This is a genomic window from Ochrobactrum sp. SSR, assembly GCF_030067775.1.
GTDB lineage: Bacteria > Pseudomonadota > Alphaproteobacteria > Rhizobiales > Rhizobiaceae > Brucella > Brucella teleogrylli.
In genome coordinates this window covers 691,088-748,758 of sequence record NZ_CP125971.1, presented here as the reverse complement: position 1 = coordinate 748,758, position 57,671 = coordinate 691,088, and the positions used below count along the sequence as shown (strand labels likewise).

Below are 57,671 nucleotides of genomic sequence, written 5' to 3'. Positions count from 1 at the left end.
AGATCATGACGCAGATCAGACTCCTGCCAGACACCAATACGAAGTTTCCGCGGCGCCATTCTGACACTGTTGACGAACAGATCCGTCTTGGCCGGGGCCGCGTACAGCGAACCCGGTTCAAGCGCGTCTGTCAGATCAAGCATCATTGCGGAATCGCGAACCGAGCGCGTCAGCACATGATGGCTGACCATTCCGCCCCAGTTTTCTGTCGAGACCGGACCGCATGGGACTCGCCCGCGCGACGGACGCAGCCCGAAAAGCCCGCCACAAGATGCCGGGATACGGATCGAGCCTGCTCCGTCATTGCCATAGGCCACAGGCACCATGCGCGCGGCAACGGCAGCTGCCGCCCCCCGGAAGAACCGCCAATGCTGCGTGTAACATCCCAGGGATTGAGTGCTGGACCATGAAGCGAAGATTCCGTTGCGATATTGCAGGAAAACTCCGGCAAATTGGTTTTACCCACCACCACCAGACCAGCGGATTTGTAGCGTTTGACGAGTTCATGATCGCGCTGCGAGATATTTCCCTCTGCCGCACGACATCCAAAGGACATTGCTGCACCGACATAGGAAGGGCAATCATCCTTCAACAAAACCGGAACACCGCTAAGCAGACCCTCTGGCAGCGATTTAAGCTGTTCTTCCGCTTGATCGCGCATCTCGTAGATCACAGCATTCAGCTTAGGATTGCACCGATCAATCGCTGCAAATGCCTCATGAACAGCCTCATGCGGCGACAGAATTTTTGCGCGAATGGCCTCTCTCAGACCGACAGCGTCGGTCCGGGTGTAGTCAAAGGATGTAGACGTCATGGGGTTATCCCAATGCTAAGCTCGCGAAGCGGAGCGTTTTACTGTGCCTTGCTGATCGTCCAGAAGCGAAGCGTATCACCAGCCCAGCCCTTGAAATCGTTCACTTTTGGACCGGCAGCTGTGATCGATGGCAAGTTTACCAGACCAAGGATCGGAACCTGCTCACCCATCAATGTGTTGAGTTCGTTGAAGAGCTTCTTGCGTTCTTCGACGTCGCTTTTCGCAGAAACCTGCTTGAGAAGGTCTTCCGCCTTGGCATCGTCCCACTGGCGTGCGGCATCAGCCTTCTTGTCACCGATCATCGACTGGAAAGATAACAGCGGATCAAGGCGGGCTGAATAAGCGAAAACGGCAAGTTCATAGGCGCCACGACGATACTGATCGAGCTGGGTCGCCCAATCGCGCACTTCGAGCTGCGCATTGATGCCGGAGGCTGCAAGGAATGCCTGAACAATCGTGGCAACCTGCACGCGGTTCTGGCGGTTGGCGACCAGAAGGCTGATCGGTTCGCCCTTATATCCTGCCTTGGTCAGCAGCTCCTGCGCTTTGGCTGGATCGTATGCAGGCCAGGCAGCCGCCTGATTATCCGAATAGATGGTGTTTGGTGCAATGACCGACGGGTTTGGTGCATAAATGCCCTCACCAATCGCCGTTGCCAGCTGGCTAAGATCGATGGCGTGAGCAATCGCCTGACGCATCTGCGGATCCTTCAACTTATCGGAAGTGGACTGAATTTGAAGCACCATCCATGAAGGCGTCTGCTGTACATTGACCTTCATGCCCTTCGCTTCCAGATCCTTGACACCGGTTGGCTCCACTTCATCGATGAAGTCGATCTCACCGGAAAGCAGACCATTTGTGCGCGTGCTGGGATCTGGAACAGTCATGAACTGAATGGTCTTTACATGGCCTTTCTTGTTCCCTCCCAGACCGTCGAGATCACCGGGCAGAGCCGAATAATCATCGAAACGGGTCAGGTCCAGATAACGGCCACGCTCCCATTTGGAAAAAGCATAGGGACCTGTACCAATCGGCTTTACAAATTTGCCATCCGCATCAACGGATTCCGGGCTCAATATCCAAGGGGTACACTGGATGGTAGCCATGGTGATGACAAAGTTTGGCGCAGGAGTTGCGAAGCTGAAGCGCACCGTGTTGTCATCAACAGCCTCGACCGTCTTCAACTCGGAATCGACCTTGCCATTATAGCGATTGACGCATTGAAACGCTGTATCCGGCTTGAGATAACGCTCGAAATTCCAGACGACATCCTTGGCGGTCAGGTCTTTGCCATTCTGGAACTTGACGCCTTTTCGTAGCTTGAATTCATAAACCGTATGATCGGCATTCGAGGTCCAGCTCTCAGCCAGCATTGGCTTTATGGCGAGATCGTCGCCATAAGCGACCAGACCTTCGGCAATATGGGCAACAACCATATCGGCATTGGCATCGCGATTGACGCCCGGATTGATGCTCGCAACATCAGAGTGAATGGCGACGCGCAAGGTCTCATCGTCTGCAGCATGTGCTTGGAAGGATGTGGCGCTGAGACCAAGAAGCGCCATGCTGAGTGCAGAGCGGATTGAAATTAGATTGAACATTTTGGTTTCCCCTTTTTGTTTTTGATTTTGCGGTATGGTCAACTTTGTGACCTCAGCACGTCCGCGAAAAATGCTTCGACCGGCTCCAGCACTTTGAAAGGCTCATGAGCCACGCCCGGCACCCTGTCCCTGCGAACCGCGATGCGATGCGCTTCAAACGACTTGGCCAGTGCTTCAATCCGGTCGATCCGGCAATCGCCCTGAAGATCGGCGCCGTCCATCCAGAAGGCGCTGTCACGCGGGATGGCGATTTCCCAAGTCGCGGTATCTTCCTCACCGATCACTGTATGAACGCTCACAGCCTTCATCGCTTCAAGATCAATGCGGCAGCCAAAACATGCTTCAACATCGCGAACGCCAACCCACCAGTCATAATCGGAATTGAGCAGAGTAACGACGCCCGGTGCTCCGATAGAGAGGGCCTTCAGCCTATGAGGATGCAGCATGAAAAAGCGCTGGCAGAACTGCCCGCCGCCCGAAAAGCCGTACATGATGGCGCGATTGCTTTTGAGGCGATACTTGGCAGCCACTTCGTCGATCATCGATAGCAGAATATGGTCAAAGCGAATGCCGTGAAACTCGATGCGCTTGTAGTTGGCAAGATCGCCCTGCACGACGATGCCCGCAGGAAACAGCGGCGCCAGAACAATGCAGCGGTTCTCTCGCGCAAAATTTGCAAAGTGATCGCGGTACTGTGCCGCTGTCCGCCCCGTCCCGTGAATGATGACGATCAGTTCGTGCGTCTCGGTGCCGTCTTCATCATAGTCCTCGGGGACGTAAAGGCAGTAACTGAAACGCTGATCGAACTGACTTGCAAAAAACGTGGTCGCTCCGAAATCGTAGAAGCTGAGTTTTTTGCCATGGCCCTGCCGTTTAGTAGCGGGCTTTTCTTCAGTTATGGACATGACCGCCCTCCTCTCCAGACTTCGTATTTGCACTATCGCCGCGCCATTTGAGTTTGACGCCGCCCTCACCCGTCAGTTCGAGCATTGGAATGGCTGACAGAAGACGGCGGGTATAGTCGTTCTGCGGCGCGTCAAAAATCTCGTCGCGCGTTCCCTGCTCTATAATGCGACCGTCATTCATCACGACCACACGATCGGCAATTTGCTCAACCACGCCCAGATCATGGGTAATGAACAGGCAACCGAAGCCATAGCTCTGCTGCAGCTTGGCGAAGAGATCGAGAACCTGCGCACGCACCGTTACGTCAAGCGCCGAGACTGCTTCATCCGCAATGACAAAAGCGGGACGGCGAACGAGCGCACGCGCAATCGCCACACGCTGACGCTGACCACCCGACATTTCATGCGCATAACGATTAGCATAATCTCCACCGAGGCCAACGTCCCCCAGTGTTTCGCGAACACGATCCACTTTCTGGCCGGACGAAAGCTCTTTCGAGAAGCGCAGCGCCTCACCGACCAACTCGCCCACTTTCATACGCGGATCGAGTGATGAATAAGGGTCCTGAAACACCATCTGCGTGTGATAACGATAATCCTGATATTGGGATGAACGCCTCTCGAGAGGCTGTCCCTTGAACAGCAACTTCCCTTCGCTCGGCTTGATTAGTCCAGCCATCACGCGCGCGGCCGTGGTCTTGCCCGAACCGGAGCCGCCAACCACGGCAACAACCTCGTTGGGCAGAACATCAATCGTAACCCCATGCAGAGCACGTTTGCCGCCAGCTTTCTTGAACCAGCCACCCCGGCCTTCAAAATCGACAACAAGATCGTGCACGCTGATCAGCGGATCAGCCTTTGGAACCACGCGCGCAGGCCCACGAACCGGTAATGTCGAAAGCAATTTGCGGGTGTAATCATGCCGGGGCTTTGCCAGAACATCCGCGGTATCGCCCGTTTCAACCACTTCACCATGGCGCATCACAACCACACGTTTGGAATAGCGCGCAATCATTGGAAGATCGTGACTGATCAGCAAAACGGTCGTGCCACGTTCCCGCGTGAGATCGACCAGCAACTCCATAACCTCGCGCTGGATAACCGCATCAAGCGCAGTGGTCGGCTCGTCCGCGATCAGCAGATCAGGCTTCATGAGCATCGCGCAGGCGATCATGATGCGCTGGCGCATTCCGCCTGAGAACTCATGTGGGAACGCCTCAATCGCCCGATCAGGATCGGCAATACCAACACGCAACAACATGGCTCTGATCCAGTCGGCATGTTGTGCCTTCTCGGCTGGAAAGTGCAGTTCAAGTCCTTCTTCAAGCTGCCGCCCGATAGTCAGTGACGGGGTAAGCGAAGTCATCGGCTCCTGAAAGATCATGGCAATGCCATCGCCACGCAGCCCGCGCAAAGCGGTCGGCGACATCGTTGACACGTTCTGTCCCTTGAAGCGGATCGCACCATGACTTGTTTTAATGGACGCCGGAACCAGCCCCATGACCGCCCGCGCGAGCATGGTTTTTCCAGAGCCGGATTCACCAACGATGCCGAGAATTTCGCCAGCTTTTATGGAGAAGGAAGCGCGCTTGACGATCTCCAGCGCACTGTCGCCAACACGCAGGCTTACATCGTCGATTTCAAGCAAGGGTGCGGAAGTCATGAGCGCTTCCTCATGCGTGGGTCGAGGCGATCGCGCAACGCGTCACCTAGAAGATTAATACCAAGCAGCGACAGCGAAATTGCAAGGCCGGGGAAGATACCAAGCCAAACGGCCTGCTCAATGAAATTGCGGCTTCCCGCCAGCATATTGCCCCAAGTCGGCGCTGGCGGCGGCACACCCAGACCCAGAAAGCTAAGCGAGCTTTCCGCGAGAATTGCCCAGCCGCACATGGACGTTGCCATGACCAGAACAGGCGCCAGACAGTTGGGCAGAATATGGCGCACCATCGTATAGATTTCCGAGTTTCCCATGACGCGGGAGGCCTCAACGAACTCCCGTTCACGCAGGCTCAAAACCGTGCCACGGACCACGCGGATCACCGAAGACATATAGGCCAGAGCAAGTGCTAAGATGATGCCATTCTTGTTGGCACCAAAGACGGCCAGCAAACCAAGCGCCATCAATATGCCAGGGAATGCCAGCAAAGCATCATTGACCATCATCAACAGCCGGTCGAACCAGCCACGCAAGAAGCCGCTGACCGCCCCGATAAGCACTCCGCCGAGGGTGGCGAGAGAGACTGTGAACACGCTGATTGAAACACTGGCCGATGCGCCTCTCATAAGACGGCTCAGCTGGTCGCGCCCAAATTCATCCGTACCCAGCCAATGCGCAGCACTTGGCGGCGCAAGACGCGCGGCAAAGTCGAGGGCCAGCGGGTTGTAAGGCGTCCAGAAGGAACCTACCACCGCTATCGTGAGAAGCGTTGCGGTCAGGGTTCCGCCAATAATCGCGTTGAGAGAGAGATTTTTCATTTCGCCGTCACCTTCGGGTCGAAGAACGGATAGAGAAGGTCCACGATCAGATTGACCAGCACATAAACACAGGCTGTGAACAGCAAGCAGCCCTGAATGACGGGATAATCGCGAGCAAAGATCGCCTCAACCAGAAGCCTGCCAAGTCCGGGAATCGTGAAAACCGTTTCCACAACTGCAATACCACCAAGCAGATTGCCAAGGATCAGCCCCAACAATGTCCAGGTCGGGCCAAACGCATTACGGAAAGCATGACGCCACATCACGGTTGCTTCCGACAGTCCCTTGGCGCGGGCATGGGCGATGTAATCCAGATTCAGCACTTCAAGCGTCGAGGCGCGCGCCATACGTAAAATGACGCCGATTTCATGCAGAAACAGTGTGGTGATCGGCAAAACCAGATAAAGAAACGCTTTCCATGGGTTCTCACCAAAGCTGACATAGCCGACAATCGGCAACCAGCCGAGCTTGAGGCCAAAGGCCAACAACAGCAGCAAGCCCATCCAGAATGTCGGAACCGAAAGCAGCAAGGTGGCACAGGTCACAAGCGTCAGATCGGTCAGGCTGTTCTGCTTCCAGGCTGCGATCATTCCAAGCGGAACAGCGACAAGCGTAGAAAGCGCCACCGCTGACAAGACGATACGCGCACTGACCGAAAAGCGCTCCAGAACCAGCGAAAGAACCGGCTGTTGGTTGGCAATGGAGACACCGAGATCACCATGCAGAACATTGCCTCCCCAGATCAGAAACTGGGTAAAGACGCTGTGATTGAGGCCCAGCTGCTCGCGCAGCGCGGCCAGCGTCGCAGCATCCGCAGAATCGCCCAGCATCAGGGCTGCAGGATCGCCCGGTATCAGCCGGACAATCACAAACACAGCCACTGCCACGATCAGCAATGTTGGAATGGCCATGCCTATTCTGGAAAGCGCAAAGCGCAGCATTTCTTTAGCCTTCGATAAAGAGGGATTTCGCGCGTGGCGCGGCATCGGACGGTAGCGGCGTATAATCCTGCAGACAGTAGGTCGCAAACTGACGGTTCAAAGCTGGCAGCGGCGCGATTTCCATCATGCCAAGCGCTGCTTCCATCACCACCATCGCAACCGTGGCCGTTATATTGTCGTGATTGCCGGGACGTGGCGGGCGGCAGACTGCATAAGGTTTCAGGAAGTCGTCGAACAGTGCTTCCTTCAGCTCCTTGCGACCAATTTTTCCACCATGTGATTCAAGAGACTGGCGAACGCGCCAATCACGGTAGAAGCTTTCAGGTACAAATGGGATGCCGGTGTCGCGCAGCTTTGTCAGCGCAATTGGGCTGACCCAATGATTGGCATGAACGATCAGATCATTCTCAGGCAGGATCGGGAAGGACTCATCCGGCGCACATTCAAAATCGATGCCGAAACCGGCGCTCGTCGCAATCATGATATTGTTTGAGCAGGATTTTGGTGTCGAAGCCACAGCCTTTATTGCTTTGGCAAAATGCTCCTGCTCAAGCACCTTGCGGCGCACGAGACCCAAAGGAACGCCCAGCTTCTTATAGTCGCGTTCGCATTCGAGATAATTGGCGGTGATAGAGATTCCCGCTTCATTGAAGCCGCTGCGCGCCAGCCCACCAGCCTCGACAAACGTTACAAAATCAGGGCCGTTATTGTTGCGAACACGCAGCACAATGCCGGTTTCCACACATTCAGAACGCCAGTCCCAGTTCTGGCCATGAACCAGATTACCAGAAGCACTTTTCGCAGGCATGATGAGAGCACCGGTGCAGCCATCATCCTGCTCTTCGGGATCAGGCGAACCCGTTTCCGTACGCGCCATCGCAACGACTTCCGTGCGTGCATTGATCATGACGATCTGCTCAAACGGCACATCCGCACCTTTGGCGATGCCGCGCATTTCCTCTACATAAGTCGCGTCGAATTCCTCGATCCGGCCAGTAAATTCTTCGATGAGACTTTGCCTGCGTTCAGGCGAAAGACCGAACGCGTCGAGGGTGTTGGAATAAAGACCAGCGCTGCGCCGGATGCGTTCTGCTGCCAGAACCCCATATTGGCGCCCACGCTCTTCCGGCACACCCGCAACTGTGATGAATGGAAATGGGGTAACTGACATTGTCAATCCATTTTGTATTTTGAATCGTATTAATACATTTCTCATCCGTCTATTGCGGAGTCAAGAGTTTTTTGATATTGTTTGGTACATTGAAATTATGCGCCCACCGACCCGCAGCCAAAGTGCAATTCTGGCGAACATGGCTATGCAGAACAACGGATCCGCGTTGAGAGGATGCACCACGTGAAAATAAACCTAAGAAATCCTGCAGATAGCGGATTGGGTCTAAGTAGTCTTCAAGCGGAAGTTGCACACAAGATGGTATCGCTTATATCCGCCGAACGCTGGAGTATCGGTGATCGTCTGTCAGACGTCGCGATTTCAAAGGAGCTTAGGGTGTCGCGTACACCCGTGCGACAGGTACTTAATCTTCTTGTCCAGCAAGGCATTGTAAGCCAAACACCCAATCGGGGATATCAGTTGCACCGCATCCCCGCACCGAATGAACTGAAAGACAGTATGCTGCCGCCGTCTGAGGCGGAGGAACTCTACCGCCTCCTGATGAGCTCACGTGCATCTGGCGTTGTTGGCGCGGAAGTGTCGGAAGCCGAACTCGCTGATCGGCTGGGTGCGACTCGAAGTGCCGTACGTCGAGTACTTATGCGATTTGCCGCTGAAGGTCTTGCAGAACGCCTCCCCGGCCATGGCTGGCGTTTTGCCGAGTCGCTCGATAATGAACGAGCGGTAAGTGAGAGCTACACTTTCCGTCTTGTCATCGAATGTGGCGCGCTTTTGCAACCCGATTATGCGCCCGATCTAAGCCAACTCGCAGCCCTCCAACGAGAGCAGATTCATGTATCTGCCTTACCTATCCATAACCTCACAAGAGATCTCTGGTTCAACGCCAACGCAAACTTCCATGAAACTATTGTTTCTTGGGCTAATAATCGCTTTTTGACCCAATCAGTTCGCTGGCAAAACCACCTACGCCGGATGACAGAATATTCCGACTTCGACCGGTTGGGTGAATTGCGGATTCGTAGGGCTTGCAGCGATCATTTAAGCATTCTCGAAGCTATCGTTAGCGAGGATCTTGAATTCGCTGCTGCCTTACTAAGGCGTCATATAAGCCGCTCAGCCGCCGAAGATGTTTGATTAGCTAGCTCGCATTTCGAATTGGTAGGAGACGACAAAGAAAAAGTAAACCCTATGTGCCTTTTAATGGTCGCTGGTGTGTCAATCGCCGTTTAGAAAGAGCTCCGACGCAGTTTGGGGGTCATCAGCCCATGAAATAGCTTAGCTTCTTACAACTGGTAACCTTTATCACTGCTCATTGATAAAACGTTTGCATCAGATCCTAGGAAAGCCCGAACTTATACTAAGCTATCAATCCTGCCATAAGTGAGCATAATAGCCTGATTGCCAGTCAAGATCTGATTGGCCTCGAGGATGATCCTTTCGGCTTTGTGGCGATCAGCTGACGCCGCCGCGCTCATAAAGCAGGATAACCCTTTGGCTAACTCGCCGTTGCTATCGCATAAACGCCACCAGCATAAATGTAGACGGATCGGGTGGTGTATAAACTTCCATGCGCTCGCTGCCGATTAGAACCTCGGGAATGGACAGCGCTGCGAGCGGCACCGGCCACGGCAAGTCAACAACGATGGAGGCGATCACGCATGTGCATCCAGCGAACAAGGATAATCCACGCAAGATCATCGCTCAGTCCCGCCGACAGAATTCTTTTAATCAGATCAGAGAAATTTTAAGATTAATTAGACAAAAAGAAGCTTTTTGGACATTTAAGATCGATAACCAAGATCGTCTCCTCTACATACGACTGCTATATCCTATTGAGCGTAAATACGCATACTCAAGTATAATGGAGGAAGGATATGGGTAAAAGTGGAGGGAGCGGCGGTCATTCAGGTGGCGGCCAATCGACTGGAGCGCATTCTAGCTCTGGACATTCAAGTGCCGGGCATTCCGGTGCTGGACACGCGAGTGGTTCCAAGGGAGGGACACACGCTGGCAGTACAAAAGGTTCACACGATCTGGGCAAAGGCGCAAGCGTTGGCGCAGACAAGTCTAATGTTTTCGGAAACGCTGAAAGAGCTGCTAAAAATCCAGCCAATAATCCAGGCCTAAAGGGTTCGTTAGTCGGGCGGCTTGGAAAAGCCGCTGGCGAAAAAGCCGCCAAGGATGCGTTATCAAAGGCGCAAAGCGAAGTGGGCAGAACGCGAGCAGGACGACGAGCCGATCGTCACCATAATTAAATCGGAACGAACAGCGTCTTCAATCAAACGGCGGCGCTGTTCTTTTCATGGAAAATGCCGTTTCATAAAGACATGGAATATATACATTATCAGCGCATAGAATAATGACATAATCCAAGGAAAGACCGCGTAATTCAACGAAGATAGAGTTGGTAAAGAATCTACAAGCGCGTTGTGAATGAAGTGAATCGTTGTTCCAAATATTACATACGTATAAATATTCCTCGAATAATAATATAGAATCGAGGTCAAGACATGGAATAATTTGGCGCCCGTAATTACGAAGAGAGTGTAAGGAAGCGCTAAATTTTCTTGAACTCCCAATTCGAGAGAGTGCTGGTACATTTCAGGATAATAAAGAATCCCCTCCACAATGGGCAAAAACAACATTGCTGGAATAATAAAGTGTGTTCCTTTTGATATAAAAACCAAGGTAAATTTCAATATCTCCTCGCCGAAAGCGAGAATAAAGACAAAAGAATACAGCACGAAGGAATTTTCTATTTCCATCTGATATCGCCCCTAATGAGCTAGGACCCCACACGAGATAAAAACCAAAACAGTTTTCAAAATGGTGGACGCGGTTGAGATTTAAGCGGGGCTCATGCACCTAAGAGGTACTGCAACAGCGTCCGACATGAATATACATCAGGGTTTTCCGTTGGACAAATTGGTCAATCTCCCCGTTCATCGAATTACCGCGCCTGTTGGTATCCGTCCGAAAACGACCGATAGCGTACAGGTGCAAAAGAGCCTGTCCGCAAATTATCATGGCATAGTTTCGAACGCAGAAATATTTCGGACATCCTATACGGACCGAATTGAGCCAATGCCTGTACCTTTGCTTATGCCTGCGTCTCGACGAATAAGCATACTACTGAGAATTAGATACGGGAAAATTAGGCGGCCGGTTTCCATGTGGAGCCATGTCGGATCGTTATCGACACGGTTTTCGGCAGACGGCCATTGGCGGTGCCGTGGTTTCTCCCGCTTATTGGATAAGATGGCGGCCGGTGACATTGTGATCGTCACCGAGCTCGACCGCCTAGGTCGTGATGCAATAAACGTTAGTCGTCGCCACGCGAAACCTTCCTATAATGGGTCAGCAATCTCTATTGGCTTTCGTGATTGTTTAATTGCGTCAGAGCACCTTGTAACAACAGTTCTTCGGGTGCTGTCATGACTGCACCCGACCCGCAAAGCTAAAAAATCACCAAAATCATATTGCCAAACGGGCGCCATCCAGACATGACAGCACCGGGAAGCGCGTATCGTTGAACGCGCTTTTGGTATCGGGCCGAGCGCGTTGACAGAAGCCGTGGAACTGCTCGCCCGGGGTCTACAAGGTCAGACCGCTTGACAGCACAGAACGAGGGGCTTTCCTTGACACCTCGCTTTTTTGCAATAGAGCCGGCGGAACTGCTCAAAGAGGGGATCATCTTCAAACGCAACTGCTCCCTGCAGTCACATCGTGGCGGCTTTCGTCTCTACCTGACTGTGCTGGCGAAGCGTATAGATGCCGGAACACACCCATGCGAGGGCAATTCCGGCTCCCGCCACTGCCCCCATCTGCGGGCTCAATAGTATGTCTGAACCCGCTTTCAGCCAGCCGCTAACGGCATCGGCGCCGCGATAGACAACCGTATCGATGAAGTTTTTGGCCTTGTATTTGTCGGCTGTCGGAACCGATGTGTAGAGCATCTCGCGCCCGGGGCGGACGAGTGCGTATTCGCCGACGCGGCGGATCACCATGACCACGACATACATGCCGAGCAGCGTCGAGAAGCTCAGCATCAGAAATCCCGCCGTCATCATGATGGGCACGGTCAACAGCAGAGCCCGGACACCGAGGATCGAGGCGATGCGCCCGGTCAGGAATATCTGAATCAGCAGTGTCAGGAACTGCACCACCGCATCGACGCCTGAGAAGAATTGCGTCTGTTCCGCGCGGTCGGTAAAACGCTCCGCAACGAAGCGCGCCTGCTCGAAGTAGAGAAATGTGCTGACGCTGGCGAGAAGAACGACAAAGGCGGCGATGCCGAGAAGCAACGGCGACGTCAGGACGTGAATTGCCCCTTCGAAGGAATTGCCTCCGAGCTTTGTGTTGACCGCGCTATCGTTTGGGGCGCGGTCTCCTGTCTTTGTGGAAACATGGCGTGCCTGAAGATAGTCTGCGCATAGGGCCGTGACGATGAGCATAAAGGCGGCGACCACGAGCAGCCCGGCATTGCCGATACGTGTGACGAATAGCACCCCGATCAGCGGTCCGACAAGCCCGCCGAGGCTGGCTCCTGCCGCCATCATGGCGAAGAGCCGTTTGGCTTGGGCGGAGCTGAACACATCGACTAAGACGCTCCAGGCGAGCGAGATCGCCATAAGGTTGAAGACGGAAAGCCAGACGAAAAAGATGCGGGCAAGCCAGACCGCTTCACCGTAGAGGTAAATCGCTGCTGCAAAGCCGAGGATGTTCAGGCCGAAGAAGCCGAAAGCCCAGCGGGTGATATGGCGCCGCTTTACGCGCGAGACCAGCCATCCGAAGAGCGGGGCGACCGCTAGCGTCGCCAAGAAAGTCGCGGTGAACAGCCACTGGAGATTGTTGACGCCGCCGACAACGCCCATGGTCTCGCGGATCGGGCGCATGGAGAAGTAGCTGACGAACAATGTGAATTGCATCAGGCATCCGGCGATCACCGGCGCGGCTTCGCTTCGATCGATATTCAACATGCGGGTGACATAAGACTGCATCATAGGCGTGTTGATCCTTTGAAACGGGACCGGTAGCGCCCCGCGCGATTGGAATTGCGCCGGAGCCCGCGATCACGTCCCGGCATCATGAGCGATCAGATGTCGGCGAGCTGGCGACTGAGGTCGCGCAGGCGCGCGCGGGCATCCGCATCATAGGCTTGCGAACTGGCCCGAGATTCCCGGTCTCCGTTGAAATATTGCCCGGTCGTCCCGGCGAATTCGGGCGCGTTGATCAGTTGCAGGACGACATCCGCACCTTCGTCGACGCTGTTCCACGGCGAAATTCCAGCATCCCGCGTCATGGGAGTATCCATGTAATTCGCGGGGTGGATAGCATTGGCAGTGACGCCCGAGTCCTTCAGCTCTTCGGCGATGTCGATTGTGAACATGATGAGGGCAAGTTTGCTCTGGCCATAGGCGCGCTGATGGCTGTAACTGCGCTCCAGCATCATATTGTCGAAGTCGATGGCGTTCTGGCCGGAGGACGATATATTGACGATCCGCGCTTGGTGGCTCTTCTTTAACAAGGGAACGAGCCGATTGGTCAGGGCGAAGGGTGCGAGATAGTTAATCGCGAAACGGAGTTCATGACCGTCCGCGCTGATCTGGCGGGCTCCCGCCTCGCCAAGATAGATGCCGGCATTATTGACCAGCACGTCGAGCCGGTCATTTTCCTGTATTACAGCGTCCGCCAACTTGCGGACATCGGCAAGGGAGGAGAAGTCAGCGGCATAGAAGCGTGCTTCTCCGCCTGCGTCTTGCACGGCTTTCATGACCTGTTCTCCGCGCTGGCGATTGCGGCCATGGACGAGGATCGTGGTTCCGGGCGCGGCCAGGCGTTCGGCGAGCCGGCGTCCCAATCCACTTGTTGAGCCGGTGATGAGGATGGTACGCTTGCCCGTCGCATCAGCGGCCCTGACCGCCGAGCCTTGTCGCGTGATCATGGGAGTGGTCGCAAGCGCGCTTGCCGCGAGCGCGAGTATCGTTAGGAACCGTCGTCGCTCCACCCCGGCGAGGTCGGAACCGCGGTGGGGGCGGCGGACTGTCGAATACGCGGCATCGGGTTTCTCGGCCATACGGATTGTTCCTTTCATAGAGGGATAAGTTGCTCTTCATTGCCACCGCGTGAAACTCTTAAGCAGGACTGACTTTATTCCGGTATTGATCCTGCTATGATAGGCGTCATGGATGCGAAGGTTCCGAACGAAGACACCCGACGGCGAGAGTTAGCCGACTTCCTGCGCAGTCGCCGCGAGCGATTGACCCCGGAAGAGGTGGGCCTGCCGCTGGGTGTCAGGCGGCGCACGCCAGGCCTTCGCCGTGAAGAAGTCGCGCTGCTCGCAGGCGTGGGCTCAACCTGGTACACATGGCTGGAACAGGGTCGCGACGTGCGGCCTTCCGCCGCGGTTCTGTCGGCCATCGCCCGCGCGCTAAAACTCGATCCGGACGAGCGGCATCACCTCTTCCGGCTAAGCGACCGCCCGGCACCCGGCATGCTTCTTTCCGGTCCGGAAACCGTGCCAGATGCACTTTTGCGCATGTTGGAAAGCATGGGGCGTCAACCCGCCTATGTGCTGGGACGGAGATGGGATATTCTCGCGTGGAATCGTGCGGCGGCGGCCGTATTCGGCGATTACAGCTTGCTCGAAGGCGATGCCCGCAACATTATGCACATGGTGTTCGCCAATCCCGACCACCGTCGCAAGGTGGTTGATTGGGAGATCATGGCTCCGATCGCCCTCGCAAATTTCCGGGCAGACAGCGTGCGTTTCGCGGGCGATCCTGATTTTGAGCGTCTCATCGCGTTCCTGCGCGGAACGAGCCTTGAGTTCGAACAGCTCTGGTCGCGGCATGAAGTCTCGAGCGCTGTCGTCGGCTTCAAGCGCATTGACCAGCCCTTGGTCGGCCGCATGGTGTTCGAATATACGAGGCTCGCTGTCCTCGACCATTCCAATCTGAAGCTGGTCATTTACACGCCGATGCAGGAAGAAGGCACCCCGAAGAAGCTCGACAAGCTACTATAGTTGTCCTAACGGGCTCCATCGGCACTGCCCATCGTGACGGACCTGTGTCGATCACCGCATTCTTGGTCTGGCCCGCTTTCTCTCATTAGACCTGTAATGCTTCCGATAGATTCAACGGATAGCCGTAGATGGGCAATCGCCGCCAGCTTGCTGTCGAGTGCATGTTGGGCGCAACGAGGAAAAGTGGTATCCGATGCTTGTCCAGCAGGGGACCTCGGCAGGCAACGGCGAACTTGCTCGAGATGGGAGCTCACGGAAAGACTGACAGAGGTTCATCCCGAGCCAAACTTCGCGAGTTTGTGTCCTGACAACATCCGATAACCTACCAATCTTTCGCGCCTGAATATCGGCACCACTGCGGGTCGCATCGATTTCACTGTCCGGTCCCAGAGTAAGGCGACGCCTCCGGTCCCGCATGGCTTGTCCCTCACCCCTTCACAGTATTCAACCGGTGGCAAACAGTTCGGCCGAACATCAAAGATGGGTGTCCGAACTTTAGTACGCATGTTGCCATTCCGCTTTCCCTTTACGGATGTTGAAATCATGATCGGTGGAGCGACCGCTTTGAAAAGTGTGTGAATGGTACGGTAAGGTCCAGAATAAAGCGTCAAGTCGTCCGACAGTTCGCGACGCCCAAATCAGCTCTTGGGACCAACAGGATGTGCACCCGAAAGCAGACGTTTCTTGCGTCTACCGTGTTGTGTCTATGAACGCTAACCGAAAGGGCGATAGGAGTAGCGCCAGACCACTCGCTAGCATGATCGTGCCAGCCAGGGCGAGAGCGCATTGATCCCAAGCTCCAGGGCAATCCAGCCCCCAAAGGGTGCAGCTACCGCGATTAGCCCCCAGTTTATCGACCTTATCGTGGTGTTCATGCGTCCGTGCAAGCGCGAGGGCGTCAGGGCATTCCGCAAACTTATCTCTAAAGGACCTCTCATACCCAATCCGAATCCATAGAAAAGCTGAACGACGCAAAGTCCACCGACTCCGCTCTCGCTGGATGCAATTGCTGCCGCAAGCCAAGCAAACCCGGTAATGAAATCCGCGGACAGGATAGCAACACCCATCCCAATGGCGCGGGCTATTCTCTCAGCGAGAGCTGCGCCGACAAGTCCTGACATGCCAGCACATGCCAAGGTCAATCCAATCGCGGCGGCGTCCAAACCCAGGCTTGATGCGTGAAAAATATATACCGTTCCGGCCACGCTGTTTCCAATAAACCAGACGTGGAGGCAAAACGCATAAGGCGCGAGGACCCGGTGCCTGTACACCCAGGCGATGCCCTCCCGCAGGTCCGCGAGGATCGATGTCCGCTCGGTTGAGCGCTCGCTGGCAAAATTGGGAACACGCAAGAGCAGCATCGCAGAAGTGCCATAAGTCGCGGCATTGGCGAGCATTGCAAGCGGAGCGCCGGCGAGACGAACCAGAATTCCGCCCAGCAAAGGCCCTAATGTCTGTGCGAGGTCACGCTACTCGCCGGCAACCGATCCGCGCTTCAGTTATCGTGGTGAGGATGTCGTTCAGACACTTGAGAAAGTGTGTCGTCGTGCTGGTTATCCGAAGACAATAAGGGTTGATAATGGAAGTGAGTTTGTTTCGCGTGACCTCGATCTGTGGGCCTATGCCAACAAGGTCACACTGGACTTCTCCCGACCCGGAAAGCCGACGGATAACGGGTTCATCGAAGCCTTCAACAGTAAGCTTCGCGCCGAGTGCCTGAACGCACACTGGTTCTTAACGCTTGAAGATGCGCGCGAAAAGTTGGAGAGTAAGCGGCAAGCTGAGGCCGTTCAGTTGGTGTAGTTCCACGGCATGAGCGCGTCGATTTCGCTGCTCGGCCAGCCACTGGCGATCCGCTCGAGCGTTTGCGTGAGCCAGGCGAGCGGATCAACGTTGTTCATCTTCGCAGTCTGCAGCAGCGTCGCGATGGTTGCCCAGCTCCTTCCGCCGCCGTGGCTGCCGGCGAAGAGTGAGTTCTTTCTCGTGATGGCCTGGGGCCTGATTGCTCGCTCGACGATGTTGGAGTCGAGCTCGATGCGGCCATCAGCCAGAAAGCGCTCGAAGATGGCGCGACGCGAGATCGCGTAGCGGATCGCCTCGGCGAGCTTCGATTTGCCGGAGATCCGCGGCAGGGTCTTCTGCCAGAGGGCGAAGAGCCCGGTGACAATCGCGGCGGAAGTTTGCTGACGCACCGCGACACGGGCGTCAGGGCTTTGGCCGCGCACGGTCTTCTCGACCTGCCACAGCTTCGCCATCCGCTCGACCGTCTCCGTTGCGACCTTTGAGCTTTCCGCGACATGCAGTTCATAGAACTTCCGCCGGCTGTGCGACCAGCAGCCTGCCAATGTGACGCCGTCGTTGCCGCCATCGGAGCGGACCCGCTTGTTGTATGCGGCATAACCGTCGACTTGCAGGATGCCGCGATAGCCGTTCAGATGACGGGCGACGCACTCGCCGGCTCGACTGTCCTCGAAGCGATAGGCCACTATCGGCGGACCGCTGCCGCCAAATGGTCGGTCATCCCTGGCATAGGCCCATAGATAGGCTGTCTTCGTCGATCCGGAGCCGGGAGCAAGGGTCGGCAAGGTGGTCTCGTCGGCGAAGATCCGTTCGGCCTGCTTGATCTTATCGAAGAGGTAGTCGGCGAGGATCTCCAGCTCGAACCCGAGCTTGCCCATCCATTGCGCCATCAGCTTGCGGTCGAGCTCGACCTTGTCGCGGGCGTAGATCGCCTCCTGTCGGTAGAGTGGCAGGCCATCGGCATACTTGGAGACGGCAATCTGCGCCAGAAGCGCTTCCGTCGGAATGCCGCTCTCGATGATGTGTGCCGGCGCCGGCGCCTGGATGACCCCTTCCTCGTTTTTGAAGGCATACTTCGGGCGGCGGGTGAGGATGACGCGGAACTTCGCCGGCACCACATCCAGCCGCTCTGACACGTCCTCGCCGATCAGCACCTTCTGCTTGCCGGCATGCTCCGGGAGCTCCTCCGGCTCGATGACCACTTCGACCCGCTCCAGATGCGGTGCGAAGCCCTTGCGTGGCCGCGGCGGACGTTTGCCATCCGGACGCTCGCCGCCCTTGTTGACCTGTGCCCTGATCGCGGCGATGCTGGTCTCGATTTCTTCGAAGACAAAGGTCTGCTGCTCGTCGTCGGTGCTTGGGGAGCCGAGCTTTTCCGATCGCCGGCCGAAGCGGGCCCGATCGAAGGCTTTCAGGATCTGCGTCAGTCGTTCGATGCGCTCATCGGCATCGGCATTGCGCGCCTTGAGATCAGCGACCTCGCACTCCAGGGCGTCGGCCCGGGCCGCCTTCTCGGCCATGGCGAGCACCATGGCTTTCAGCGCTTCAACGTCGTCTGGACGGTTGAGATCGGGCGGCGTCATCGGTTCGACCAGAGCACATTTTGCTCCGGGTTTCCTGCCCTTTCAGGCTGCTGATTCACTTCGCCGCAGGGCTTTTACCCAACAATCTCCGGCGGCTTGACCGGCACAGATCGAACCCGCTTCCAGTCCATGCCATCGATGAGCGCCAGAAGTTGGGCATGATTGAACTGGACCCGGCTGTGGCCGATGCGGGGCCAGCAGAATTGCGATTTCTCCAATCGCTTGGCGTAAAGGCAGACCCCGGAGCCGTCCCACCAGACGATCTTCACTCGATCCGCTCGTTTGGCCCGGAAGACGTAAAGCGCACCGTTGAACGGATCACTGCCGGCGTCCCGCACCAGCGACAGCAAGCTGTCCGGGCCCTTGCGGAAGTCGACCGGATGACTGGCCAGGAAAACCTTCACGCCGGAGGGGATCATGCCGACCGCACCGCCCGGATCACCCGTTGCAAGTGCTCCTCACTGACGTCAGCGCGAGCACGCACGATCACGTCGCCAATGACAACCTCGATCACCGCTTCGCCAGTAGACGCCACGGCCATCTCACAATGGGCCGGTTCCGTGGACACCTTCCGAGCGTCTAAGACCGCACGACGCCAGCCAAAGAGCTGCGACGGGTGAATGCCGAGCCGATGCGCGATCGCCGAGACACTCGCGCCTGGCTCCAATGCCTCCGCCACCGCCCGTGCCTTGAACTCATCCGACCAGCGTCGGCGAAGCTGCCGCGGTGCACCCTCAAGGCGCTCGGCAACAGCTTCGATCATATGGAAGCTTCTAGTTCCAGTACTAGGCGCAGACATAGAAGCTCACAGCAGCTCATTGTGTCCGCTACCGATATCCGACCGATCACCACTTCCGCCAGATGGGGTCTGCTTGCCGCTTACGTTGGAGAATTGGCGTCGACACTATAATGAGGATCGTCCTCACTCGGCAATCGGATATAACGTGCCGATTGCCTTGCATAATCCCGATGGCGTCATCAGCCCGCCATTGGCATAAGAGCCGGAAAATTCCAGTTCTCCGTGGCCAAAGTCGGGGTGCACGTCAGTCCCTCATCGAACCACTGATGCCATCATCCAGGCGACTTGGACGCCCTCGAACCACGAACTTGCGTGAAGCGGTGAACGCGCTTCTTTATATCGCTTCTTCCGAAGCGCGGATATACATCGCAAATATCCGTTTCCTCACCCGACATTTCGCAAGAACCTGATATCGTTGCATTCGGTAGGATTCAGGCTCTCAGCAGGAAAACGTTGGCGTCTAAAGTGAAGTTCTGGGCTTCGCGCCGCCTCTCGAATAGAAACGAGCTCAGCAAAATTTAGTTAAGGCGATGCTACCCACCACCTGTGCTTATCTGCTTTTTTCGATGAACCCATACAAAACATTTCTATTCTCGCCAAATTCAACTCTGGTCTGGTATGCATCGTCATCGATGCTTTCATTTATAATCTTCCACATTGACTGCTCGTTTCTCCAAAGGAGGGCCCAGTTCATCAAGGTCTCCATATACCCATCGGAATGAGTGTCCGTGGAAAAGTTCGCAAACATAAATGTACCGCCGGGCTTTAACAACGACAGGCAAACGCGGGTCAATTTTATCGCGACCCGGTCCGAGAGATAGTCATAGAGACCTGACGCATAGATAAAATCGAAAAAACCATGCTGTTTCGGTCTTGTAATCAGATTGCGTACTGTACCCTCGGTCGCCTTGACGACCGTACCAGGATAGCTCTTCGCGATCATCTCTACACTTTTATTATCCTGATCTAGCGCCACCCAACGCTTTATCTTACCAGACGCCAAGGACGTTGACAGTTGGGCTTCCCGAAGATGGCCTGCTGCAATTGTTAATATTTCTGCATTTGTGCCGCATTGACTAGCGATCTCATCAACATAACGAGTAACAAGACTACAGCGCTCACGCACTGCAACTGATGAGGCGACCATACTGGTATGATTATAGAGTTCCCTTCCCAAAGCTGACGAATTTTCTATGTCTTTCGCGACATCGGGATGCCCATAAATGAAATCCAGTAATCGTGCGTCACCAGAGTAACCGCGTGGCTTTTCAAAAGACCACCTGGTGAGTGGATCCTGGAGAAAATAATTGAATATTTCGTGCTGCCAAACCGAGGGCGCGAGACTTTGCCATACGTTAGGATGCAACCGCCGTCGCAACCTATGAAGTGATCCCGCAAGATACTCGGTTACGGCGGATGGTGACACTGCATCGGCGATCTGTTGCCTTGTTTCCTCTAGCAAGTCAGACAGTTCAACTTGTCCCGATTCCAGATGCCCTACATTCTCCATCGATTTCGAAGAGAACGTCTCCGATGCAATCATGTGGGGTAAAACGAGGCTGTAACCATCCAGATCCAATCGCTCGTTCACATTGAATCGTCTGTGCTTTTGCTCTCGTACAGTGGGACTCTCATTGCGATTGAAATTAGTCTTGGAAACATCGGTCATGTCAGCCTCGCCTGTTCGTTCGCTTGAATTGGTCAGCCATCCGATTATCTCTGGGAACAGACATTTCATTGGCTGTAAACTCCATCTGGGATTATCGATGAAGGAGTAGATTACTTGAGGATGTTCGGCTTTTAAGTAATTCCCGAATGGTATCAGTGGGTAAGATTTTCAAGAAGACATGGGTAAGTTAACTCGCGAGCCCCTCCCCCCCCCCGGGAGAGCTGTGTCATGCAAATTTTCGTCAAAACAATAACGGAGCTGCAACGACCCTCCATAGACGCAGCTTTATATCCGCAATTTGGCTTGATACCCTCCACTTAACGGAAAGCCGGCTAAGCATGGCAGTCTGGATTTCTGCTAGGTTAGTCGCAAATAGACCGTCCTTCGAAACTAAGAATGAAAAACCCCGCGCCATCAGAATTTTATGGCGCAGACTTACTTCGACCCGAATACGGAAGCCCATCCAATTGTTCGATATATGGTCATCAGATTGATATTCTACTCTTAACGCAACTTAAATATTTTGCGCAACTATTTTTTTTGATTCATATATTACCAATCGGGACGGATATACACGGAAATTGAATCCTATTTTTATTGAATATTTTTCAGTATAATAAATGAAAAAACAATTCAATAAGCGATACAGAATACGATGCGTTTCTATTCGAAATGTATTTCATTATACGAATTTTCAGATTTTACTTTGCATGTAAAGCGAGACGTAAGGCGGATCATTATGGAACAGCAATGCGTATCGGTTCGGAATTTATACTACGATATTTGCAGCAGCAAATAAGTATAGGCTCTCCGTATTCGAGTGTTAATTTAAAAAGAGCATGGATTACGGCTGGGTGCAGACTGTTAACACGCGAGTATCGTTATTTTCTGCACAAAAAAATTCTGCCCTGGCACGGTTGGGGACGGCATTGGTAATCAAATGGCTGACCGCATAAGCCTTTGACTTTTTAAGTAGGCAGCTTACTATTTCAAGAGTTGCGTAGCTCATGAATTGTTCGGTGGATATGTCAACGTAAAGATCGCGGATCTGATATATATATGCCACCAAAACTTGGTGTTAGGCGCATTGAGAGGAAGGCGGCCTATGCGGTTTAAGAAATGGGCGTTCGGATGAAGTGGCTCGACAGTATTCCCGAAGAATGGGGTAAGCTGCACAAGAGCGATAAGAGCGCGGTCACCCTTACCCGGACCGGGCCAAATCAAATCCAGATTGTGGCCCCAGATCCCTTCGCGCTTATCCTGCTCACGCCGCAGATAAAACGGGAGGCGAGAATAGGCTCCGACCGAAGCACCACTGCGAATGTTCCGGTTGGATCGCTGGAGCTGATTCCGGATCAGGCCGATCTCTTCGCGCGCTGGCGCACGCCAAAGGAAAACATCCTGTCCTGTTTCGGAAGCGATCGGTTGCGCAATCTGGCCGGTGTAGAATTTGAGACGGATGAGTTTGAGTTAAGGCCGTTGAGCCCTGGGCGGATAGATAAGACCGCATTGGCGCTTGCGCGGCTCATGCGGGAGGAGATTTTACGCGGAAACGACAGCTCCAATTTGCTGTATCTGGATTCCCTGAATGTCGCGTTATGGCTGCATCTCCTGCGAAATCATTCTTCCATTAGGAAAACTACATATAACGGTCTCGCAGGTGGTTTCTCGGCAAGGGCCTGGCGCACGGTGGACGATTATATGCGCTCGCATCTCGCAGATACCATTCCTATCGAAACCCTTGCGAGTTTGGCGCGCTTATCCGTCAGCCATTTTTCCCGCGCCTTTCGTCAAACTACCGGCAAAAGCCCGCATCAGTATCTCATTGATCTGCGTGTCGAGCGCGCAGAACTTCTCATTCGCGCCGACGATCTGCCGCTTGCCGAAATCTGGCGGATTTGCGGGTTTGGAAGCCAAAGCCATATGACTTCCCTGATAAGGGAACGGTTGCATACAACGCCCACAAAGATAAGGCGTGGCGAAATATAGGAATGTAGACTGGCGTTTTTTTAAGTGCAGCGGATGCTCGCGGGCCTCTTTCTCTGTATATAGATGCAGAATGGAACGCCTTGACCATCGGCAGCTGAAAACAGCTGCGACAGATCGAATTGCGTATCGCGGTCGATAAGGTGACATCGTCCCTGGTGGAGCTATGCAGCATCCATGAAAATGACTGCGATGAGCATAAGAATTGCGGAAAGTCCGAATGCGAATAATGCGAGGCAAAAAAGTAACATCGATATGTAAAACCCGACAGCCGTGGTCGACGGTTACGTCACGCTGGCAATGTTCTCCTGTCCAAAATTGCGGGGGCGAGAGGCATAAGGGGTATAATAAATTACGCCTCTCACGGGGGCGGGCAATTGCTTAGGCTGCCCAGCTAGGAGCTTAATGGCTCCGTGTTTTAGCGCCAACTTTAAAACGCGGAGCGTGCATCCTTTTTTGATGGAAACGGACATTTAAAGCACGATTGGACAAGGAAAGGGGGTAACTCACCGCGCTCGATGCATGTGTCCGCTCACTACATGAGCAATCCATGCACAACTTCGAGATCGTCATTGTCAGCGACGGGATGACCGCACAGAGATATATCGGCTGCGGGTAAGTCTCGCCACGAGCGCCAGCAAAGGAGACGCCTGGCGGAGGACCGAACCGAGCCGACACACCCCATTGAGCCTGTCGAATTCGTGAGATACGTGCCTATCTGATCGCCCGCTCTCGTTGGGCCCCATCGGTGAACCAATGCATATACTCGATATCGCCGACAACATCATTTCGACGTCCGGTGATGAGACCCTATAATAGACGTGTTGTCCCTCGCGGCGTTTGGAAATGAGTTCCAGTTTGCGTAGTATCATGAGGTGCTGAGAAACGGCGGATTGTTGTATATCGATCATCTCGGCAATTGAATTTACTGAAACTTCGTTGTCCAGTAAAATGCATAGTATCTTCAGCCGGTTTCCGTTTGCCATGACCGCTATAAGATGTGCCGCGTCATCAATATTTTCTACTAACAAAGGAAAAGCGTCGCTAGTCAGGGGGGTGCCATTTAGTCAAGCTTCATGTCGGTCACGGTGAGCGATAGATTCGATCGTAATTATAAGTAATTATAAATGTTAAAAGATCATTGCGATGCTACCATGATTACGTGAAATAAGTAATGAATGATTCCAAATATCTGGTATGAGCTCGTCCACAATGGAAAAATATTCTTAATCGAAACGAGCCTGAATTCTTTTCGTTTGGACCAATCCAAGTCATTTTAAAAGGGGACGTTTGCGGAAGAAGGCGAAATCCTACGTTAGCGGCTATGCGATCTTCTGGAAACGGAATACTTTGAGTAGTACGGTAACCTTGTTGTCGCTACGGAAGCTTGTGCGACTTCGCATTATTGGGCTCGTGAGTTCACGAAAATGGGCCATGAAGTCCGGCTCATTGCACCAATTTACGTTAAACCGTTTGTGAAACGTCAGAAAAATGATGCAGCCGATGCGGAAGCCATCATTGAGGCGGCTCAGCGTCCAAATATGCGGTTCGTTCTACCAAAGTCGGCTCAGACACAAGCACATGCGACGCTATTTCGGACCCGGGAACAGCTGGTTCGGCAAAGAACAGAAACGATAAATGCGTTGCGTGGACATCTGGCAGAGTTCGGACTCATTGCCCCCCGGGGCTCGGAAACCTTCAACGCATGTCCGAGATCATCAACGATCCGCGCAACGACTTGCCGGAGCTTGCACGAGAGTTGGCCCACCTGCATCTGAACCGCAACGATGCACTTACCATTCTGATCGAGCAGATGATGCAGAAGATTAAGCAAGCCAGCCGGGGAAGCGGGACAGCCAGGACTCTTCAAACCATGCCTGGCGTGGCGCTGATCAGTGCCATGGCAGTCGAGGCCTTCGCTCCTGCTATGGATACCTTCAAAACAGGTCGAGACTTCTCAGCCTGGCTAGGGCTAATTCCACGGCAATACTCGTCGGGCGGGAAAGAGCGATTGGGACGAACATCGAAGATGGGGCAGCGCGACATTCGGCAGTTACTGATTATCGGAGCTATGAGTGTGATCGCCAGCATGCACAGATACAAGCGGAAAGCCGACGGCTGGCTGCAGGACAAGCTGGACAGAAAACCGCGGAATTGTTGCGGCGATTGCGCTTGCCAATAAAATGGCGCGGCGAATCTGGGCTTTGGTGACCAAGGGAGAAGCTTACAGTCTGACGCCTGCTATCTAAACCTGCCAATATGCCGTTGAAAGCGAACGGCTTTTGAATGTTAGAAGTGCAAGAAGGATATGGAAATCGATCGGTCAGAACGCGATCAGGACAACCAGCTAGGGGTCGGGTGTTTTGAGCCCGCGCAAACGATTTGGACCTGATCTGCGAACGAACCATACTGGCCTGTGGCGTGTGAAAGCCGCAATTCTGAGGCCTGACACACGACCCCTAGATTTCGCGATGACACCGAATCTGGCATACTTTTCCAGCGATGCCACCGTTGGCATCAGGACCTGGCTTGGAGCACGACCCGGAAATGGATTTTGCCTATCACCGCTCACTGAAGAAAACTCTCAAGGCTTGTCAAGATTGGCTGACCTACCCGGGCAATCCAGAAAGGCCGGCGGAATATTCGGCTGACCTGCAGGGATGGCTGGATGCGCCGGAGCGACCTTCCAAAATGCCCGGCAATCCCGTTGCGGACCTGGGGCACTACTACGGCGTGGCTGCTTGTGCTGCCTATGGGCGGCAGGATCTCGAGGATCTGGCCCAACTGCTTCGTTGGGCCGTCGCCCTACGTGCTCTGGATCTGAGACATCGAGGCATGTTCAGCGAGCGCCGCCCCGACTTGGGCAACTGGCCCAGCGAGTTCTGGGACAGCATGAAGGCGGCCGGCCCTCTGATGTTGTCCGAGTGGGAGCTGGGGCAAATCTGTGCCGAGCGTTTCATCGAGATGGCGGAAAAAGACGAGCGGGTGAACCGCCCACCGGCGACGCGGATGATCAACCACAACACCAACGACGTGTTCCTGGTCGGCCTGTTTTCGCAGGCCTTCGATATCCCCACGAGCTTCCAGCCCCGCAAGCCACTGATCGAGCCCTACCAGCAGCTGCTGGATGCCTGGCGCACAAACGACGAGTCTGTGTTCCAGACGGCCATGCAGGCCGCGTCCGAATTTCACATCACTCGCTCCAAGAGCAGCACCGGTAGTAAGTTCTACGAGTTCGACACTGCATTTGATCGCCTGTTCCCGGCTGAACTGCTGGCCGTGCAGGCCCTGCGCCAGCGCGATGGCCCGCCTTTCTTCGAGGCTGGGCACCTGCTGGTCGACGGCCCCTGGGCCGTGATCAAGGACCTGCCAGAGGCCGAGCCAAATCCGCTGACCGTCCAGGTCGAAGCTCAGCTGCACCGGGATTACCCAGACTTCCGATAACGCTTCACCCTTTCTGCAAGGAGCGCAGTCATGACCAACCCGCCGTCCCGCGTCGCCGAACTAGGGGCCGGTTCCGGCTGGGGGCGATTTTCGTTCAGAAAGCCCTTGTTCCTCAGGTCGCAGGGACAGCGCACCACCAACCTACGGGCAACAAAATATTATGAATAGAAGCATATTCGCCAATAAACGCGCCATTGTGATGGGCGTCATTGCGGGCATAGCTTTTTTCGCAGCAGCGCAAGGCTTTTTCGTCCTGCGAGGTCCACAATATGCCGAATCCCAAGATGGATCGGTAATGGTCCGTCCGATTGTGAAAGACGATTCAACCCGGAACATGACCATGAGTGTTATCGTTGCTCTGGTCGGCGGTCTTTATGTCGCTCGGGCGCTTCATAAGCGTTCAAACAAAGCGTGATTTTTTCGTATAATCTGTCTTGTTGGGGCTCCGCGGGCATTTCGGCAATAATAACCGCGGAGCCCCACAATTTCCGCACAACGCCCCGAAGATGGGGCCGAATTATTGATAGGCCGCTATGACAAGACATAGAATCTTTGCCACTATTGTTGCGCTGCTATCCGCCGGCTGGATCGCTCCGCTGCTTCTCGGCGTAAACGCATATCTGTCGTTCTGGCAGGCTGAGGGCTGGCCATTGCTACGGGGAGAAGAGCCTATGAACTCATTCCCGTTCCTGAGTTTCTCAGCCCAGTGCATCCAGTTAGCGCTAGTTTGGTTCGGGGTTGTTTTATTATTCTGGTCATACATAGGCTACAATTATGCAGGGACAACCGGTCGCAAAAATCAGGTGCGAAAGTCAAACTTGTGCGACTGACTTTTGCGACACGTCGCGGCCCGGATTCCGGATCGCTGCGAATGTAGCGCAGGTTTCAGATTTCCGCGCCCCCTGCTATCGAGAGCGATAGATTCTATCTTTGTTCTGCGAGTTGACCATTTTCATAGCTTCGGGTCGACCGGGCCCGTTACGGTCAGGGGCGTGTTGCGAGACAGGTCTTCAACCAGGGCTGCATTTCCAGCTCTGCAAGCTCGGCCTGTGAGGCGGAAACAGCATCATAGTCTGCAAAACAGGCTCCGTGTGCCCCCGCCATGTCGCTGAGCTTGCCGTCGCAAAGTTCCAGGGGCTTATCAATTTGTTGCCAACCTTCCGCGCATTCGGTGTCGGTCTCCGAGCCCGGTCGGCCGCAAACTAGCGTGCGCCGCGCTTTGGTCTCAGAACTGGCGTTCGCTACCACCCTGCCTTCAAAAGCTTGGCCGGAGGCGAAATACGACCAGGTCCCGCAGATGCGGTCGCCACTTTGAATAAGAAGGTAGCGGCTGCACTCATCAGGCGAGATCTTTGCTATCGCAGGACGCCCAGGCGCCCGCGAAGGAGCCACCAACCGCGCCCGACGGAGCTGAATGCTCGCTTGCACCTTCAGCCGAAGTGCTCCGTGTCGCGTTGCTCTCCTGTCCGACGCTCGGCCAGGCACAGACCACACATCCCAGCAAAACTATCAATCCAAAAGCGCGCATTCGCCACCTCCATGTGTTTGTCGCTAAAAACCACACTCTCAGCCCGTTGCCAACCATCTGCACTGTTCGATGGCCGGCTTTTCCATAATGATCGCGAGCCTGCAATTATGGGCTGCCCTAATCCCGAAAGCCTCCGACAAGTGACTGATTCTGAAGGACGAAAAAAGGTGCATAAAACTGGTTCTGGCATGATGAATCCGCGCGTGACAAAATCGCCTCGACATGGGATAAGAGCTTAAATTCTATTATCTGGTGCCGCGTGATGCTTAAACGACTGCCTCTGATTGTTTTGTTATCCTGTGTGTCGTTTCTCGATATACCGCGCGCTTTGGCCGAAAATCGCGACAGTGCCGATATCGTCAAGGAAATCGGGAAGTTGGCCTTACCGGGAATGCCTGTCGCTGAAGCCGTGACCAATTTGAAAAAAGCTGGATATCGGTGCGGGAAAAGTGAGCTTGCCATTGATGATCCGAACGCGACGCTATGCAGCCGTCAACGCTCTTACCGGGTAATGGCCAGTTGTATCAGCCAGGTGCTTCTTGTGCCTGCGAGCAATGGCAACGTTGTGGAACGGCTGGATATCCGTGAACCAAAGTGCGCGGGGCTGTAAACAACGAAGTTCAGACTTGAAGGTTTGGTGACGCAGCATAATCTGGTAGGCGGACAAATCGGATAAATACCGCATCTGCCCTGAATTTAATTGGTTTTGGAGATTACATGATCAGAACATCGATATTGGCTGTATCGCTTGCGGTCCTTGCTGTACCAGCCTTGGCGCAGGGTGACGAAAACAATCGCGCAGGTCGTTACGAAAGCGAAGGCGGAGCGTCTCTCACGGTGGACCTGACGCATAAGTCGGGCAATGATTATTCTGCCGCTATTTCGACGACGGTTGAAATGACCGATAAATTGCCCGGTTGCGGTGGAAGCCTGAAAGGCGATGTCACCATTACCGGTGCCAGCGCAACCATGTCGATCCCAAACGAAGGGTTCATTGAAAGCAAAAAAGAGTCCTTGCAGAACAGTCGTTTTTGCAAGGTGAACTTTAAGTTCACCGATCAATACACGTTGAAGCTGGAAGAAGTTTCCGGTTGCTCTTACTACCATGGCGCCAGCTGCGATTTTAATGGCACCGTCGTGCATGAAGCGAGCGGAATTTAACCAGGGCCTGCAAATCGGCCATCTACCAGAGCTTTAGAGGTTCAAGAAAAATGGCGGCTGTCGCGTGGACAGTCGCCATTTTTCGTCTTGACCCTCCTCTTACAGAAGATCCAGTTACTGGCCGATCGCCTTGGCCGACAACGTGATCGTGAAGTACTGATCGCGGTTGCTTTTCTCTACGGTCGACAGCTGGGCTATACCGTAATCAGCGAATTTCCCCTGCTCGAAGTGCGGATAATACCCTTTCCAGAAATAGCGCTGCTGCGTATCACCGGCGCTCATCTTTTGTGCAGACAAGCCAGCAACAAAGCGGGTGTCCTCTTCGCGATCGCGTGCGTTGAGAGCGACGCGAGCCTCGGTCATTTGCCAGTGACACACGCCGCGCCCATAGTAATCCTCATCCAGAATCATATCGGCATACACCGTACCAACGTATTCGGTCGCCGAAACAGGCGAAAGACGGAATGGTTCATGGCTCGAGATAACGGGTACGTTGCCGGCAAGCCAGCGGGTCTTGCCACATTTGCCCGCATTGCGGACATCGAACTGCATAGTACCCTCTACCGACGCAAACAGCGCGCCACCTTGATCCGCAGGCGCGATATCGGAAACATTTTCGAGTTTCATGCGGATTTCATAAGCCCGTTTCGGGCTGGGATTAAGTTTGCGCAAAGGTGGCTTGGAACCGCTGACTTTCGTAACAGGAGTTGTCTGCTCTGCGGCATAACCTGGATAACCAAAGCCGGTGGCGAGAAGGATTAGCGCCAGAGACAATCCGGATAGTCTGGAAACAAAAAGTGAGTGAACGGCCCGATTCAATTTCGATCTTTCCTTCGTAAGAATTCGACAGCGCTTTACCTCGATTAACACGTCTTTCGTTATCGCGAAAATATCTTTCTGCCCTGCACGTCCCGGAAAAGCCAATCTAACTTTACTGGATGCAGATCACTCATTTTCAGGTCACCATAGCTTGCCAGAAGCTAGTGGCATTATTAATTATTCCTGCTTTCTGTTGTATCCTGAGGGCGCGTACTGAACCAAACCCCATTGCCATGGCCGTTGGCACCGCAGAATTCGCTGGAACCTGTCGCGCGCAACCTGTGTGAGGAATGGAGAATCCCGTCCCGTAGGTTCAGCTCGAGCTGTTCGCCCGCTCCAAGATCGATAGTCAGAACGCCACTCACAAGGCGGCCCTCGCCGGAGAGCTCGCAGGTCCATTTGAGAAAGTCGATATCAACCGGATTGGCGGACACGGAGTATCTACCGTCCGCAAGGTGCTTTATCTCCAGCTCGCCGGAAGCATTACTCCAGAGCCCGGTCAACCGATCGGATGCGAGCGACATACGTTCAAGCACCGCCAAACGCCAGGACAGGCGACCCCGAAGATCCGAACGATCCTCCTCTGTCAGGGTCGCGCTATCCGCCAGAATATAAAGGTTGCGCCGGAGACTCCGGCGATATCTCGCCTCATCCTCGTCCAGCGCCGCTGAAGCGGCGGCGTCGACCCCTTTCTGGCTTTTCAAGTCGCCAATGCGGGTGTCAATTGACCGCCGCAGAGCTGCAAGCTCAGGGTCACTCGCAATTGTCGCTTCCACAATGGCGAGTTCGCGGCTGCAATCTTCATAGCGCACCCGACAATCGAGCCGTTGCGAGGCATTGTTGGCTGCGACGGGTAGCGGCCCGAACGTGCTCTGCGTATAGCCATCCTCGCCCGTCGTCCGCATGATTTTGCCCTCACAGATGCGCAACCGGTGCACATAGCTGTTGTTGTATTCCATTTCCTGGAGATCGTCACGACGGCGACCGTGGTGATACCAGACCGTGGCGTCGTAAGTCGCACTATTACGGGCGGTGTGGCGAATTCCGTCGGTGATCAGGCGTACCTCCGACACCTCACCGTTAGGCGCGATGCTCTTCGACCTGATCTGTGCCTGATTTTCCGAGTGAAAGGCGTCGAGAGCAACAACACACGCACTGTGGGACCCGTATTCCTCGTCGACCGGTGGCAGTGGCAGCTGGCCGCTGGCATGGACCACCGTTGACGAGCACAGCGCCACGCAGAAAATCATCGTTCTCAATTGGAATTCGAATTTTGGCATTGTTCCATCGCTGAAGTGAATCTTCGATCATGACTGGTTCTTAAACGGATTGTCGTCGGGCCACGCACCCGACGATCACCCCATGTCTGAAACTGTGAGCTGGTAGCGCAGGGGACGATTGCCCCGTTTGAGTTCCGAAACAAGAAGGAAAATCCTCTCAATCTGGCCGTAGTCTGTCTCGTGTCCAGGCTCCCTCCGCCATTCCATCATCCATCGCAAACCGGAATGCTTGGCGCGTAGGGCCTCAATATCCGGCGGACCGACAAGATCGAGATATTCGGCCTCAGTGATCTCGCGCGACCAGTCGGCCAGATCATATGGGCGCGAGACAAGAGGAAGATCGAAGCTTCGAATAAGGTCGTAACCGTTAGGGCGGATTCCAAGTAGTGACAGGACAATAGGAAACTCCCGATCTTTGCTCGCGGGATGGTACAGAACCGGTACCGCGAAGGTTACGTGGCGATAAGTGATCAATCAAGATTGCGTTTCAGGCCGAACCACCTTTCTCGGTCAGTCGCCCGCCGTTCGACCGATCTTCCCCTCAATGTTCCTTTACGCAGATGCCTGACGGATCGAACGGATCACAAGAGGGGGCACGGTAAGAACTGTTCATGGCGACTCTTTATCAGAACTGGCCGCCTACCCCATGTCGGAAACCTCGAGCCGGTAGCGACGAGGACGATTGCCCCGCTTGAATTCCCAGATGAGGTGAAAGATTGCTTCGATCTGGCCGTAATGACCCTCGTGCCCGGGCTCGCTTCGCCATCCCATCATCCAGCGCAGGCTGTCGTGCTTGGCCAGCAAGGCGTCGAAATCGGACGGACCAACAAGATCGAGATATTCGGCTTCGGTGATGTCTCGCGCCCAATCGGTCAGATCGTAAGGCCGAGAAACAATTGGAAGATTGAAGCTGTCGATCAGTCTGAAACCATCCGCGATGAAGAGGCTGTTGAGGTTGAGGTAAAATTTTCGATTTCGAACATGAGGCATCAACCCCGGAAGGTATTTCTGTAGTTTCGGATTCAGGTCGAGCAGATCGCAAAGGCCAAGCTTGATTCTTCCAAACAAACCGTTTGAGCGGGACCCGATGCGGTAAGGTCCGTCTGACGCTTTGCCAGTGATAATGTTTTCGAAGTCAAGAATCTTTCTGGAAAGGATCGGTTCGGTGAACGTGATTGTGACGGCGCAGTTGAGGCTCATCGGGTCAGTTCCAGCTGGGGTAAGATGACGGCACCGTAACCTTAACTTTGATGTAAGTCTCAGCGGTGGATAAGAGCGCATGCTCGACAATCGCTCCTCGCTTTATCATCGCCATCGCTTTCCACCTGAGATTATCGCCGAAGCGGTGTAGCTGTATTTCCGCTTTCCGCTGAGCTTTCGCATGGATGCAATTCTTTCTGGCCGAAAGATTTCGGTAGCCCGTGCAATGGTCGATGACCAGCAGAAAAAATGAGAACCTCACGAATATCACCATGAGACGATTAAACGCGCAATGCTTGACAGATACGGCACCAAACTACGCAGGCTCTATAGCATGTTTACCATCACCGACAGCCCAAGCAGTAAGCATAGCGGCGTGTATGCAGCTGTGTCGCAGTAAGCGAAAGTCGACATATGATCCGCCTTGAACAGCCCTACATATCGGAAATCACCCACAGCTCGTGCAATTAAAAGCACAGCAGTTAACCAGCAGCCGATGCGGGTGGCTCCGGGCATCATCAGAAACTTTGTGCCTGCGGATTGTTCAGCTACAAGAACGCTGGCAAGGATGATTCCAACCGCAACCGCCGCCGTTCCGATCCTGCTCGGACAAAAAAACGGCTTGCCATTTTTTTCTGGAATGACCGCGACGAGATTTGCGGGCCCTCGGATCGCCCAAAACAGATGGAGGATTCCTATAAGCATAAGTATGATGGCCGCAGCCAATCCGATAAAGGGCTTCGTCCCCTCAAACAAAACTGCACCGTCGTGCTGTATCGCTGTCCACCAGCAGAGAACTCCAACGATCGCGAAGAACGGCCAAGCGATGTGCTGCCCTTTTGAGTAAGAGCCTGTGATCACGGCGGACGTGACGAACAAGGCGCCCAGGATTTCGAGGCTTAAAATTGATGCCAAATCTATAGGCGCAACAGCAAGCGCAAGGAGCAGTGCAGCACAGGCAAACATGAATAGGGAGGTGAGGTGCCAGGCAAAACGCAGCGTGAGGCGGATGAAATCTCCCCCCTTCGTAGGAGAGAAACCAAAGGAAGCGTTGAAGCCGGGAGCGATTATACGTCGTTCACCGAGTACCGAATGTGTCACAGCGATGCCGATCGTAATGACAGATCCGACCAAAAGGCGCCAGTCCATAACCATCTCCATACGTTTGCGTATGGAGCTTCTTAAAGCAGCAACTTGCGAAACACAATACGGTCCCGTATGGTATTTCGTATGGAACGTCTTGATAGAATTGATTGGGTATATGCTGGTCTTTCCGCGCTCTCTGAGGGAGGGATAGCTGCTGTGCGGGTCGAACTTCTCGCCAAGCGTCTCGGAATTACCAAGGGCAGTTTTTATTGGCACTTCGCGAGACGCGAGGATCTGCTTGGCGCGATGATCGAAGAATGGGAGCGCTCCCAGACTGCCAGTGTCATTACCGAGGTCGGATCTCTCGGTGGCGATCCCTACCAACGGCTCCAGCATCTTTCGAACGCGCTGAATGAGCTCGACCTGCGATTGGAAGCTGCTATACGCGGCTGGGGAGGATCGGATCCAGATGTTCGTAAAACAATCGAACGCATAGACACTGCACGTCTAATTTACCTCCAGTCAGTCATTGAGAGTGCCGGTGTTCCGACCTTGCCAGCGCAAGCACGTGCACGCCTCGTTTATTTTGCCCTGATTGGCGAGTTGATCAGTGGGAGAGCTGACTGGCTTGAATATCACCAGGAAGCGATGCGCTTGAACAGAACGATGTTGCTCACGTGGCCATAAGGTCGGTTTTGCAGCAAATTATAGGATCAAGACGGAAATCGTGGGGTGGACACGCCGCGAGCCGTCGGTGCGGTCGAACCAATCGGTGTCAAGAATGTGCTATGCTGACGGCTGGAATGAAGGCGCCAAGCGGTTATCAATTTCGCTGATCGCTGGGCTGGAATCTGGTTTCACAGCATCAGCCCGGATCTGATACGCTCGTCGTTCCCAGATCATTTTCAACGGTTTTGGCTCCGTTTTTTCTCCGTGCAGCGAAGATAGTGAAGATCGTACATGAGATTGCCGCAACTCCGGCAAGACCGTGCGGCGAAAACTCCATAGCTAAACCGCCAATCAGGGGGCCGACAAGAGCGCCGAGACCCCAAGCTATCGACAATAAAGCGTAAACACTGACCAGCTCTCCGCCTCTAAAGCGATCTCCGAGGATCGCAATCATTGTCGTATAAATCCCAACGAATGCGCCACCCCAGGCAAATAGCAGCGGATAAGCGAGCCAGTCATGAGAAAGCGCAAACGGCCAGACAAGCGCCCCTACCGCCGACATTGCACCGAGAACGACAATAAGGAGTTGGCGTTTAACCCTGTCGCCGATCCAGCCAATGGGGAGCTGTAGCGTAATTGAACCCAGGAGCAGGATCGTGAGTAATAGTGTCGCCGATTGCTCTGGCCATCCTAACTGAATTGCATAGAGAGGGAGCAAGGTCAAACCTGCGGCTTCAAGAGCCGCGTTCAGAGCGGCAGCGGCGATTGCCAATGGAACAACTTTCAGAAAGGCAAATAGACTCGTTTTATTTTCCTCCGCCGACTGTACTTCTGCTGGCCGGCCGCTCTGCAGAACGAGAAAGCCAAAGAATGCAAGTGCGGCCCCAATGACGAACGCAAGCGATTGCTCACGCCCCACAAGCGTCAGGATAGCAGGCCCCAATGCTGTGCCGGCCGACAGGGCAGTAACGTAGATAGCTATCGTTTTACCACGATTTGCCTCAGCGGTGATCTGGTTCAACCACGCTTCAGAGACCACGAACATGGTTTCTGAAGCTGCACCCAGCGCAGCACGCAGTGGAAACCAGATCCAAAAGAATGGTGATGCGGGAAAAAGTGCAAACAATCCGCCAGCAGCCAGAAGCGCTCCTTTGGCAAGCCTACCAAAACCAAATCGCTTCAAAAGGGCGGGAAGAAAAGGGGCGATCATAAGAACGCCGACCGCATACATCGCACCATTTACGCCGATCCACGCCTCGGAATACCCCGCATCAGACAACTCAAGTGCTATCAGTGGCGCGCTGAGTCCATATGTCAGGCCAAACATGGCTGCCGTGAGGATCACAACAGCCATTGTTCTCAATGAACCTGTCATGGAGCAACCCTTTCACTCTCGGAACGTTCTTCCTTGCTGACCAGTTCTCTTTTTGATTGAAACGCCTGACGCATGCGCTTTCTCCAGCGTCTCTCGCTATTCTCGACGACCTCATTGAGAAGCCGGCTATAGTCAAGCACGAGACCCGGGGTCCAGGTCATCGCTTCAGCTCTGCCTCGGACAATGCGCATGAACCAAAAATGTGGATCGCTGATAATACGAAATACGTCGCGCCAGGGTCTTCCCGTATCACCGGCGCCTTCTATTGCCGCGTCAAGCGCTTGGATGACAGTCGTTGAGCAATTACGTGCGGTCAGATTGTAGGTTTTATCGCTGGCATAAGCCTCCCAAAATGTTCGCAACGACTGCGGGTTAAACCGGCTAAAACTGATCTTCTGATCCGGCATACACCAAGCAGCAGCTTCCTCTTTTAAAGATGCATTGAAACGGCCAGGCACATCGTTTTCCGGCCTCGCTGAAAGAAGCGCACGGAAATCGTCGGGATTATGATCGATATCATCCGCCGGATAATGGCTCACATAAAGATCAGGCGGCATTTCAAGCGCTGCATGTCCCGTAGAGATAACACCTTTCTTGTCGACAGCCGCGACATATCGGTCGATAAGGAGCCTACGTTCTGGATCTGAGATCGAACCCACTGCAGTCCAAACATAGACGTTGAGGATCATGTCCTTTTCGACAATGAGCCCCTCCCCGACAATGGGATGGAGTTTACCACCCTGCCAATTCCGCGCCGCATAGAGAGGAAGCGACGTTATTGAGGCGCCATCGGGTAGACGTCGCAAGGGGAGCGCCATACGCACGAGTGCGTAGCCTGACGTTATTAGTAACAATGCAAAACAAAACGGAACCGTTAGCAAGTGCGGAACCGGCCATGCAAAAAGGATCATAAGCGCCAAGCCAAATTCAACCAGTCCCGCCACTATTCCAAAGCGCCAGCGCGGGCTACGTAAAACATAAGCCGATCCAATCCGGAACAGTCCATCGGCAAGAAACGCGGTTCCAAAAACGATCGCGGCACCAATATTGTTGTCCCATGGCACATTGAAAACGAGAAAAGCGGCAAATAGAAACGCCACCCCCGCAATGCATCGATCCAGTGACGGCGCAAACCGAGCGCAGCTGCGGCTATGATTTCTACAAATCCTTCGACTATGAGGAAAATAGCCAGCGTGTCCAGAAAGACGGAGAGCTTTCCATCGCTAAGATCGAACAGGATCAGGATGCCCAGGAGCATCCATACCATGCCGGCGGCCATGAGAAGTCGCCACATGGGTTTTAAGGCGCGCGCACCAAGAAGGAGAAAAAGGAGTCTGACCATTATTTAGGAGCACTTGTACGAGATTAATCTATCGACTGCTTGGCTTTATTTTATTGCTGGCAAAGTATGTCAAATCAGTAAAGTATTACAAGTTTTCCCATACCAAAAAGGTTCAGTTCTCGTTGCAAACGATTACCGCGAAGTGTCTTCCCAAATTAGTTGGCACAGACGAGAGCATCGGTTTCAGAAAGTGGATATAATAGATTCGGTCTGCAAACAGCCAAAATAAGTGATTAGTTGGCCGATGGCGTCCAAATGAACTTCGCCTCAAACGAAGATAGCCGCTACTCCCGGTGATGTGTTGGTTGCCAGTCAAGTTATCGATTGTAATGGGGCCGAAAGCTGAATGCCCGATTCTGATGAATAAACCGGAAAGCGGTCATAAATGTGTGCCGGGAACTAAGAAACTAATCGGTCCAGTCTTCTACTCGTAAGCCAGGAACACGATCAAACTCCCTGCGATTATTCGTAACGATAATCAGGCCACGTGAGCGAGCGTGGCCAGCAATCAACTGATCGTATGGGCCAATAGGAGTTCCACTGCGGGCCAATTCAGCACGTAATTGGCCCGTGTGGTTTGCTGCCGCTTCATCATACGATAACACCTCGAGGCGAGCTGCGAACCCCTCCACGACTGCAAGGTTCTTTTCAGGATGGGCAGACTTTTCCGCGCCGTAAATCAATTCCATCAAACTAACCGAGCTGATACACAATTGATCGTGGAAGCGGTTGAACGCCTCACGCACTTGCTGCGGTCGGTTCTTGATCGTGAAAATGCATATATTGGTATCCAGCATGTACCTCAGCATTAAAACGCCTCGCGTTCCTGTGAAGCAGGCTGATCACGCTCATTCATGAAGTCAGATGTCGCCTCTAAGCCATCAAACCAGCTATCCCAGACCTCACCAGCGGGTGCTATAATTCGAGTGCGCCCCACAGCAACGATATCGACACGCTTCACATCAGCAGGCAAAGCTACTGCCTTTGGCAAGCGGATAGCTTGGCTTCGATTGCTCTGGAATACTGCTCCTTGTTCCATCTGCGTCACTCCTGATTGTATTCACGGTGATACGACATAAATAGTTCGTCAACAGGGATATGTCAATGGGATATACACAATGGAGCTTTATCAGACGAACAATCGATTTGGCTATAATAAACTTAAGGCTACCGGCCATGAAAAGCGGCGTTGCGTTAGGCACATAAAGCCAACTCCGTGTTCAGATTGCCAGTCAAGATTCTGTCTCGGGAGACGCGGCGTCCTATCGCCAACTCCCGCCACAATTCTTTCTCTACTGGCCGCAGTATCCATCGTCATATTCAACGTTTGGCACAATATATATCGTGAGCGTTGCGGGCAGAATAACATGAGGCAATTTGCATCGGATGGAAGAGCTTCAGTGGGCTTCACGCATCTTTGCCGTTTTTAACCCAGAAAATTGCCGAATTCCAACGGGAACTAACATGAGCAAGCCCACCATCGATGAGTAAATCTCCGGTGCAACTAATAGAACCGCCGCCAAGATCATAAGGATGTTCTCCCAAGGCTTTGTTCTCACCAACAAAAAGCCAGAGAGCGCAGCGCCAAGTGCGGTAATACCGATGGCGCAACCGAAAAACGCTATAAAGAAGTCAGGCCAGTTGAAATTGGATGTTACCAACAACAGCGACGGCGAGAAAACGAAGACAAACGGCACCAATACTTTGCCCAATCCCAAGCGAAACGCCGTATTACCGGTCTTGAATGGATCGGCCCCCGCCATACCCGCAGCTGCATAGGCGGCGAGCGCCACCGGTGGTGTTATGTCGGCCAGAACGCCGTAATAGAATACAAAGAAATGCGCGACGATGGGCTCTACACCAAGAAGCCCCAGAGCAGGTGCGGCAATCGTGGCCATAATGATGTAGTTCGCCGTTGTCGGAATGCCGCACCCCATGAGGATGCAGACAATTCCGGTCATTATGAGCGTAAAAAGGAGTGTGAGACTCTGCGGTCCAAACCAAGTGACTGGCAGGGTCGTCCCAAAAAAGCCAGCGAGCTGGGCGGCCGTCGATGTTACTATATAGGAAATTTTGAAACCAACCCCAGTGAGCGTCACCACGCCCACTATAATGCCGACAGTAGCCGCCGCTGCACCAACGGCAAGAGCGTATTTCGCACCGTCTCGCAGACCGTCGAGTATCTCCCCCACCGTCATGCGCTTGCGGGGATTAAGAAGGCCGACCGCAATACACAAGGTTATACCCCAGAAGGCCGCGAGATAAGGCGTATAACCGGACAACAGAACACCAATCAGCACCACGAGTGGAATGACTGTCGGCCAATCGCGCTTAAAGGCCTCACCGAGATCTGGCAACTCCTCCCTGGTCATGCCGCGCAAACCATTGCGCTTGGCCTCAAAATGAACCTGCATCAACACACCGAAAAAATGCATAAAGGCCGGCACAATAGCGGCCAGGATGATAGTCGTATAAGGCAAGTTGAGAAACTCGATCATCAGGAACGCAGCTGCGCCCATGATCGGAGGCGTAATTTGCCCCCCCGTTGAGGATGCCGATTCCACCGCTGCCGCGAAATGCCTTTTATATCCAAGCCGGATCATTGCAGGGATAGTCAAAGAACCCACCGTGACCGTGTTGGCTACTGAAGAACCAGAGATCATACCGAACAGCGCGGATCCAAAAATCGAGACCTTTGCAGGTCCGCCAGCGAAGCGCCCTGCCACCCAGGCTGCACAATCAAGAAACAACTGCCCCAAACCGATGCGGGTCGCGAAAACACCAAACAAGACAAAATGGAAGACATAGGTGGCAACGACGCCGAGCGCGATGCCATAGATGCCCTGTGTCGTCAGATAAAGATGATCAATCAATTGGCTTACAGACGCACCTGGATGAACCAATATGCCGGGCATGTGGCGTCCATAGAGCGCGTAAAGCATGAACAGAATTGAGATAATGGGCAGCGGCCAGCCCACCGAACGCCGTGTCGCCTCCAAAAGCACTACGACCAACAAACCTCCAAGAACAACGTCTATGGTGGTCGGGTTGCCAACCCGGAAAGCAAGATCGTCAAGCGGTATTAAAGGGACGTGCAGTACTGCCACAACAGCGATAATCGCCAACGTCCAGTCAATGATCGAAATACCGAGAGGCCTTAGCAGCGAAGAGGTTTCAGGCTGACCATAACCTTTGCGCGAAAAGGGGAAGACGAGAAAAACCAAGCCCAACACGAAGGAAAGATGGATCCCGCGATGCACCATTTCCGACAAAAGGCCGAAACCCGCAGTATAGTAGTGAAACAAAGATAAAACGATGAGCAGGAACCCGACGATACGAGCGGCAATCGGTGCCAGCGGGCGAAACCGTATCTCGGAATCGAACTGCTCTTCAAGCTCTCGCGCTTTGGCCTCATCCAATTCCATGGGCGAAAGTTTCGTTTCTTGTCCGTTCACCACACCAGCCCTCGTTAGTTTCATATCCATCTGGATATCATGAAACCCATCCTTGCGCGGGCACCGGTCTGGTGCCCGCATCTCGGAGTACTGTTTCAACGCGTCCATTCATTCCACTTGGAAAGGATAGGCTTACTTGAGAACACCTGCTTCCTTGTAGAACCGCTCCGCACCTGGGTGCAGCGGAATTCCAAGACTGGTGGTTGCTGTATCAAGCTTGATAAGCTTGCCTTTTGCGTGACCGGCATCAAGAGCCTGCCTGCTTGCATCATTGAAGAGAGTTTTTGTGATGTTGTAGACCAGTTCATCCGGCTGCTTTGCGCTCGTCACCCACTGGGCCGCAACGGCGAGCGTTTCTGTCTGTCCAACATCCTTGTAGGTATCCGCCGGCACAGTATCCTGTGAGAAGAACGTGTATTTTTCTCTGATCTTTTCAGCCTCGGGGCCAGAAATCGGAACAAGAGAAATGCCATTCGATGTAGCAAGTTCCGAAATCGCTCCCGTGGGGTATCCACCAACGAAGAAATAAGCATCGAGCGCGCCATCCTTCAGACGCTCGCCCGCCGGACCTGGCTTCAAATGCTCTGCTTTCACGTCACTTTCACTCAGGCCATAGGCCTCAAGAACGATCCGAGCATCAACAATCGTACCAGAACCCGGCTCATCAATCGAAACGCGCTTCCCCTTAAGGTCGGCAACAGATTTGATCCCTGCATCTTTACGCGCTACCAGATGTATGGTTTCAGGATAAAGCGTCGCGATCAGACGCAGATCTTCGACCTTGCCCTTGCCGTCATACAAGCCAGTGCCAGTGTGAGCCCAGTAAGCAACATCCGACTGCGTAAAGCCAGACTCCAGTGAACCAGATTGTATCGCGTTGATATTGGCGACCGATCCGTTGGATGAAACAGCGGTGGCCACCAATCCAGGGACACCTTTATCCCCGGCACCGGAAATAGCATTCGCGATCAGCCCACCGATCGGGTAATAGGTGCCTGCCGTTCCACCGGTGCCGATGCGAAAAAACGCAGGAGTTTGCGCGAAAGCAATGCCCGTTCCAACGGCAACCATGCCTGCAACAACAGCAAATGCTGCTCGACGACTGAACTTTCTCACTGTCATGTTTCTCTCCGTTCCCTCGTTAATTTTGTTCAAATTATGTCTTGGAGCATGAAAAGCTAGCTATCGCTTGTCAAGCGCTCTATCGGTCTTCGATCGCTGCTGCCGCCCTGAAAGAATTACCCATTCAGCAAAATTGAAATTTTCGTCACTTATTCAATGTATAATTGAAATTATTAAATTTATATATTTGATTCCCATCTAAATATTATTATTATTAATAATAAATACAATACGTTATATATAGTATCAGCGATATTTCGGCTTCGTATGCTGCTTTATAAAGCACAGAATCTATATTGATGACGTCAGATTTCCAAAACAGTTTGGGATTTTAAAAAAGAATGCTGTAGCGTTCAGCAAGTCTGTGGGAGGACATTTTCGAATATGGCAGAAAAGCATTTTGCATAGACTTTTATCTGATCGCTGAACTGATAGTCCAGCGGTATCTTTCGAGGTGAGGAGGGAGCATGCAATTTTTTAATCGTAAAACTACTGTTTCTCTGGCCATGGCTCTAGGATTAGCCGTCGGTGTAACGCAAACACGAGCTGAAGAATTTGTAAATATTCTGACGGGCGGCACCAGCGGCGTCTACTATCCGCTCGGGGTCGCGATGGAAAAAATCTATTCGAGCATTCCCGATGTGCGCCCCTCGGTTCAGGCGACCAAGGCGTCCATCGAGAATATCAACCTAATTAATAGCGGTCGCGGGGAAGTCGCCTTCACGCTGGGAGATTCCCTGCGCGACGCTTATGAAGGCAATGAAGCTGCGGGCTTTAAAAAGAAGCTCACCAATCTCAGCACCCTTGCCGCGATATATCCGAATTATGTCCAGATCGTCGCCTCCAAGGAATCCGGCATCAAGACATTGGCCGATCTCAAGGGAAAACGTCTTTCCGTCGGCGCGCCCAAATCGGGAACCGAACTGAATGCGCGCACCATTCTGGAGGCTGCCGGACTTTCTTATGACGATCTCGGCAAGATCGAATATCTGCCCTTTGCAGAATCTGTCGAGCTGATGAAGAACCGCCAATTGGATGCGACCTTGCAATCTTCCGGACTTGGCGTCGCCTCGCTGCGCGACCTGGCCAACTCCGTGGACATCAACGTTGTTGAGGTTCCCGCCGACATCATCGAGAAAATCGGCGCGCCTTATCAGGTCAACACGATACCGGCGGATACCTACAGCGGACAGGACAAGGATGTCACCACCGCGTCTGTTATCAACTATCTGATCGTTCGTCCCGACCTGGACGAAGAGCTGGTTTACCAGATGACCAAGGGTCTGTTTGAAAATCTTGACCAGTTGGCTGCCGCCCATTCTTCGGCCAAGTCGATCAAGCTCGACGAGAGTACCATTGTGTCACCCGTCCCGATCCACCCCGGCGCATTGCGTTACTACAAGGAAAAAGGCATCGAATAGGCTGGTTTGAGCTCTTTCGTCGGTTGGCGCCCGCGTAACAATCTCGGGCGCCGTCCCCCTTTTTGGCGGTTGAGGCCCGATTCTTCTTCATGGCGTCGTTTCCGAAACCGTTGTTTCCAACATGCATAAACGGATGAAGGTTTGTTCATGACGCAGAGCGAGAACAGCGCCGTAGAATCGGCCGAACATATTCCTGCCTGGGGCACAGGCACCGGAGCAAAAGTCCTCTTTGCCATTGCCGTGGCTTTTTCGGTTTTCCAGCTTTGGACTTCCGCCTATTCCCCATTGCCCAGTCAGGTGGTCCGCTCGGTCCATGTCGGATTTCTGCTGCTGCTTCTCTTCGGCCTTTACGCCAATGCGAGCGCGACGGCTGCGAAACGGGCGGCGTTCTGGCTGGCGGCAATCCTCGCCTTCGCGCTTAGCCTTTATCATTGGGTTTTCTACGAGGACCTTGTGATCCGGGCGGGCGAACCCAATACGCCGGATATTGTAACCGGTATTCTGGTCATCGCACTCGTCTTTTGGGCGGGAAAGAAGATGATGGGCTGGACCTTGCCGCTCATCTGCGCGATATTTCTGGCATATGGTTTGTTCGGCCAATATTTGTCGCAGCCATTCAATCATCGCGGGTATGATTTCGAGCAGGTGGTCGAGGTTCTGTTCCTGGGAACCGAGGGAATTTACGGCACGCCGATCTATGTCTCGTCGAGCTATATTTTTCTGTTCATCCTGTTCGGGGCTTTTCTTGAACGCGCTGGCATGATTCAGCTTTTCAACGACATTGCGATGGGCACGGTCGGCGCATCGCGAGGCGGCCCCGCAAAAGTTTCGGTCATCTCCTCAGCTTTGATGGGAACAATCAACGGGTCCGGCGTCGCCAATGTCGTGACCACCGGCGCCTTTACCATTCCTCTCATGAAACGTTCAGGTTTCCGCCCCGCCTTTGCGGGTGGCGTCGAAGCGGTGGCGTCAATGGGTGGCCAGATCATGCCGCCGGTCATGGGGGCAGTCGCCTTTATCATGGCTGAAACGCTTGGTCTGCCCTATGTCGAGATCGTCAAAGCAGCAATCGTTCCGGCAATTCTCTATTTCATCACTGTTTTCGTGATGGTGGATCTTGAAGCGCGGCGTCTCAAGATGAAAGGTCTAAAAAAAAGCGAAATGCCCAGCGCTCTTGAGGCGATCCGAAAACGTTGGTTTCTTGTTTTACCACTGATCGCTTTGGTATGGCTGCTTTTCTCCGGTTATACGCCACTTTTTGCTGGCACTGTCGGCCTCAGCCTGACCGCCCTTATCATTCTGGGCGTGCCGATTTCCGGCCCCATGTCGACGCCTTTGCGCGTGTTGTTCTGGGTTGCACTCGGCGTTATGTCGGCAGCGGCTTTCGGTACAACCTTCAACATTTTCGGCTACAGTCTGCGCGGGATAACGCTTATCATTGTGCTTGTCGCGCTTCTGGTAGCGATTAACTTTCTAGTGCGAGGCGGTCGCGAAACGCTCAGCCTTTGTCTTCAAAGTCTCGCTGAAGGCGCAAAGAACGCACTCCCCGTCGGTATCGCCTGCGCCCTTGTTGGCGTCATCATCGGTGTTCTGGCGCTTACCGGAGCCGGGTCGACTTTCGCGCGCGTGATCGTCAGTGTTGGAGAAAACTCACTGTTTTTCTCTCTGGTGCTAACCATGCTGGCGTGTCTTGTGCTTGGCATGGGCATTCCGACCATTCCAAATTACATCATCACATCGTCGATCGCGGGGCCTGCGCTTCTGCACCTTGAAGTACCACTTCTGGTGTCGCACATGTTCGTCTTCTATTTTGGCATCATGGCGGATCTCACGCCGCCGGTAGCGCTTGCTGCTTTTGCGGCAGCGCCGATTGCGCGCGAGTCCGGCATGAAGATCGGCATGCAGGCGATCCGGATCGCAGTCGCGGGATTCGCCGTGCCTTTCATGGCGGTGTATGAACCGGTCATCATGCTCCAAGAGGGCGGACCGCTTTCAGAAAAATTCGGTTTCTGGCCAGCCTTTGGCTATATGTTCATCAAGGCGCTTCTTAGTATCCTACTCTGGGGCGCAGCCGCTATCGGTCATCTTCGAACGCCGCTGAACATATGGGAACGTATATGGGCATTTGCTGCAATTGCTCTGATGCTTGCAACCTATCCCTATAGTGATGAGCTTGGCTTTGCTGCCTGCGCCGCTTTCCTGATATGGCATTTCTGGAGGTCGCGTCCTTCCGTTGTCGCGTCATCCGGTTGATGGCGGTCTGCATTGCAACGGCTGGCGGTGTCCTGAAAATCGCCGCCACAAGCTTCTTGCTGTCATGGACCCACAGCGTTGAAAAAGTGCCATGGCAGGAGTCCTGGACTGTCTCATCTCAGGGGCTGGTCTTGTCGGAAGCCCGCATCAAGGGCTCCGGCGCGGGGATGGATCCGCCAGCGGATGCGGTTTTGAAAGATGGCTGGTATATCTACCACCCCCATATTCCTCCACGTGGAGAAATCATTCTCGCAGCCTCCGGCAAGACGGGCGGAGGCTGGACTTTCTGTTCGAAACAGAAATGTATGGAATTGGGTGGTAAGGCAGAAGAACCCATCCGTATACATGTCTGCAAGTAGTTCTGTTCACTGTATTTCGGCGAACGGAATGATCTCGGAGGACGATCAACTGTTTCAACCATTTGATTGCCAGTACAGGTTTCCTGCCCCAAATCTGCATGAGTAGCAATATCGCTCCTTCGCCTTAAACGGATATGAACTTCAAGCATACCGCTAATTTCCGTAAGCTTCAGAATTGCTTCATCCCGCCATCTCTGACGAAAAGTATGCAAAAGATCCACTGTACGTCCCCATCCTGAGCTGCGGCAATCTGATTAGCTTACCCGAACCATCGACGAATATGCTTCTTACAGGCTAGGGATTTGATGCGGATAGATTGGTTATGATTCAGCCGGCCGCGATTTCAACCGCGTCATTTAAGGCAAATCAAATCGTCGCGCGAGCCCCTGTTAAGAACACAAATTACCACTAGGAACATTTTGAGGTTGTTTGTGAGCTAATTTAGCCACGATTGTGAAAATGTGACAGGAATGCCTGTGTCGCGGGCTGTTGTGGATTGTCGATCATGTCACGCGCCGGCCCCTCCTCGACGATCACGCCGTCGCGCATGAACACGACACGGTCGGCCACATCGCGGGCAAAGGCAATTTCATGCGTAACGATAATCATCGTCATGCCTTCGGCCACCAGATCTCGCATCACCTGCAGGACTTCCGCGACCAGTTCAGGATCGAGCGCCGACGTGGCCTCGTCGAACAGCATCACGCTTGGTTCCATTGCCAAGGCACGGGCGATGGCGACGCGCTGCTTTTGGCCACCGGAAAGCCTGGAAGGAAACTCGCCCGCTTTTTCGGCAAGCCCCACTTTACCGAGCAGCTTGCGCGCTAATGCTTCCGCATCACGCTTCGGCATCTTCTTGACGGTGACGGGACCTTCCATAACGTTCTGCAGTACTGTCATATGTGGGAACAGATTGAAATGCTGGAAGACCATGCCGGTCTTCCGGCGAAAATCCGCCTGCTGGCGCGTGCTAGGAATTTTTTTTCGGGGACCGAATTCAAATGCGTCCGCACCGACCCGCAATGCACCACCATCTGGCGTATTCAGCAGATTGATGCAGCGCAGCAATGTGGACTTACCTGACCCTGATGGTCCGATCAGTGACACAACTTCTCCCTGACCGATAGTCATTGTGATGTCGCGGAGAACTGTCAACGTGCCAAAGCTCTTGCTCAAGCCCTTGACTTCAATCTTGACGTTACCGGCTTCCAGTTTTGACGTGGTCATCAATCAATCCCCTTTTGCCAGCTTGTTTTCGGTACGTTTGACGACAGCTGTCAGAGGCACCAGCACCACAAAATAGATGACGGCAATCGTCGTATAAATTTCGAGCGGGCGATAAGTTTCGGTCGCCGCAACCTGACCCATATAAAGCAGGTCCGGAACGGTGAGTACGGAGACAAGCGATGTGTTCTTAAACTGGATGATCGATTGATTCATCAATGGCGGGATCATGCGCTTGAAAGCTTGCGGCAACACGATGCGACGCATCACCTGGATCGGGCGCATCCCCAGCGCCTGTCCGGCTTCTGACTGGCCGCTATCTATGGAAATAATACCGCCGCGAATGACTTCGGCGTAGAACGAACCGCCATAAAGCGACAGGGTCAAAATTGCGGCTGTGGTTGCCGACATTTCAATCCCGACCAGCATGGGCAGGGCGTAGTAGACCCAGAGCAACTGCACCAGCAATGGCGTACAGCGAAAAACTTCAATATAGAACCAAGAAATACTGCGTAGAACGCGCCATCTGGAAAGCTGCGCCAGACCTGCGACCAGACCTGCCAGCAAGCCTAGCACGATGACGGCCAACGTGAGCAGGACCGTTATCATCGTGCCTTGTGCAAACAACCAGCGATAGTTCCATATTACGCCAAAGTCCCAATCGTACATGGCCATATTCCTGTATGGAAAGAAGCACACAGCGGTGGGGCATTACTCAGATGCGCGCAGCGTGCGATAGAATGACTGGATCGGAAGCTTCCCGAGCCACAACCGTTTAAAAGCGAACGAAGCGCGCCGGACTGCATAGGCTGTCCGACGCTTGCGAGCACGATTTTAGAACGTGACGCCTTCGGGAATGTCGCTGATCGACAGATCGACCGCCGCAAGACTATCCAGCACTGCGGTGCGGATGAGCCCCATATATTTGGCATAGGTGATCCAGTTGTCGAGGAAGTCGCGAAGCGTTTTGTCTTTTTCTCGCCGAATGCAAGCATTCGATGTCGAGCCGAACAAGGGCTGCGGCACGACCACACTGCCGATTTTCGGATCGCGCTTTACTGCACGCACCGCACCCATCCAGAACAGGCACTGGGCGTCAATACGACCGGAACGCAGCGCCATGCTGGCATCATCCAGCGTCTTGAAACGCGAGATCTGGGCATTCGGGCACATGCGGGTGAGAATCTGATCATGTGCGGAGCCAACATCCACGCCGAGCTTGGCTTCAGGCTTGTTCATATCTTCCCACGTCTTGGGTTCATAGCCAGGTTTGGCGATGACCACGAGCGCTGACTCGTAGACCGTCGTGGTAAAATCTACCACCAGCGCACGCGCTGGAGTCAGGTTCATGCCGAACATGACGTCAACCTTGTTGGCCTGCAAGTCCATGATCGCGTTGCCCCATTGGGTTTCCACTATTTCCAGTTCGACACCCATATCCTGCGCAAGCGCGCGGCCCATTGCGATGAACTGGCCGCTCCATTCACCCGAGGCGACGTTCTTCATCGTCCAGGGCGCACCCGTCGCGACAGCACCGATGCGCAGTTTCTTGGTGCGCATGATCTTATCCCAGGTGCTCTCATCGCTCGACTGCGCCAGAGCAGGCTTGGACAAGCTGGATGCAACGGCGGCGGCGGCACCAATTCCAACGAGGCCGGCAAAATTACGTCTATTAACCATCTGTTCCCTCCATTATTTGGCCCGTTTAGAACTCCCGGGCTCAGAGCTAGTGCCGATTTGGCAAATTGGTTATGTCGCCACGTGCGGAAGAAGCACGCCGGGGTTCACCGTGTTATGCGGATCGAAAAGAGTTCGCACCTGCTGCATGGCACGCAACTGAACGGGATTACTCAAGCGGTCAATTTCGCTGGTAAGCTTGCGACCGATGCCATGTTCGGCACTGATCGTTCCCTCGAATTGCATGGCGACGTCATGAAACGCCTGTTCTACTTCGAGCGCGAACACGTCGCCCTGATCGCCGGAAGGCACATCCGAACGCTGGAACATCATCGTGTAATGAACATTGCCGTCGCCAAGGTGGCATACGACCATCGGCACCGCATTCGGCCATTTTTCGGCTGCAACAATATCCGCCGCTTCGATAAAGGCAGGCACATCGGAAACCCGCACGCAAATATCGTGCACGATACCCACACCTTCCTTCTTATTCGCTTCTGAAACCGAATGGCGGACGTGCCAGATATCCTGCGCCTGCCCCTCGGATTGAGCGATGACTGCATCCTGGACCAGCCCAGCCTCCAACCCCCGCTCCAGAACATCGCTCAGAACGGCATCGAGATCTGCACTTGCCGAGCTGCTGCCCAGTTCCACCATCAACGACCATTCAGGCACGCTGGCGAATGGAATTTTTACCCGTTCAACATGACGCACGACGAGCGCATATTGCGACCGCGATACAAGTTCGAAAGCTTCGATCGTATCGCCTGCCATATCGCGGAACATGGCGAGCAGCGCCGTCGCATCGGACGGCGCAGCGCAGGCTATCCATGCATGAGCGCGGCTACGCAAAGGCGGATGCAGACGCAGGGTCGCGCCAGTCACAATGCCCAATGTGCCTTCCGCACCGATGAACAACTGCCGAAGCTGATAACCGGTATTGTTCTTCTTGAGACCCTTGAGATCTGACAGGATCGAGCCATCCGCCAGGACAACTTCCAGACCGGCTACGAGATCACGCATCGGGCCATAGCGGACCACACCGGTACCACCGGCATTGGTGGAGATCAGCCCGCCAATCTGCGCGGAGCCGTCGCTTCCCAGATAAAGCGGGAAACGGCGATCCTGCGCTTCTGCAAGGTCATGCAGATTTGCCAGGATCACGCCAGCATCCACTGTAGCCAGATTGCTGATCCGGTCGATATCGCGGACGCGGTTCATGCGCTTCAAAGACAGAACGATACCCGGCTTTGCGGCATCGTCGGCCTCAGGCACCGCGCCGAAACAAAGACCAGTGTTTCCGCCCTGTGGGAAGATCGGCTCGTTATGAGCAGCCGCAAGCTTGACGACCTCGGCAACGGCATCCGTGGATGCAGGCAGGACCACGCATCTGGCATGACCGGTCTTTCGGCCCCGCCAATCCTGAAGATAGGGCAGCATGTCGTTCTGATCAGTAATCAGCCCGACATCGCCAACGATTTTACGAAGCTCTTCGATCATCGCTCAACAGATCAGGCGAGTGCGTTACTTTTGGCCAGTTCGGCAGCCGCAACCAGCCGGCTCATCGTTTCCGCTGCCGGGGCTTCCAGCGGCTTGCGCGACGGGCCGACAGGGCGCCCTGCCAGTTCCATGAAGACCTTCAATGGCCCCGGATTGGTTTCCGAGTAAATCGCATCGGTCACAGCATCAATTTTACTCTGCAGGGCGAGCGCTTCCTTGAGCTTGCCGTTTCGGCTCAACTCCATGATTTCCAGCCAGATTTTCGGATAGATCGTCGCCGATGCAAGCACCCCGCCCACGGCGCCGATAGCCATATGCGTTGCGAATAGAGGCTCCTCGCCACTCAACACCGCCAGCTTGTCACCTGCTAGTTTGACGGTGCGAATGAATTCCGGCATGTCATAATGCGAGAACTTGATGCCAATAGCCGTGCCGTCTTCGGCAAGCTCGGCGATGCTTTCAGGACTGATGCTGACGCCGGTGCGGCGCGGAATTTGGTAGAGAAGAATTGGAAGATCAACGGCATTTCTGTAGGAACGGAAATAGTCGCGCATTCCTTCCTGGCTCGGCGGCGCATAATAAGGCGTCACCACCATCACGGCTGCCGCGCCTGCAGCGAGGAAATCCTTACCGGTTTCGACGGCATCTTCGTAACCCGGATTGAGAACACCGGGAATGACCGGCTTGCCATTCGCGGCAGCGACACAGGTTTCCACCACCGCGCGGCGCTCATCGCGCGACAGCGCCGGAAACTCACCCGTACCACCAATAGGCACGACACCCGACGCACCTGCATCCAGCTGGAAGCGGACAAGCTCGTCTAAAGCCGCATGGTCTACATCGCCGTCCTTGCTGAGTGGCGTGACAATCGCAGTGTAGAGTCCACGGATTTGGCTTTGGTCTAGCATGCTGGTTCCACCTCATTGTGCGTTGCAGAAAGTGCGCAGGCACTGGTCGATCTGCAACAAAATTACATTTTCCAGATTAAAACGACACAATTGTTCAGATGTCAAGCAATTGGTGGAAAAATTATATGATACGATAAAAATATGATATTAAGGGAAAAATTGACTTTGATAGTGGTTCTCGGTAGTTTATGGGACAAGCGAACACATTGACCGTAATGGATTTTTTCAACGTTATGTCATCACTTAAAGATCAAGCAGTCGGGGATATTCGAGTGGTTGGCTCCACATCGGGAGCGATGATCCAGGAATCGATCCTGCAAAGCGCCACCGCCTTGAAACCAAAGAGCGGATCCTTCAGTCTGGATGAAGTCGGCAATCGTTTGCACTCCATTCGCAAAGGCCGTGGGCTGACACTTCAGGAAGCCTCGCGACTAACCGGCGTTTCAACCTCTGCTTTTTCAAAAATCGAACGTGGCGAACTCTCGCCAACAATCGGCACCTTGCAGCGGATTTCTGAGGGCCTCGACCTTGAAATCACGAGCCTGCTCAACGGGGAGCCAATCCCGCAAATACTTGCCCGGCGCAGTGTCAACCTGACCGGTGAAGGTCGGCGTCACGATACCAACACATGCGATAACCAGCTGTTGTCTGCCGATCTGCGCGGCAAAAGAATGTTGCCAATCCGCACGCGTATCACCGCACGCTCCATTGAAGAATATGGCGAGTGGGCACGCTCCGATAGCGAGATATTTCTCTACATTCTCAGCGGCACCATCGTCATGCACAGCCATGCGTACGAGCCGCTACGTCTGACTGCCGGTGAATCGGTCTATTACGACGCCAATATCGATCATCTGTGGGTTTCAGAAGGCGACGACGATGCTGAAGTTCTTTGGATGATAGCCAGCAGATAGATCATGAATAGCTTGTTGAATGCTGCGGAATATCGCGAGGCTGCGCGCAGGTTTTTGCCAAAGGGCCTTTTCGAATATATCGACCGGGGCACAGAGGACGAGCTGGCGCTCGGCAATCTTCGTCAGGACCTCGACCGTATCCGGCTTGAGCCGAGAGTTCTGAGGGGAACAACGGAACCGGACCTCTCAACCACAATGCTTGGCAAAAAATATTCCACACCCATCGTTATTGCCCCAACCGCTCTTGCGGGCATGCTTGCCTATCAAGGCGAAGGGCAATTGGCACGCGCCGGAGCGGCAACGGGGATTCCTTATTGCGCAGCGACACAAGCGATCTCATCCATCGGAGAGATAAGATCCGCATCAGCGGATGCCGACCTGTGGTTTCAACTCTATGTCTGGAAGAACCGGGAACTGACGCGACAACTCCTCGCGCGCGCCCGGGATCATGGTATTGACACGCTTGTCGTTACAACGGATACGCCCGTCGGCCCGAAACGTGAATATAACCAGCGCAATCGGTTTGCGGTACCTTTCAAGGTTACGTTGAAGGGAACTGCCGATGTTGCACTGCATCCTCGCTGGTTTGCTTCGGTCATGTTGCGCTATCTGCTGACATCAGGAATGCCGACTTACGGCAATTACCCGCCGGAGTTTCGCGGTTCACTGACGCGCGCGGCGATACAGAAAGATGTTGCTCTGGAGAGCAATCTCACCTGGGACGATATCGACCAATTGCGCAGCTGGTGGGGCGGTAAACTGATCCTGAAGGGCATTCTAAGCCCCGAAGATGCAGAGCAAGCGGTCAAGACCGGTATAGACGGGTTGGTCATTTCCGCCCACGGTGGTCGCAATCTGGACATCGCACCGACCCCGGTGCAGGTCCTGCCCTCAATCCGTCAGGCTGTCGGCAATAGACTGCAATTGTTGGCCGACAGTGGCGTCATGCGCGGTACGGATATTTTGAAGTTAATCGCGTTGGGCGCCGATGGCGTTATGATTGGTCGCCTGCCTTTATGGGGTTTGGCCTCCGGCGGCGAGCAGGGCGCAAAAGCCTTGTTCGACATGCTTCTTCAGGAATTGAGATTAGCAATGATCATGCTTGGCACGCAAACGCTGGATGATCTGCGCGCACTTCGGCAGCTCTAAGAGTGTATTGATCAATTTCATTTAGAGTTGACATTAAAGAACATTTAACAGTCTCTGCGGGTACAATGCATCTGTTTTCAGATTGCCAGTCAAGATCTTCGGTTCCGGTCAGGATGAAGCCGAGAGGGCGTCCTTGTCCGTCTGCGCGGGCGTGGATTTTTGTCGTAAAGCCACCGCGTGATTGACCAAAAGCCTCCTTATAAGTCCCCCTTTAGCGCCCGCTGCCTGTGAATGGCCTCGAACCGTGGTGCTATCGATCATGTGCTGCCAGTCGTCGGTTAGCCCCAACTCGACAAGCGTTTCGAGAAGTCCATCCCACACGCCTTGTTCCGCCCAACGAGGGAAGCGAACATAGATGGAGTTCCACTTGCCGTAGCGCTCGTGCATGTCGCGCCAGGCGCAGCCGATCCGCAGAACATGCAGCATTCCGTTGAGATATAGTCGGTTGTCATGAGAGGGCCGAGAATTCCTGCCGCGCTCGGTAGGCAGCAGCCCCTCAATGATCCTCCATTCCAAATCCGTCAGATCGCCACGCGCCAAACCCGCCTCCTAAAAGACAGTTTGGAATCATGCTTCAACTGATTTGAGAATCCACTTTGTCACCAGAACCTAGCTCGTCAGCGCTCACACAGTTGAAATTAATTATGTTTTCTCTTCTGTTGCCGCTGCTTGTGCGTGCATCTTGCGCATGATCTCGTGACTTGCCGCAGCCGTCTCACTGCCTCCCTCCACGTGAACTTTCGGATAAGCAATCTTAATGCCGTTTTCTTCGAAAGCCTTCTTGATCATCATGTTGGCCCGGCGTTTTATACCGAACTGTGTCCCAGGTTTGGTCATCAGTTTCGTTCGCAGGATGATTGAGTACTCACCGAAACTATCGATACCTTGCATCTTCAACGGCTCGATCGTATCGGCCGCGAACTCGGGATCTTCGGCCAATTCCTGACCGATTTTCTTGATCAGTTTGCGGGCCAGTTCAACGTCAGAGTCGTGGGTAACCCCGATTGTCATCTTTTCGATCACCCAATCGCGGCTCATGTTCTGAATAGCGCCAAGCTGGCCGAACGGCACAGTGAAGACCGGACCGCGATGGTGCCGCAGCCTTATAGAGCGTAGACTGAAGGATTCCACCGTTCCCTTGTACGACCCGCTCTGGATGTACTCTCCGACACGGAACGCGTCATCGAGCATATAGAAAACCCCGCTCAAGATGTCTTTGACAAGCGTTTGCGAGCCAAAGCCAATGGCGACGCCGAAGATGCCGGCTCCTGCGATCAATGGCAGTATTTGTACGCCCATGCCCGATAAAATTGTCAACACGGCCACGACGGCAATGAATGCGGCAAGCGCATTGCGAAATATCGGTAGCAATGTACGCAGCCGGCCCGAACGCGCTATCGCCGCGACGCTGCTATCGGCTGGATCGACAGGCCTTAACTGAAAGTCGATCAACGCCTTCGACAACTGCCAAAGCAAGTCGGCCACGACCAGGATGATGATGGCGTTGAAAAAGCCGTTGACCAAACGCTCGCCGAGCCCGTTCCCAGACAATGCCGCGACGCTGAACTTCCACAAATAAGCCAGCCAGACGACTGCTGCTCCAATGACCAACGCCCTCGCCCCTCTAGCGACAATGACATCGAATATTACACCTATAGCTCCAGTTGGCTTGTCATTACCGGCAAACGCCTGCGCCAAACGCCCTGCACCGCGCAGAACGGGCGGTAGCACAAGTGCATAGATGCCGATCCACAGGAGCCCCAGCATTCCACCGACCCAGATCAACCAGAGGGCTATCAGAAAGAGGGTTAGCAACGTTGCTTTCAAAGCCGATGGGCGGGGGCCCGGACGACGCCATATCACGTCAATCGCGACAGGCAGCAGTCCAAGACCAAGCAGAAGTGACACGATCTGTGCAACTTCTGGCGAAAAGCCGACAGCGCGCATGAGGCTGACTATTGCCCAGCCGAACAAGAAGATTCCCGCCATAATGGCAATGCGTCGACTCCAGAAGCACGCCGTCGCGATGCTACCTGCAGCCGCTTGCAGGTCGGAAATCGTGTCATTTCGCATTTCATAAGATGTCTGATCTGGCGACGCTGAGGGCTGGATAGCAAGGTGAACAGAGGCGGGGGTGCAGACGCTCCGAACAAAGCGGAAGGCGATAACAGCTACGAGGAGGGTCAATACAATCCTCCGCAACAACGGTGGCCATCCCAATATCAGGAATGAGCCGATACTGGCTAACGAAAAGGTCAGCAAAGCGGCCAGATTCACCAAGATTGCCTGCGGAATCGAATTCCGCCCGTAAGATAAAGCTTCCTTCGGCAGCCATTGCCGAACGAGCCATTCAGCGCCGAACCCAACGGCCATCAGCACAGCCAGAATGAGAACGACCATCCCTGGTCTGCCGTTATTAACGTCACGGGCGACTACGTCTGAAGCGTTTGCAAGTTCGTGAGGGATGCGTGGCACAGCAGCAATGAGACCGGTGATACGGCTCCGAACTGCTGTTTCCCAACTTGCAAAGGTGTCCGAAAGCGCGGGCGCCACTTCGGACTGCGGAGCGGCTTTACTTTGCAGCCACGCCTTAACATCTGGCTCATTGAGCACTTCGAGAAGCTGTCTTACTTTCTCAGGCGGCACCTCCGAGGGAGCGTCCTGTGCCCAACCGGAACTCTGTAAAATGGACAACACGATGAATGTGACCAACGCTAACGCACAATTTCGCAGGGCCAACACAGTTCCCATGTCAGTACTCCGGGCTGGGAACGTCAACATCCCGCCATATATAGTCGACGCATAAGCCTTGAGGGAAACGGCAGTAAGGCTGATAACTGCGGCACGAGAAATCATGGTGCGTCAACCCGACCTCCCATCTTGCGTGTTCAAAGCCATCAAAGAAAAAGCCCGAACCATTCATACGGCGACAGTTTTTAGCAGACTGAAGTAACGACAAAGAAAGTGCTATGGCTATTCATTTGTGCAATGCGTTCAGCCTACATCCCGGTCACATAATAATGTATTTCCGATTTTTTTTATAGCTACTATCTCTGCTACATGGACGCGCCGAATGGTCTCCCCGCTTCATCCGGTGGCGTGCATCGCCCTGACCGGCGATTGATAAAAACCTGGAAACCATTTCTACCGCCCTGTCAGCCTCGTGCTCCCATAGCACGCTAGAGTTAGCTCTGCATTCTTCACAGTCTTTAATGGGCGCCAACTGCAAAAATAAAGCCTACTATACGAGGCCTTGAATTTAGAGTATATTATTAGCAATACTGAATAACTTGGTTACGTTGGCATTCTCGAGTAGAAGAGTTGGCGGATCAAAGCGCTCCTTATTGTCATCATCTTTGATGAGGCGCTTGGCATGAGCCGACCATGGGGAGCTGGATCAGCATGGATCAAGGATCGGGCGCCGTGCACAAAGCGGCCGTTGGGCATCTACCCGCGTTTATTACTCCACCTGGACAGACCGATGTACTGCTGAACATCGTGATCGTCTTTCTTGTTTGCGTGGTGTTTTTAACCGGTATTCTTTACTTGAGGCTCCACGCGCTGCCGGAACATATCGCGCATCGGACACATAAGGTTCAAATTCAGTTGGTTGCGGTTCTAGGGCTGATCTCGCTCTTCACCCACAACCAGATTTTTTGGATCGCAGCATTATTGATTGCGATGACAGAGCTACCGGATTTTCTTTCTCCAATTACCTCGATGGCCAGATCTTTGCGTATTCTCACCCGACAGGGAGTTAACGCTACAGCGATAGCGGCAACTCGGACGAGTGCGCCCCCCCCATCGGGCATGGGGCCGTCGACGGGTGCCGCACCCGCCATGACGGAAACTGCCAATACCGCACAAATCATCAATAATGCAGCCAGGGAGACCGAAGAGAAAAAGCAGGAGCAACAATAATGTTTGAGTTTTTGCTTTGCTCATTGGTCACGATATTGCCGGACTATCTGTTCCGTCGGTATCGTCAAGGGAAACGGATAGGGCGAGAGATTACGATTTACTCCGTTTGGTTTGAACTGAGATGGGGGATCACTGCCTGCATCATCCTTACAGTCTCCTTGATCACCATGATCTTTTACTTTCACCCCTCCACGTCTAATGCCACAGCAGCATTCCGGACGGTAACAATCCTTCCCGAAATAAGTGGACGTGTAGATGAGGTTTATGTGACCCGAAATCAGATGGTTAAAGCTGGAGAGCCGCTGTTCAAACTGGATAATAGTGAGCAGAAGGCGGCGCTAGAAACAGCGCAAAAGCGTATCGCCGAGCTGGATGCAGAGATGCTCGTCGCTAAAAGTGATCTCGTCGCAGCTGACGCGCGTATCAAGCAGGCTGAGGCGGCATTCCTGCAGGCGAAGAATGACGTAAACACCCAAGCCGAACTGCAACGTCGCAACGTTGCGGCCCGAAACGAGGTTGAAAGGCTGCAGTCAATTGCTGATGGTAAAGCCAGCGAGCTTGCCGCAGCAGCAGCCACCAAACAGACGCTCGAAACAAAACTCGCTAGGTTGCTTCCAGCACAGAAAGCGAGTGCGGTTGCATCAGCTGAACAAGCGAACGTCGAGCTTAATAAAACTATCGTTAAGGCGGGTGTAAGTGGAACTGTTCAGCAATTTACACTCCGGGTCGGCGAAGTCGTTAACCCGCTCCTTCGACCAGCCGGGGTGCTCGTTCCAGAAACCGCGGGTCGGATTGGCCTCGTTGCTGGTTTTGGACAGATAGAAGCGCAAGTCATGAAGCCTGGCATGATTGCGGAAGCAACCTGTATAGGTAAACCATTTACTATCATCCCAATGGTTGTAACCGAGGTGCAGGATGTGATTGCAGGTGGACAGGTCCGCGCAAGTGACCAACTCATTGATGTAAAACAGCTTTCAACTCCCGGAACGATCACTGTTACGCTCGAACCCCTTTACGGAGGCCAATTGGCAGATATACCCCCTGGGAGTAGCTGCATTGCCAACGCTTACACCAGCAATTACGAGGAGTTGCATTCGGGAAAGGCTGGTACCCTTCGATCAATATTCTTACA

Annotated in this window: 52 protein-coding genes and 6 pseudogenes (2 of these 58 running past the window's edge); 24 read left to right on the top strand and 34 right to left on the bottom strand. The window is 53.8% G+C overall.

Annotated elements, in window-relative coordinates:
* The 7 genes and pseudogenes from QLQ11_RS20925 to QLQ11_RS20895 form a co-directional block, all read right to left on the bottom strand.
* A pseudogene (locus QLQ11_RS20925) lies at window positions 1–814 on the bottom strand (amidase) (it extends 619 nt beyond the left edge of the window).
* A 38-nt stretch (window positions 815–852) separates the two neighbouring features.
* Window positions 853–2,415: an ABC transporter substrate-binding protein gene (locus tag QLQ11_RS20920; RefSeq protein WP_283735551.1), complete on the bottom strand. Its 1,563-nt coding sequence runs from the start codon at window positions 2,413–2,415 to the stop codon at window positions 853–855.
* A gap of 38 nt (window positions 2,416–2,453) precedes the next feature.
* Complete coding sequence (locus QLQ11_RS20915; RefSeq protein ID WP_078340989.1) at window positions 2,454–3,320, bottom strand: hydrolase; 867 nt, start codon at window positions 3,318–3,320, stop codon at window positions 2,454–2,456.
* Entirely contained in the window at window positions 3,307–4,983 is a 1,677-nt protein-coding gene (locus QLQ11_RS20910; RefSeq protein ID WP_078340991.1) for an ABC transporter ATP-binding protein, read from the bottom strand. Before QLQ11_RS20910 ends, QLQ11_RS20915 begins: the two co-directional genes overlap by 14 nt.
* Complete coding sequence (locus QLQ11_RS20905; protein WP_283735552.1) at window positions 4,980–5,798, bottom strand: ABC transporter permease; 819 nt, start codon at window positions 5,796–5,798, stop codon at window positions 4,980–4,982. The genes QLQ11_RS20910 and QLQ11_RS20905 overlap by 4 nt, the downstream gene beginning before the upstream one ends.
* Window positions 5,795–6,739 (bottom strand): ABC transporter permease, encoded by a 945-nt coding sequence (locus tag QLQ11_RS20900; RefSeq protein WP_078340994.1) that lies wholly within the window; start codon window positions 6,737–6,739, stop codon window positions 5,795–5,797. The genes QLQ11_RS20905 and QLQ11_RS20900 overlap by 4 nt, the downstream gene beginning before the upstream one ends.
* 4 nt (window positions 6,740–6,743) lie before the next feature.
* Window positions 6,744–7,910 carry a C45 family peptidase gene (locus QLQ11_RS20895; RefSeq protein ID WP_283735553.1) on the bottom strand — a complete coding sequence of 389 codons (1,167 nt, stop codon included), beginning with the start codon at window positions 7,908–7,910 and terminating at the stop codon, window positions 6,744–6,746.
* Window positions 7,911–8,093: 183 nt separating this feature from the next.
* Here QLQ11_RS20895 and QLQ11_RS20890 point away from each other — a divergent pair, with 183 nt between their 5' ends.
* Window positions 8,094–9,005, top strand: coding sequence for a GntR family transcriptional regulator (locus QLQ11_RS20890; RefSeq protein WP_283735554.1), 912 nt, complete (start codon window positions 8,094–8,096; stop codon window positions 9,003–9,005).
* Window positions 9,006–9,380: 375 nt separating this feature from the next.
* On the opposite strand, the gene QLQ11_RS20885 is transcribed toward QLQ11_RS20890, so the two are convergent.
* Window positions 9,381–9,527: a hypothetical protein gene (locus QLQ11_RS20885; protein WP_283735555.1), complete on the bottom strand. Its 147-nt coding sequence runs from the start codon at window positions 9,525–9,527 to the stop codon at window positions 9,381–9,383.
* 228 nt (window positions 9,528–9,755) lie between these two features.
* Here QLQ11_RS20885 and QLQ11_RS20880 point away from each other — a divergent pair, with 228 nt between their 5' ends.
* From QLQ11_RS20880 to QLQ11_RS20870, 3 genes and pseudogenes are all read left to right on the top strand, one after another.
* Entirely contained in the window at window positions 9,756–9,998 is a 243-nt protein-coding gene (locus QLQ11_RS20880) for a hypothetical protein (protein ID WP_283735556.1), read from the top strand.
* Between the two features lie 732 nt (window positions 9,999–10,730).
* Window positions 10,731–11,309 carry a recombinase family protein gene (locus QLQ11_RS20875; RefSeq protein ID WP_371836004.1) on the top strand — a complete coding sequence of 193 codons (579 nt, stop codon included), beginning with the start codon at window positions 10,731–10,733 and terminating at the stop codon, window positions 11,307–11,309.
* Between the two features lie 78 nt (window positions 11,310–11,387).
* A pseudogene (locus tag QLQ11_RS20870) lies at window positions 11,388–11,486 on the top strand (IS6 family transposase); the annotation flags it as partial.
* 104 nt (window positions 11,487–11,590) lie between these two features.
* Here the strand turns inward: QLQ11_RS20870 and QLQ11_RS20865 are convergent.
* Together QLQ11_RS20865 and QLQ11_RS20860 are read right to left on the bottom strand one after the other, a co-directional pair.
* Window positions 11,591–12,874 carry an NTP/NDP exchange transporter gene (locus QLQ11_RS20865; protein WP_283735558.1) on the bottom strand — a complete coding sequence of 428 codons (1,284 nt, stop codon included), beginning with the start codon at window positions 12,872–12,874 and terminating at the stop codon, window positions 11,591–11,593.
* A 92-nt stretch (window positions 12,875–12,966) separates the two neighbouring features.
* The gene (locus tag QLQ11_RS20860) at window positions 12,967–13,947 is read right to left on the bottom strand and encodes an SDR family NAD(P)-dependent oxidoreductase (RefSeq protein WP_349496893.1); all 981 of its coding nucleotides are present in this window, start codon (window positions 13,945–13,947) and stop codon (window positions 12,967–12,969) included.
* A gap of 108 nt (window positions 13,948–14,055) precedes the next feature.
* Between QLQ11_RS20860 and QLQ11_RS20855 the strand changes: the two genes are divergently transcribed.
* Complete coding sequence (locus QLQ11_RS20855) at window positions 14,056–14,895, top strand: helix-turn-helix transcriptional regulator (RefSeq protein ID WP_283735559.1); 840 nt, start codon at window positions 14,056–14,058, stop codon at window positions 14,893–14,895.
* Window positions 14,896–15,647: 752 nt separating this feature from the next.
* On the opposite strand, the pseudogene QLQ11_RS20850 reads toward QLQ11_RS20855, so the two are convergent.
* Window positions 15,648–16,346, bottom strand: a pseudogene (locus QLQ11_RS20850) (MFS transporter); the annotation flags it as partial.
* A gap of 13 nt (window positions 16,347–16,359) precedes the next feature.
* On the opposite strand from QLQ11_RS20850, the pseudogene QLQ11_RS20845 reads away from it, so the two are divergent.
* Window positions 16,360–16,674, top strand: a pseudogene (locus QLQ11_RS20845) (integrase core domain-containing protein); the annotation flags it as partial.
* An 11-nt stretch (window positions 16,675–16,685) separates the two neighbouring features.
* Here the strand turns inward: QLQ11_RS20845 and QLQ11_RS20840 are convergent.
* The 3 genes from QLQ11_RS20840 to QLQ11_RS20830 form a co-directional block, all read right to left on the bottom strand.
* Entirely contained in the window at window positions 16,686–18,278 is a 1,593-nt protein-coding gene (locus tag QLQ11_RS20840) for an IS66 family transposase (protein ID WP_283735560.1), read from the bottom strand.
* Window positions 18,279–18,352: 74 nt separating this feature from the next.
* On the bottom strand, window positions 18,353–18,697 hold the full coding sequence (gene tnpB, locus QLQ11_RS20835; protein ID WP_283735561.1) for an IS66 family insertion sequence element accessory protein TnpB: 345 nt from the start codon (window positions 18,695–18,697) through the stop codon (window positions 18,353–18,355).
* Complete coding sequence (locus tag QLQ11_RS20830; protein ID WP_283735562.1) at window positions 18,694–19,041, bottom strand: transposase; 348 nt, start codon at window positions 19,039–19,041, stop codon at window positions 18,694–18,696. Before QLQ11_RS20830 ends, tnpB begins: the two co-directional genes overlap by 4 nt.
* On the opposite strand from QLQ11_RS20830, the gene QLQ11_RS20825 reads away from it, so the two are divergent.
* Window positions 18,968–19,276 carry an integrase core domain-containing protein gene (locus QLQ11_RS20825; protein ID WP_371836003.1) on the top strand — a complete coding sequence of 103 codons (309 nt, stop codon included), beginning with the start codon at window positions 18,968–18,970 and terminating at the stop codon, window positions 19,274–19,276. The two genes, QLQ11_RS20830 and QLQ11_RS20825, sit on opposite strands and share 74 nt — an antisense overlap.
* Before the next feature lie 49 nt (window positions 19,277–19,325).
* A pseudogene (locus QLQ11_RS20820) lies at window positions 19,326–19,427 on the top strand (transposase); the annotation flags it as partial.
* A gap of 200 nt (window positions 19,428–19,627) precedes the next feature.
* Here QLQ11_RS20820 and QLQ11_RS20815 read toward each other — a convergent pair.
* On the bottom strand, window positions 19,628–20,620 hold the full coding sequence (locus tag QLQ11_RS20815) for a class I SAM-dependent methyltransferase (protein WP_283735761.1): 993 nt from the start codon (window positions 20,618–20,620) through the stop codon (window positions 19,628–19,630).
* 1,257 nt (window positions 20,621–21,877) lie between these two features.
* On the opposite strand from QLQ11_RS20815, the gene QLQ11_RS20810 reads away from it, so the two are divergent.
* Window positions 21,878–22,735 (top strand): AraC family transcriptional regulator, encoded by an 858-nt coding sequence (locus QLQ11_RS20810; protein WP_283735563.1) that lies wholly within the window; start codon window positions 21,878–21,880, stop codon window positions 22,733–22,735.
* Between the two features lie 572 nt (window positions 22,736–23,307).
* On the opposite strand, the gene QLQ11_RS20805 is transcribed toward QLQ11_RS20810, so the two are convergent.
* A complete protein-coding gene (locus QLQ11_RS20805) occupies window positions 23,308–23,763 on the bottom strand; it encodes a helix-turn-helix transcriptional regulator (RefSeq protein WP_283735762.1) in 456 nt (151 codons plus the stop codon).
* Window positions 23,764–24,132: 369 nt separating this feature from the next.
* Here QLQ11_RS20805 and QLQ11_RS20800 point away from each other — a divergent pair.
* From QLQ11_RS20800 to QLQ11_RS20775, 6 genes and pseudogenes are all read left to right on the top strand, one after another.
* Window positions 24,133–24,510: pseudogene (locus tag QLQ11_RS20800) on the top strand (transposase); the annotation flags it as partial.
* On the top strand, window positions 24,438–24,914 hold the full coding sequence (locus tag QLQ11_RS20795; protein ID WP_283735564.1) for a transposase: 477 nt from the start codon (window positions 24,438–24,440) through the stop codon (window positions 24,912–24,914). The pseudogene QLQ11_RS20800 and the gene QLQ11_RS20795, both read left to right, overlap by 73 nt.
* Window positions 24,915–25,261: 347 nt before the next feature.
* Entirely contained in the window at window positions 25,262–26,176 is a 915-nt protein-coding gene (locus tag QLQ11_RS20790) for a hypothetical protein (RefSeq protein ID WP_283735565.1), read from the top strand.
* A 160-nt stretch (window positions 26,177–26,336) separates the two neighbouring features.
* A complete protein-coding gene (locus QLQ11_RS20785) occupies window positions 26,337–26,591 on the top strand; it encodes a hypothetical protein (RefSeq protein WP_283735566.1) in 255 nt (84 codons plus the stop codon).
* Between the two features lie 1,375 nt (window positions 26,592–27,966).
* Complete coding sequence (locus QLQ11_RS20780) at window positions 27,967–28,314, top strand: hypothetical protein (protein ID WP_283735568.1); 348 nt, start codon at window positions 27,967–27,969, stop codon at window positions 28,312–28,314.
* Window positions 28,315–28,421: 107 nt separating this feature from the next.
* Entirely contained in the window at window positions 28,422–28,865 is a 444-nt protein-coding gene (locus tag QLQ11_RS20775; RefSeq protein WP_075041722.1) for a hypothetical protein, read from the top strand.
* Window positions 28,866–28,979: 114 nt separating this feature from the next.
* Here the strand turns inward: QLQ11_RS20775 and QLQ11_RS20770 are convergent, their stop codons facing one another.
* From QLQ11_RS20770 to QLQ11_RS20750, 5 genes are all read right to left on the bottom strand, one after another.
* Window positions 28,980–29,684: a hypothetical protein gene (locus QLQ11_RS20770; protein ID WP_283735569.1), complete on the bottom strand. Its 705-nt coding sequence runs from the start codon at window positions 29,682–29,684 to the stop codon at window positions 28,980–28,982.
* A gap of 173 nt (window positions 29,685–29,857) precedes the next feature.
* Window positions 29,858–30,964 (bottom strand): hypothetical protein, encoded by a 1,107-nt coding sequence (locus QLQ11_RS20765; protein WP_283735570.1) that lies wholly within the window; start codon window positions 30,962–30,964, stop codon window positions 29,858–29,860.
* A gap of 75 nt (window positions 30,965–31,039) precedes the next feature.
* The gene (locus QLQ11_RS20760) at window positions 31,040–31,438 is read right to left on the bottom strand and encodes a hypothetical protein (RefSeq protein WP_283735571.1); all 399 of its coding nucleotides are present in this window, start codon (window positions 31,436–31,438) and stop codon (window positions 31,040–31,042) included.
* A gap of 165 nt (window positions 31,439–31,603) precedes the next feature.
* A complete protein-coding gene (locus QLQ11_RS20755) occupies window positions 31,604–32,164 on the bottom strand; it encodes a hypothetical protein (RefSeq protein WP_371836002.1) in 561 nt (186 codons plus the stop codon).
* A gap of 327 nt (window positions 32,165–32,491) precedes the next feature.
* Window positions 32,492–33,313 (bottom strand): DUF3995 domain-containing protein, encoded by an 822-nt coding sequence (locus tag QLQ11_RS20750; RefSeq protein ID WP_283735573.1) that lies wholly within the window; start codon window positions 33,311–33,313, stop codon window positions 32,492–32,494.
* Between the two features lie 81 nt (window positions 33,314–33,394).
* Here QLQ11_RS20750 and QLQ11_RS20745 point away from each other — a divergent pair, with 81 nt between their 5' ends.
* Window positions 33,395–33,937, top strand: a complete 543-nt coding sequence (locus QLQ11_RS20745; RefSeq protein WP_371836001.1) for a TetR/AcrR family transcriptional regulator — start codon at window positions 33,395–33,397, stop codon at window positions 33,935–33,937.
* A 178-nt stretch (window positions 33,938–34,115) separates the two neighbouring features.
* Here QLQ11_RS20745 and QLQ11_RS20740 read toward each other — a convergent pair whose 3' ends face one another.
* Together QLQ11_RS20740 and QLQ11_RS20735 are read right to left on the bottom strand one after the other, a co-directional pair.
* Window positions 34,116–35,294, bottom strand: coding sequence for an MFS transporter (locus QLQ11_RS20740; RefSeq protein ID WP_283735575.1), 1,179 nt, complete (start codon window positions 35,292–35,294; stop codon window positions 34,116–34,118).
* A complete protein-coding gene (locus QLQ11_RS20735; protein WP_371836000.1) occupies window positions 35,291–36,394 on the bottom strand; it encodes an HdeD family acid-resistance protein in 1,104 nt (367 codons plus the stop codon). The genes QLQ11_RS20740 and QLQ11_RS20735 overlap by 4 nt, the downstream gene beginning before the upstream one ends.
* 20 nt (window positions 36,395–36,414) lie before the next feature.
* On the opposite strand from QLQ11_RS20735, the gene QLQ11_RS20730 reads away from it, so the two are divergent.
* Window positions 36,415–36,597, top strand: a complete 183-nt coding sequence (locus QLQ11_RS20730; protein ID WP_371835999.1) for a hypothetical protein — start codon at window positions 36,415–36,417, stop codon at window positions 36,595–36,597.
* 446 nt (window positions 36,598–37,043) lie between these two features.
* Here QLQ11_RS20730 and vapC read toward each other — a convergent pair whose 3' ends face one another.
* The 4 genes from vapC to QLQ11_RS20710 form a co-directional block, all read right to left on the bottom strand.
* Window positions 37,044–37,445, bottom strand: a complete 402-nt coding sequence (vapC, locus tag QLQ11_RS20725) for a tRNA(fMet)-specific endonuclease VapC (protein ID WP_078341300.1) — start codon at window positions 37,443–37,445, stop codon at window positions 37,044–37,046.
* Window positions 37,445–37,675, bottom strand: a complete 231-nt coding sequence (vapB, locus tag QLQ11_RS20720; RefSeq protein WP_078341299.1) for a type II toxin-antitoxin system VapB family antitoxin — start codon at window positions 37,673–37,675, stop codon at window positions 37,445–37,447. Before vapB ends, vapC begins: the two co-directional genes overlap by 1 nt.
* A 358-nt stretch (window positions 37,676–38,033) precedes the next feature.
* A complete protein-coding gene (locus tag QLQ11_RS20715) occupies window positions 38,034–40,115 on the bottom strand; it encodes a TRAP transporter permease (RefSeq protein ID WP_371836071.1) in 2,082 nt (693 codons plus the stop codon).
* 108 nt (window positions 40,116–40,223) lie between these two features.
* On the bottom strand, window positions 40,224–41,213 hold the full coding sequence (locus QLQ11_RS20710) for a TAXI family TRAP transporter solute-binding subunit (RefSeq protein WP_140026264.1): 990 nt from the start codon (window positions 41,211–41,213) through the stop codon (window positions 40,224–40,226).
* Window positions 41,214–41,680: 467 nt separating this feature from the next.
* On the opposite strand from QLQ11_RS20710, the gene QLQ11_RS20705 reads away from it, so the two are divergent.
* The 3 genes from QLQ11_RS20705 to QLQ11_RS20695 all read left to right on the top strand — a co-directional run bounded on the left by QLQ11_RS20705 (window position 41,681) and on the right by QLQ11_RS20695 (window position 45,246).
* Window positions 41,681–42,634 carry a TAXI family TRAP transporter solute-binding subunit gene (locus QLQ11_RS20705; protein WP_283735577.1) on the top strand — a complete coding sequence of 318 codons (954 nt, stop codon included), beginning with the start codon at window positions 41,681–41,683 and terminating at the stop codon, window positions 42,632–42,634.
* Window positions 42,635–42,781: 147 nt separating this feature from the next.
* A complete protein-coding gene (locus tag QLQ11_RS20700; protein WP_283735578.1) occupies window positions 42,782–44,887 on the top strand; it encodes a TRAP transporter permease in 2,106 nt (701 codons plus the stop codon).
* Window positions 44,887–45,246 (top strand): DUF1850 domain-containing protein, encoded by a 360-nt coding sequence (locus tag QLQ11_RS20695; RefSeq protein ID WP_283735579.1) that lies wholly within the window; start codon window positions 44,887–44,889, stop codon window positions 45,244–45,246. The genes QLQ11_RS20700 and QLQ11_RS20695 overlap by 1 nt, the downstream gene beginning before the upstream one ends.
* A 441-nt stretch (window positions 45,247–45,687) precedes the next feature.
* Here QLQ11_RS20695 and QLQ11_RS20690 read toward each other — a convergent pair whose 3' ends face one another.
* From QLQ11_RS20690 to dapA, 5 genes are all read right to left on the bottom strand, one after another.
* Window positions 45,688–46,473 carry an amino acid ABC transporter ATP-binding protein gene (locus tag QLQ11_RS20690; protein WP_283735580.1) on the bottom strand — a complete coding sequence of 262 codons (786 nt, stop codon included), beginning with the start codon at window positions 46,471–46,473 and terminating at the stop codon, window positions 45,688–45,690.
* Window positions 46,474–46,476: 3 nt separating this feature from the next.
* On the bottom strand, window positions 46,477–47,139 hold the full coding sequence (locus QLQ11_RS20685; RefSeq protein WP_078340571.1) for an amino acid ABC transporter permease: 663 nt from the start codon (window positions 47,137–47,139) through the stop codon (window positions 46,477–46,479).
* A gap of 165 nt (window positions 47,140–47,304) precedes the next feature.
* Window positions 47,305–48,150, bottom strand: coding sequence for a transporter substrate-binding domain-containing protein (locus QLQ11_RS20680; protein WP_283735582.1), 846 nt, complete (start codon window positions 48,148–48,150; stop codon window positions 47,305–47,307).
* A gap of 69 nt (window positions 48,151–48,219) precedes the next feature.
* Window positions 48,220–49,647 carry an FAD-binding oxidoreductase gene (locus QLQ11_RS20675; RefSeq protein ID WP_283735583.1) on the bottom strand — a complete coding sequence of 476 codons (1,428 nt, stop codon included), beginning with the start codon at window positions 49,645–49,647 and terminating at the stop codon, window positions 48,220–48,222.
* Window positions 49,648–49,658: 11 nt separating this feature from the next.
* Window positions 49,659–50,555, bottom strand: a complete 897-nt coding sequence (gene dapA, locus QLQ11_RS20670; protein ID WP_283735584.1) for a 4-hydroxy-tetrahydrodipicolinate synthase — start codon at window positions 50,553–50,555, stop codon at window positions 49,659–49,661.
* Between the two features lie 215 nt (window positions 50,556–50,770).
* On the opposite strand from dapA, the gene QLQ11_RS20665 reads away from it, so the two are divergent.
* Window positions 50,771–51,469 (top strand): helix-turn-helix domain-containing protein, encoded by a 699-nt coding sequence (locus QLQ11_RS20665; RefSeq protein ID WP_078340575.1) that lies wholly within the window; start codon window positions 50,771–50,773, stop codon window positions 51,467–51,469.
* Between the two features lie 3 nt (window positions 51,470–51,472).
* On the top strand, window positions 51,473–52,618 hold the full coding sequence (locus tag QLQ11_RS20660; protein ID WP_283735585.1) for an alpha-hydroxy acid oxidase: 1,146 nt from the start codon (window positions 51,473–51,475) through the stop codon (window positions 52,616–52,618).
* Window positions 52,619–52,726: 108 nt separating this feature from the next.
* Here the strand turns inward: QLQ11_RS20660 and QLQ11_RS20655 are convergent, their stop codons facing one another.
* Together QLQ11_RS20655 and QLQ11_RS20650 are read right to left on the bottom strand one after the other, a co-directional pair.
* Window positions 52,727–53,158 carry an IS5 family transposase gene (locus QLQ11_RS20655; protein ID WP_235942996.1) on the bottom strand — a complete coding sequence of 144 codons (432 nt, stop codon included), beginning with the start codon at window positions 53,156–53,158 and terminating at the stop codon, window positions 52,727–52,729.
* 102 nt (window positions 53,159–53,260) lie between these two features.
* A complete protein-coding gene (locus tag QLQ11_RS20650; RefSeq protein WP_283735586.1) occupies window positions 53,261–55,369 on the bottom strand; it encodes a mechanosensitive ion channel family protein in 2,109 nt (702 codons plus the stop codon).
* 651 nt (window positions 55,370–56,020) lie between these two features.
* Here QLQ11_RS20650 and QLQ11_RS20645 point away from each other — a divergent pair.
* Together QLQ11_RS20645 and QLQ11_RS20640 are read left to right on the top strand one after the other, a co-directional pair.
* Window positions 56,021–56,539 (top strand): hypothetical protein, encoded by a 519-nt coding sequence (locus QLQ11_RS20645; RefSeq protein WP_235942997.1) that lies wholly within the window; start codon window positions 56,021–56,023, stop codon window positions 56,537–56,539.
* Window positions 56,539–57,671, top strand: the 5' portion of a protein-coding gene (locus tag QLQ11_RS20640) for an HlyD family secretion protein (protein ID WP_171319399.1). Its footprint extends 94 nt past the window's final position; 1,133 of the gene's 1,227 nt are visible here — the first part of the coding sequence; the start codon lies at window positions 56,539–56,541; the stop codon falls past the right edge of the window. Before QLQ11_RS20645 ends, QLQ11_RS20640 begins: the two co-directional genes overlap by 1 nt.

Bases quoted from the DNA above. Each gene is read 5' to 3' on its own strand.
- QLQ11_RS20920 (WP_283735551.1), bottom strand. From the start codon at position 2,415: ATGTTCAATCTAATTTCAATCCGCTCTGCACTCAGCATGGCGCTTCTT.
- QLQ11_RS20915 (WP_078340989.1), bottom strand. From the start codon at position 3,320: ATGTCCATAACTGAAGAAAAGCCCGCTACTAAACGGCAGGGCCATGGC.
- QLQ11_RS20910 (WP_078340991.1), bottom strand. From the start codon at position 4,983: ATGACTTCCGCACCCTTGCTTGAAATCGACGATGTAAGCCTGCGTGTT.
- QLQ11_RS20905 (WP_283735552.1), bottom strand. From the start codon at position 5,798: ATGAAAAATCTCTCTCTCAACGCGATTATTGGCGGAACCCTGACCGCA.
- QLQ11_RS20900 (WP_078340994.1), bottom strand. From the start codon at position 6,739: ATGCTGCGCTTTGCGCTTTCCAGAATAGGCATGGCCATTCCAACATTG.
- QLQ11_RS20895 (WP_283735553.1), bottom strand. From the start codon at position 7,910: ATGTCAGTTACCCCATTTCCATTCATCACAGTTGCGGGTGTGCCGGAA.
- QLQ11_RS20875 (WP_371836004.1), top strand. From the start codon at position 10,731: ATGCACCTAAGAGGTACTGCAACAGCGTCCGACATGAATATACATCAG.
- QLQ11_RS20865 (WP_283735558.1), bottom strand. From the start codon at position 12,874: ATGATGCAGTCTTATGTCACCCGCATGTTGAATATCGATCGAAGCGAA.
- QLQ11_RS20860 (WP_349496893.1), bottom strand. From the start codon at position 13,947: ATGGCCGAGAAACCCGATGCCGCGTATTCGACAGTCCGCCGCCCCCAC.
- QLQ11_RS20855 (WP_283735559.1), top strand. From the start codon at position 14,056: ATGGATGCGAAGGTTCCGAACGAAGACACCCGACGGCGAGAGTTAGCC.
- QLQ11_RS20840 (WP_283735560.1), bottom strand. From the start codon at position 18,278: ATGACGCCGCCCGATCTCAACCGTCCAGACGACGTTGAAGCGCTGAAA.
- tnpB (WP_283735561.1), bottom strand. From the start codon at position 18,697: ATGATCCCCTCCGGCGTGAAGGTTTTCCTGGCCAGTCATCCGGTCGAC.
- QLQ11_RS20830 (WP_283735562.1), bottom strand. From the start codon at position 19,041: ATGATCGAAGCTGTTGCCGAGCGCCTTGAGGGTGCACCGCGGCAGCTT.
- QLQ11_RS20815 (WP_283735761.1), bottom strand. From the start codon at position 20,620: ATGATTGCATCGGAGACGTTCTCTTCGAAATCGATGGAGAATGTAGGG.
- QLQ11_RS20810 (WP_283735563.1), top strand. From the start codon at position 21,878: ATGAAGTGGCTCGACAGTATTCCCGAAGAATGGGGTAAGCTGCACAAG.
- QLQ11_RS20795 (WP_283735564.1), top strand. From the start codon at position 24,438: ATGTCCGAGATCATCAACGATCCGCGCAACGACTTGCCGGAGCTTGCA.
- QLQ11_RS20785 (WP_283735566.1), top strand. From the start codon at position 26,337: ATGAATAGAAGCATATTCGCCAATAAACGCGCCATTGTGATGGGCGTC.
- QLQ11_RS20780 (WP_283735568.1), top strand. From the start codon at position 27,967: ATGCTTAAACGACTGCCTCTGATTGTTTTGTTATCCTGTGTGTCGTTT.
- QLQ11_RS20775 (WP_075041722.1), top strand. From the start codon at position 28,422: ATGATCAGAACATCGATATTGGCTGTATCGCTTGCGGTCCTTGCTGTA.
- QLQ11_RS20765 (WP_283735570.1), bottom strand. From the start codon at position 30,964: ATGCCAAAATTCGAATTCCAATTGAGAACGATGATTTTCTGCGTGGCG.
- QLQ11_RS20755 (WP_371836002.1), bottom strand. From the start codon at position 32,164: ATGAGCCTCAACTGCGCCGTCACAATCACGTTCACCGAACCGATCCTT.
- QLQ11_RS20750 (WP_283735573.1), bottom strand. From the start codon at position 33,313: ATGGACTGGCGCCTTTTGGTCGGATCTGTCATTACGATCGGCATCGCT.
- QLQ11_RS20745 (WP_371836001.1), top strand. From the start codon at position 33,395: ATGGAACGTCTTGATAGAATTGATTGGGTATATGCTGGTCTTTCCGCG.
- QLQ11_RS20740 (WP_283735575.1), bottom strand. From the start codon at position 35,294: ATGACAGGTTCATTGAGAACAATGGCTGTTGTGATCCTCACGGCAGCC.
- vapC (WP_078341300.1), bottom strand. From the start codon at position 37,445: ATGCTGAGGTACATGCTGGATACCAATATATGCATTTTCACGATCAAG.
- vapB (WP_078341299.1), bottom strand. From the start codon at position 37,675: ATGGAACAAGGAGCAGTATTCCAGAGCAATCGAAGCCAAGCTATCCGC.
- QLQ11_RS20715 (WP_371836071.1), bottom strand. From the start codon at position 40,115: ATGAAACTAACGAGGGCTGGTGTGGTGAACGGACAAGAAACGAAACTT.
- QLQ11_RS20710 (WP_140026264.1), bottom strand. From the start codon at position 41,213: ATGACAGTGAGAAAGTTCAGTCGTCGAGCAGCATTTGCTGTTGTTGCA.
- QLQ11_RS20705 (WP_283735577.1), top strand. From the start codon at position 41,681: ATGCAATTTTTTAATCGTAAAACTACTGTTTCTCTGGCCATGGCTCTA.
- QLQ11_RS20700 (WP_283735578.1), top strand. From the start codon at position 42,782: ATGACGCAGAGCGAGAACAGCGCCGTAGAATCGGCCGAACATATTCCT.
- QLQ11_RS20695 (WP_283735579.1), top strand. From the start codon at position 44,887: ATGGCGGTCTGCATTGCAACGGCTGGCGGTGTCCTGAAAATCGCCGCC.
- QLQ11_RS20690 (WP_283735580.1), bottom strand. From the start codon at position 46,473: ATGACCACGTCAAAACTGGAAGCCGGTAACGTCAAGATTGAAGTCAAG.
- QLQ11_RS20685 (WP_078340571.1), bottom strand. From the start codon at position 47,139: ATGTACGATTGGGACTTTGGCGTAATATGGAACTATCGCTGGTTGTTT.
- QLQ11_RS20680 (WP_283735582.1), bottom strand. From the start codon at position 48,150: ATGGTTAATAGACGTAATTTTGCCGGCCTCGTTGGAATTGGTGCCGCC.
- QLQ11_RS20675 (WP_283735583.1), bottom strand. From the start codon at position 49,647: ATGATCGAAGAGCTTCGTAAAATCGTTGGCGATGTCGGGCTGATTACT.
- dapA (WP_283735584.1), bottom strand. From the start codon at position 50,555: ATGCTAGACCAAAGCCAAATCCGTGGACTCTACACTGCGATTGTCACG.
- QLQ11_RS20665 (WP_078340575.1), top strand. From the start codon at position 50,771: ATGGATTTTTTCAACGTTATGTCATCACTTAAAGATCAAGCAGTCGGG.
- QLQ11_RS20660 (WP_283735585.1), top strand. From the start codon at position 51,473: ATGAATAGCTTGTTGAATGCTGCGGAATATCGCGAGGCTGCGCGCAGG.
- QLQ11_RS20650 (WP_283735586.1), bottom strand. From the start codon at position 55,369: ATGGGAACTGTGTTGGCCCTGCGAAATTGTGCGTTAGCGTTGGTCACA.
- QLQ11_RS20645 (WP_235942997.1), top strand. From the start codon at position 56,021: ATGGATCAAGGATCGGGCGCCGTGCACAAAGCGGCCGTTGGGCATCTA.